We start from the raw sequence: 55235 nt of genomic DNA, 5'->3' as shown, positions 1-55235 counted from the left end.
GGACGAAGTCGTCCGGACCGTCCACCCACGGGTTGTGTGCGGCGTCCGCCTGAACAATGTGCTCGCCGTGTGGGAACAGCCCGGCCACCTCGGCGGCGGAGTCCGGACGCGGAGAGCCGTCCAGCGCACCGGACAGCACCAGGACCGGCGCCTCCAGGTCGGCCAGTACGGCACGGGCGGCGTCCGCGCCGTCGAAGGCGCCCGGGGACAGGTAGGCACCCGCCGCCGTCTCGTCGAACCACTCCTCGCACAAGGCGGCATGTGTCTGCGCAGCGGCGTCCCAGCGGCCGTAGGAGAGGCGGTCGAGCAGCGCGAAGTCCTCGTCGCTCGCCGCCCCGGACACCGCCCGCTCGAAGGCCGGCCGGACCTCTTCGTACCAAGGCTCGTCCCGGCGCAGCTCCAGTGCCTCGCGCCGCCGCTCGACAGGGAAGTCGATCCCGGCAGTGCGCGCACGCGCGCAGACCAGTACGAGCGAGCGCACCCGCTCCGGGTAGCGGGCACCATAGGCCAGCACGAGGTCACCGGCGGCCGAATGGCCAAGCAGATCCAGCTGCTCCAGACCGAGAGTGACACGAAGCGCCTCGATGTCCTCGGCCTGACGGTCCACCCGCGAGCCCGCGAGGTCGGCGGGCTTGGCCGAGTCCCCCGTGCCGCGCAGGTCCAGCAGCACCAACTCTCGCTGCGCCGCCAGCCCACCGAGATCGCCGAAGTAGGCGGAGCGCATCATCGGCCCGCCGGGGATGCAGACGAGCGGTCGATCACCCCCGGCGCCCATTCGGTGATAGGCGAGGCGGGTCCCGTCGGGCACGTCGAAGGTCAGCATGAGCGGATGATCGCAGGTGGCGCCATAACCCGCCAACGGAATCATTCAGAGGACCAGGTCCCTGCCGAGTTCCAGGACGACCACTGGCTTTAGGCGCACCACGAGGAGCAGGTCGTCAGCGGCCGGAGCCACCTGGCAGGCTGCCGGTCCATCTGGCTTCTCATCGCGATGGTGGTGCGGTGAGCTGCTTCTCGAACCAGTGGTGGGCATATGGCTCGTCGTTGAAGGCAGGGACCTCCTGGAAGCCGCTGGAGTGGTAGAGGCCGATCGCCGCGCTGAGCGTCTTGTTGGTGTCCAGGCGCAGTACGTCGCAGCCTTGCTGGGCGGCTCGATTCTCCAGCTCGGTCAGGAATCGGCGGCCGAGGCCGAGGCCCCGGGTGCGGGGCGCGACCCACATGCGTTTGATCTCGGCCGGGGCGCCGGGGGGCAACTTCAGACCGGCGCAGCCGACGGGCTCGCCGTGTAGTCGCGCAACCAGAAACAGGCCGTGCGGTGGGCGGAGTTCGCCCGCGTCCGGCAGCAGGCTCCGCGCAGGGTCGAAGCCGTTTTCAAAGCGTTGCTGCACCTCGGCGAAGTAGGACCGCAGGCAGTACTGGGCGTCGGGGTGGTTCGGGTCAACCGTGTCCAGCGCGACCGTCCCGGCGGTCAGCAACCGGTCGACCTCGGCCATGGCTACGGTCAGCCGGGCGCGCTGGGCCGTGTTGAGCGGTTCCAGGAGAGAGCTGGCCAGCTCTTCGCTGCGACCGTCGAGCATCGCGCGCTCAGCGCGGCCCGCATCAGTGAGCCCGACGGTGCGTACCCGTGCGTCCCGGGCCTGCGGCTCCACCGTCACCAGGCCGTCGGCCTCCAGGGAGCGCAGCAGCCGGCTGACGTACCCGGAGTCGAGCGCGAGGCGCTCGCGCAGTTGGCGTACGTCCTGGCCCTCCTCACCGATCTCCCAGAGCAGCCGGGCTTCACCGATGGGCCGGTCGCGGCCCAGGTAGTGGTCGTGGAGCACACCCACGCGTTCGGTGACAGTGCGGTTGAACTGCCGCACCTGGTCGATCTGCACCATGTCCATTCTCTGACTTTAGTCAGGGAACTACCTGCGAAGCCAGAGGCTCCGGTCTTCACCGAGGTGTCGACTGAGACGGCGGACGCTGGATCGCATGTCGATTGGCCCGTTGACGATGCGAGCCGAATCACTGGGTTGCTCGGCGTGGGTTCGTGTTGCCGCGGTCTGGTGGGTGTGCAGCGTGCGCTGAAGTGAGGTCGCTCGTCCAGCACTTGGGATTCCGATCGGTTGCCGATCTGTGGAGCAGCTCGGCCGCGGTCCGTTGGGCAGGCGATCAGCCCGTTTGCCTCCGCCAAGACAACCCCAGGGTGGCGTGACGCTGAATTAGCCTTACTCCTGGCGAATCAGGACGGCATAGCAGAGCGAAACGCCGTCTATTTATCGGTCTCGGCTACCGCGCTGAACTGGTCGCGGCCCGGCGCCGGGTGGGGGAGCGGATGTGCGGCCTCGCTGCGCAAGCCGTCGAAGATCAGCGCCAGATATCGTCGCCAGAGCCCCGGATCGACACTCTGCATGGGCGCCGTGACCTGGTACGCGGCGCTGATCAGCACCACGACGTCATGTCCTGTCACATCGTCACGTACGGCGCCCTGCCGCCGTGCCCGGTCCGTCAGTGCCTCCGCGACCCTCGCGAGCCGCTCACTCGCGGCGCGCACCTGCGGCTCACCCCGCACCATCTCCGTCGTGACCTGACAGAAGGACCGGTCGGCAGACATCCGTTCGACACCGGACGTCATGAACTCCAGCAGGGCGGCCGTGGGGTCGTCCGCGTCCAGCAGTGCCGTGCTCGAAGCGGCGAACGTATCAAGGTGGTCGGCGAGGATCGCGGCGACGAGCTGTTCCTTGGTGGCGAAATGCCGGAACACCGTGCCCTTGCCGACGCCGGCCCGCGCGGCGATCTGCGCGATCGACGCCTCCACGCCGTGCTCGGCGAACGCGCCCGCTGCGGCATCCAGCAGGAGCCGCCGGTTCCGGACGGCGTCGGCGCGCAGCGGGCGCGGCTGCGGCTGCTCGGGCGCGGACGTGCTCGGTGTGTCCGGCACGTCTTCACCTCGCCTCTGTCGCTCCACCCGGTATCGGCTCATCGTAGCAAGCGGACCGAGCGGTCCGCTTGCGTGCTACGGTCGCAACCTGACCGTACGGTCCGTTTGTGCGGTCGTCGACGAGAAGAGAAGAGGCGCCTTCGGATGGAAGCCACGATGACGGCGGTGGTCGCTGACGACTACGGTCCGCCCGAGACACTGGCGACACGCGCAATCCCGATACCCGAGCCCGGACCGGGCCAGATCCAGGTGCGGCTGCGGGCTGCCGCGCTGAACCCGGCCGATGTCGTGGCGTTGAGCGGCACTATGCGCGCGGTGGCTGAGCTGGACTTCCCGCATGTGCCCGGCAGTGACTTCGCGGGCACAGTGACCAAGACGGGCCCGGGGGCCGGCCCCGGAGCCGGCCGATTCGCCGTGGGTGACGAGGTGTTCGGCATGGCGCTGCCGCGCGGCTCGGCGGCCCTGGCGGCGATCGTGTCCTCGCCACCGTCCCTGACCACCGGCACACTGGCCGAGTACGCCGTCTTCGATGCCGACACCCCGGCGGTGGCGCTGCGCCCGCCGGCCCTGCCCGCCGAGCACGCGGCAGCGCTCGCGCTTGTGGGCCTGACGGCTCTGCCGCTGCTGCGGCAGGGCCGGTTCGCACCGGGCGAAAAGGTCCTTGTCATCGGCGCGACGGGCGGCACGGGCAGCGCCGTGCTCCCGGTGCTCGCGGAGGCGGGCGTGCATCTCATCGCCACCTCGACTCCTACCGACGAGGAGGCGATGCGTGCGCTGGGCGCCGCCGAGGTGATCGACCACCGTGCGACCGACCTGCTGGACGAGACACTACGGCGCTATCCCGACGGCATCGACGCCCTGGTCAACCTGGCCCTGCCGGGAACGGAGCTGCCGCCCTTCGCCCGCGCGATCCGGCCCGGCGGCCGGCTGCTGAACATCGCCCACCCGGCACCCGACCCCGCCGACTTCGACCTCGAACACCTCACCGTGGAGACGCTGTTCACCCACGCGGAACCCGGCGACCTGGACACCCTGGCCGCCAAAGCCGTGACCGGTACGCTGCCGGTCTCCATCGGCCGCCGGTACAAGCTGGCCGACGCGGCGCGGGCCTACACCGACCTGCGAAACGACCACACCCGAGGCAAGTGGATCGTCCACATGTGACACGCACCGTGTCGGTCATGGTCGGGGCCGTCGGCGAGGTGTTCGGCCTGCCGGGCGGCTGTGTCGCTGTCGAGCGGGCCGGTATATCAGGTACCCATGCTGACTTCCTTGCGTATGGTCGCCCGCATACTCGCATCGGGCACTGACATTGATACTCGTGAGCGGGTTCCGATTACCTTGCCGGATCCGAACCACCCCCTCCGCGGCAGCTTCCCAAGGTCTGTGCCAGATCCGGGTTCTCGGGGATGTTGTCGGCCGGCGTCAGTGTTGAGCGAACCGGCGAAGGGCGTCGAGTACGGGCGGCGCGAGCGAGTTCGGGTGGTCGGTGTCGTGCAGCAGATGGTCCACTCCCGGCAGCGTCACTCGGCCCGGTCCACCGGTATGCGCGTGGCGTAGGGCGGTCGCCAGGGCGTTCGTTGTGACGCAAGGGACTTGGGCATCGTGCGTGCCGCATGTCAGCAGCACCCTGGTTCCGGGCTGGAGTGCGGCGACGGTGTCCGGTGGGTAGACGGCGTCGTCGCTCTCCACGAACCGGGCGTTCGGTCCTTGGAATGCCTCGAAGAGTGTGGCGATCGCAGGAGGCAGATCGGTGGTGTCGACCGGTCGGTGTTCCCGAAGAGAAACGACGGCGGCATCGGTGGCTGCGTTGACGGCGCGTTGCTGCTCCCGTGTGAACTGGCCCTGCCGGGTCGCTTCGGCGACTTGGGCCTTGAGTTGGAGCGTGACCAGGTCCAGCATGCGGATTGCCTGCGGTTGTAGAAGCGCCAGGCCGGTCGGACGCGGGTGAACGGTGCCGCCCAGCAGTAGTCCCGTCATCGCGCCTTCGCTGTGTCCGACGACCAGCAGGGCGCGCGCGTCGGTTTCCGGCTGATCGCGCAGCGAGTTGTAGGCGGCCCGTGCCTGGCGGATGAATGCCGGGTAGTCGAGTTCTTCCGGGTGGTCCTGGTAGGCGCCGAGTCCGGTGCGGCCGGTGCCGTACTTGTCGAACCGCAGGGTGGCGATTCCGTCCCTGTCGAGCGCGTCGGCCAACTGGGCCAGGGTGTGCGGTGCGGACCCAGGCGGTTGGTTGCCGTCGCGGTCGGTGGGACCGCTGCCGGGCAGCAGCAGTGCCGCCCGCAGCCGTTGCCCCGCACGATGCTCGGGAACGTGCAGGGTGCCGTACGCGGTCGTTCCGTCGGACGTGAAGACGACCTCGCGGTCGGCGGCAGGCACGAGACCGGGCGTCGCCCCGGCCAGCGTGGCGGTGCCGACGGCCAGAGCCATCAAGGCGGCTGCCAAGTGGCGAAACATTGGCCTACCTCCGTCAGACAAGGGCGTTCTCGACCAGGGCAACAGTCGCGCGGGGGTCGTCGACCTGGACAACCAGGCGTGCGTACTTCTCGTCGGCGAGTTCGACCACGACGGCCTTCGACGGATCCTTGACGTCCCAGAACACCTTGTCACCATCCTGATGGAATGTGCCTGCGGTGATCACACCGGGTACGTGGGAGCCTGGCGCGCGGATCCCCTTGGGGTCGGTGGCAATACCGGGGTCGGCGGTCGCACCACGGACGTTGGCCAGCGGGATGGTCAGGCGGCCCTTGAAGGCCCAGAGTTTGTCGAGACCCTCCAGCACGACGACGAGGTCGTCGCCGACGATACGTATCAGTGCCATGTCAGGTTCCCTTTTCAGGTGAGGGGGCCGAGGCGCTGGGTCAGCGCGGCGGCGACTTTGTCGGGGTTGCCGCGCAGGAGGAGGCCAAGCGCGGCGGCTGTGAGGGCGGCGGCCAGGTCGGCGGGAACGCCGAGTGCGTCGGCGATCGCCTGGTCGACGGCGGTCAACGCGGCCGTCACCTCGAAGGCGACCTCCTCGTCGACCGGTGCGCGTTCGATCGCCGCGAGGAGAAGCATGCCGAGGTCGGCCGACGTGACGAGCCGCAGCACGGCCCCTGCATCCGTTGCGCCGGCGAGGGCGTCGAGCAACGAGTGAACATCGTCGGCGAGGTGGCGGCGCAGAGCGATCAGGTAGAGGCCGCGCTTGCTGCCGAACGTCTTGTAGAGACTGTTGCGGTGCACGCCTAGGTGCGCGACGAGGTCGTCAACAGATACACCGTCATACGCGCGCCTGCCGAACAGATCCACGGCCGCACGCACCGCTTGGTCCTCGTCGAATGCTCTCGGCCTGCCCATGACCACTACGATAGGCAGTTAAGGAACGATCAGTCAAGAACGATCGTTCCTTAACAGCGGATCTCTTCCCGAGGCGCGGTCTTGCAGCAGTTGCGGACGCCCCGAGACCGCGGCACCGCGTCAAGCTGCTCGAGGAAACTCGTCCTCGTTCGATCGCTTCGTTCCTTCGCGGGGTTTGAAGACCGGCGGCAGACCTTGCGGTTGAGGTGCCGCTGAACGCTGTGAAAGCCCATGCCGCGCGAGAACGGACCGCCCTCGCGATCTCCGCATTCGAGACGACGTCCGCGAACAACTCGAGCGCCCGAACACGACGCGCCTCCGCCAACTGAGGCCGTGACAAGGGAGAAAGAGAGCAGCCCCTGCCTGAGAGCTGCAGCCAGGGGCTCTGCGAGAAACCCGAAGGCGCCACCCGGCATTGCCCTTGCTCTCCGAGCCGGTGTGATGAGTAGTCGTTGCGGGTCAGGATGTTGGTGACGGCGCATAGTGGTGGGCAAGATCGGTGGCGAGGTCGCGGAGGTGAGCCCTGGCTTCGGTGGGGCTGTGCACAGTGATGGCGCTTCCGAACGGCAGGAGTGCTCGTACGTCCTCCAGATGCAGGAAGCGGATCGTTACCTTGTGGCCGGTGGCGGATTCTTCATGGTTGTCCCGGATGAGTCGTAGGCCGAAGATCCGTTGCGCTCGCTCGATCTGGGTCTGGTCGATGGTGGCGCTGACCTCTATCGCGTGGTTGTGTTCCCACTGAGCAATGAGCGCTGCAGCGACGGTGGCCAGGGTCTGGTTCTCGCGGATCCGTCGTGGCTGGTCGGCTTCTTTCCACGTCGTGATCCGTTCGAGTCGGTACATCCGTGGCACTCGGGCGCAGTCGGCGACGAGGTACCAGCTGCCGGCCTTGGCGAGCAGCCCGTAGGGATCCACGACCAGGTCGCGGGGGCATGGCTCGCGTGGGCTGTCGTACTCGATCCGTAGCCGGCGACCGCGCCGCACCGGGCCGATCAGCGAAGCCGGGGTCGTGCCGGACATACGGGCCTGGAGCCAGGGGCGGCTTTCCACGTGCACTACGTCGGTGAGCGGCAGGAGCTCATCAACTCGACGTGGCTGTGCGGCGGCGATCTTGGAGAGCGCGCGCCGGCTTTCGACCGATGCGTCGAGCTCCGCGCGTTGCTTCTCGTCCAGCCCGGTGAGCGACAGATGATCACGCTCGCCGGGTGTGAGTCGCGTGAGGTCGAGCCCGGACCCGGGCAGCATGGTCACGCCTCCGAGGCGGCCCCGTTGCGCGGTCACCGGCAGACCGGCGTCTCGGAGCCAGTTCAGGTCCCGGTTGACGGTGCGAAGGGACACCCCCAGCGCCGAGGCAAGTTCCTGTGTGGTCACGGCATTCCTCGATGCCAGGAGCAGCATCAGGGAGAAGAAGCGGTCTGGGGTCACACGCCAAGCTTTTCAGGAATTGCGACATGATGCGGCGCATATCCCGGTCAGGCTGGCGGATGCGTACCCACGACCTGCGAGAAGGAAGAACCATGACCACATCCGTCGTGTCCATCGTCTACGTCAACGACGCCCCCGCCGCAGCGCGTTTCTACGGAGACCTCCTCGGCATGAACCCCTCGTTCGAGACTCCGGGATACATCACCTTCGACCTCGGGCCTGGCGCTGACCTCGCTGTGTGGTCCGGCCAGTTCGAGGATCTGTCAGCGGACGTCCCGCGTACCAGTGAGGTGTGTCTGGCCATCGACAGTGGGCCCGACGAGGTCAACGCCATTTTCAAGCAGTGGCAGTCCAAGGGCGTCACGATCCTGCAGGAGCCGCATGATGCGGGGTTCGGGCTGACCTTCCTTGCAGCCGACCCTGACGGGAACCGTATCCGCGTCGCACCGAGGGACTGACACGCCGCAAGGCGGCAGGCGCGCACGACAGGTTTCGCGCCTGCTGTCGTCCGACTTCGAGAGGCCGACGAGTGCCCCACGCGAATGCGTCCCTGAGCGTCGAGGGCCGTAGGCGGCTCCCTGGTTCGGTTCAGAGGTGGTCAGCTCCGGCTCAACACGTGGACTTGACAGACAAGGCGTCCGAGTCGACGACTTCCGCAGGATCTTCGCCACCGACCTGGTCAACTCCGTGCGCGGATACCAGCAGGGCGGTTTGGCGCAGGGCCTGGTCGGTGAAGTACATGCCGTTCATCTCGGCCGACTTCAGCTCCGCGAAGCCCTTGGAGCCGACGTGCTCCAGAAGCCAACGTACCGGGGCGTTGGTCAGGGGAGGAGTTGTGCTGCATGCCGCCAGCTCGCTTTCGGCCCGAGGCGATGTGGAGTGATCGAGAAATGTCGGGGACCAGCACCGAGAACGGGCGAGCCATTCGGCGTGAGGGCGAGCGAGTCGTCAACGAGGTCGCGCAAGGGCTCCGCACGTTGGAGGACGGGACAACCTGGTTTGCCGCCCTCTCCCCGGCAGGACGGCAGGTGGTACTGCAGGAGGTCGTCGGTTATGCGATGCAGGCGCACATCACAACGGCGGACGGCCACGGGGGAGTCGCTCGGTCCGGAGTGAAGCCCACAGCTAACCCCTCGGTGATGATTTGCATGGACCCACCCCGCTACGGCTTCGCGGCACTCCCCGCTGACGAGCACATCAAAGCGTTCGGTGTCCTTCTTTCCGTGTTCTCCGTCGCCGACACCCGCCGCAGGCAGACCTGCTGCAAAGGCTCCTGCGGACACGTGTGGCACAACCTGCTACCGCCAGTTGAGAGGCCGTAGCCCAGGCCGCCGAGCAATGTTGAGAGCCGGTTCGCGCCTTCGACTCGTGCCGTTGATGCAGAGAAGGTCCAGCTCCGTGATCGCCGTGCCGGGCCCAGTCCGGTGATCGAGCTATGCGTATCCGAGCTCCGCGCCCTGCTCGCCGGTGCCGAGCGCGACCTGGCCGACCTCCTTGCGCCGGCTGCCGATTGGGTTTCCAGGCACCTGCCTGGCCATTGCGCTGCCGTCACAGCCGCCCTTGCCCGCGTTCTGGGCCTTCCCGCGTCGTCCCTGTCGCCGGAGCCGTAGGACGGTACGGGCTTCGCCGGCCACGAAAGCGGGCCCCTGAATTGTCATCGTGTGCGGGGCGGCCGCCCTCTTGCCGATGCTGCGGTCGCCTCGTGTTGACTTCGCCCCCGGCCGAATTCCGGCCGAAGTCCGGCCGGGTGGGTTGGTGTCAGCTGTCCGTAGGGGGAACCCGAGGATCGTTGATCAGGCGGCCAATTGGTGGCTGTCAGCCGGCGCGATGTACGAAGCCGGGTCGGCACTTCCACCCCTCGAAAGTCGATGTCGGGGGCGTCGGATACCGTGCGTCCGACGATGCACAGCGCTGGAGGGGACATGCCGTCCGAAGGAACAGCTTTCGCCGCGCTCATGGCGGCGATGTCGCCAGAAGACGGCGCCGATGAGCAGGTGGACTGGGAGGCGATGCGCCGGGCTTGGGGAGTCGATTTCCCCCGCGACTACATCGCCTTCATGAGCACATACGGATCTGGAGGCATCGCCGCCGCGCTGGAGGTCCTCACGCCCGAAGCGAGCACGCAGCCACAGGGCGGGCCGGGATTCGGGAGTATGGCCGGCGAGACGGTCATCATGCGTGAGCTGTGGGAGTCCGAAGGAGGGCCGGATGGGGTTGATGTCGGCCCTGACCACGTTCTTGCGTGGGGTGTCAGCTGTGGAGCTGACGTCCTGGGCTGGCTAACCGTCGGCGACGACCCCAGCAAGTGGCCGGTGATTGTCTGGGAGCGGCAGGGTTCGCCTCACTGGAAGATCTACGAATGTGGGATGACGGAGTTCCTCCGGCGCCTGTTCATCAAGGGGTTCGACGAGTGCCCGCTCAGCGACGCCTCCCTTTGGGGGAAACGCTCGCCGCGTTTCCTCCACTGGCGCGAAGAACAGCGACTCCGGGAGTCCGGCGTCGACCCCTATACAGGTGAACCCGACCCTTACTTCGGCATGGACTTCAGCTGAGTCCTCCCGACACCTCGCCGACAATCGCCCCGCTGAGACCAGTCCAGCGGGGCGATCCCGTCTTCCACGACGGCAAGGCTGGGGGTGGTGGTGTCAGAACGGCGGCTCGTCCCAGGTCGGTATGGGCGGCCGGATGCGCAGTGTTCGGTGGGCGAGCGCACCGTGGGACGGCTGGGATATGGCAGCCAGGTCGGACATGTTAGGGCAGCCTGGGCCGTAGGCGTCCGGATGCGGCCAGACCGGCGTGGGCACTGTCCGGCGCGTTGCTCCGTACGGTGTTGTCCGGGCGCTTGGCCGGGCTCTGGCGGTCCGTTCCAGCGCGGTTGCGGCCTGCGCGGGTCAGGGTGCGTCCTGTCGGTCTTCCGGCTTGCCGGCGTGGGTCTGTTGGTGGTCGCCGCGTGCCGCGGCGTCGAGTAGCTGCAGGCCCGTTTCCTGGGAGGCCTGTTGGGCGTGGGCGAAGAAGTGGGTGCGGACCGAGTGGGTGTGGTGGGGGAGTGCGGAGGTGTAGGTGGCGCGGCCTGCGGGGGTGAGGGAGACGGTCATGAGTCTGCCGTGGCCTGCGGATGCGCGGTTGATGAGGTCGCGGCGTTGCATGCGGGTGAGTTGGTGGGAGAGCCGGGTCTGGCTCCAGTGGACGAGTTCACCGAGGTGTTTCTGGGGCATCTGGCCGTGCTCGGTCTCGTGCAGGCGCGCCAGGATCTGGAAGTCCGCTCCGGACAGGCCGGTTGTGGTGAACAGGTCTCGTTCGACCGCTGAGACGACGTTCTCGCTGAACTGGAGGAAGGCCCGCCAGATTTCCTGCTCCCGGTGCGAGAGAAGCCCGGGCGGGGCGTCGTTTTCCATGGTGTCCCTTGCTGTGTGCAGTGGCGAAGAGTACCGTCAACACTACAACTTGACATGTCAAATTGACGAGTCAAGTCACATGAATATGAGGTGTGACTGGTGCGGACGGTAGCGGTGCTCGGGACTGGCGACTCCGGTTCGGCGATGGCGCGACGACTGCGGGAACGCGGCTTCCCGGTCCGCGCGTGGAACCGGACCGAGGCCCGCGCGAGGCCGCTGGAAAGCGACGGCGTGGCGGTGTTCTCCACCTCTGCGGAGGCGGTGCGCACCGCCGAGGTCGTCCTGGTCACGGTGTTCGACGCGGCCGCGGTGCTGGACGTGCTCGGGCAGATCGCCCCGTCCCTCGAACCCGGTGCGGTGGTGGCGCAGTGCGCGACCGTCGGCGGTGACATCGAAGCAGTCGTCGCCCGCGCGGGGGACCTCGGTGTGTCCCTTCTCGATGCGCCCTTCCTGGGCAATCCCGGGCCGGCCCGGCGGGGTGAGCTGACGATCATGGTGGCCGGTGCCACCGAACACAAGCGGCTGGCCGGGCCGGTCTTCGAGGCGCTCGCAACCAACCTTCTCGACGTCGCCGAGCGACCGGGCGGCGCGAGCATGTTGAAACTGGCCTGCAACACGTGGCTCTTCGGCATGAACGCGGTGGCTGCGCAGGCCGCCGTCCTGGCCGAGTCCTTCGGGCTGGACTCCCGGCTCTTCCTGCGCGCCGTAAGCGGCTCGAACGCCGACAGCGCGTACCTGCACTACCGCTCGGCCCAACTGGTCGGCGCGAGCGACGCGGTGCTCAGCCCGGTCCGCGCCGCGGTCAAGGATCTCGCCCACATACGCACCGCCGCGGCGTCGGCGGGAGTACCGGACCTGCTGTTGGCGAGGGTCGAGCAGATCTATACCCGCGCCGCAGGGGCCGGCCTCGGCGACCAGGACCTGACCGCGGTCCGCGCGGTCCTCAACGGGCAAGCGTCATGACGCGACAGAGCGTGCAACCGGCCATCCTGGACAAGGTCCACCATCTGAAGTCCCGATGAGCGATACGGTCCAGAGCCTGGCTGGCCTGACTGAGCAGGAACAACTCGACCACCTCCGCCGCTGCCTCAGCGACCATGCGCTGCCCCCGGGAAGTCCGCTCATCCGCGCCGTCCGCCTGTACGGACAGCAGGTCAGCCGCGTCGTCGATTCACTACCGACCGCTACAGAACCCAGGACGGCCGCGCGTACTTCAGCTGTGCCCACCACCTCGACTTGCTTCCATCTACCCTGGCGGCCCTGCTGGAGCAGCAGATTCGCGCGCCGCGGCTCAGTGACATCCTGGCGCCGACGAGTGCTCGCACGTACCTCTTCCCCGGTCGGCCTCCGAGCAGACCCCGCACCGGGGCATCGGTGCTGACCCTCATGCGTGCCGACGGGCTGCCCATCCTGAGCGCCCGCAACACCGCCATGATCGAGGCGGTCACGGAACCCCACCGGTATCGTGAGCGACCCGTTCGGCATCACCGCCTCCACCCGCCCATCGGTGGGGCCAACTGGCAAGTGGGAGCTGGCCGGCTACCTCGCCGCCCGCAACGCCGGCGGCGAGGAGAGATGAGCTCGTGCGGGACTGAACCCACACGTCCGTCGGCCCGGAAGCTGGCTCTGCATCTCAGATCAGGCCTCTGATTCAAGCATGTGGTGCTCGGCGTTGCGGTTGTCACTGGAAGGACTGGCGCACCTGCTCTTGCAGGGTGGTCAGCCTGATGTCGGGGTATCGGCCGTTCTCCAGCGCGGTGAAAGTGGGGGTGGTGGCGACGACGAGTTGGTACCAGAGGCCGATCGCCGCTGTCGGGTCGTGTTCGTTGCTGATCGCTTCGCGCAGTTCGTCGAGGGTGCCGCGGCTCTTGACGGTGTAGGTGCGTCCGGTGGCGCGGCTGATCTCTTCGGCGATCTGCTCAGGGGTGGCCTCGGTGGCGGCGAAGGTGCGCACGCCCGCGGGTGCGGTGTCGTCCAGGGCCAGGCGGGCGGTCAGTCGCGCGGTGTCCTCGACAGTGGTCATGTTCGAGGGTTCGCTGCCGGCGCCCCAGCAGGTGACGGTCTGATTGCCGTGGTCCACGATGCCGCCTGTGGGACTGACCATTTTGTCGAGGAAGCCGCCGGTCAGGACATGCAGCACCTCCAGGTCCAGGGTGTCAATGATCTCGTCGGCCCGGCGCCTCGCGGCGAACATGGGAGCACCCGGATCGGCCGCGAAGATGTCGATCGCGAAGTCCGAGGGGATGAACCGCCGCACCCTGCTGCGCTCGGCAGCCCTTGCCAGCCTCACCTGCCCGTCGGTGACGACGCTGTCGCCTCCCTGGACCGCGCTGACGACCACGGCCACACCGGAGGTGGCCTCCGCGAGGGCGCCGTCATCCTGGAGGTCCCCGGGAACCACGACGGCCCCTTGTGCCACCAGATCGTCGATCCCGGCCTTCTTGGCGGGGTCGTCGAGGGAACCGTCCCGCACCAGGAGACCCAGTTTTCCGCCCTGTGCGACGCCGGGTTCGTCAAGCAGATGATGGGCGATGCGTGAGCCGAGCATTCCGGTCGCCCCGGCGACGAGAACGTTGACCATGAGTCCTCCTGTGAGGTGGGTTTACTCCGCAGGTGGGCGGGAGCGGGGGGCGAGACCCCATCAGGGGCCTTTGTGGGAACGCTTGCGTACGTTTCCCGGCGGTGCACGCTGAGCGTGCACCGCTCAGGGGTACCGGCGCGGCGGGTGAACCGGACGACCGGGATGACCCGGTCGGTGACGGTGTCCGCGTACGTGCTGAAGGCGGGTGACTGCCGAGCGAAACGGGCGTAGGCCCTGTCGCGTTCAGTTCCGGTGAGTTCCTCGGCCGTGACCGGAACCGTGCGCACGCCGTCGGGAGCGGGCACCTCGATGTTGATGTCGGGGTGGGCGCGCAGATTGCGCACCCACGCCGGGTCCTTCTGAGCGCCTCGGGCGGCCGCGGCAACGAACCAGGCTTCCCCGTCGGACAGCGACAAGGCGGGCCTGACGCGTTCCTGGCCGGTCCTTGCTCCGATGGTGTGCATCAGAATCAGATTCGACCTGAATCCGGCGGAGCTCACGTGGCCGTTGCCGGCCCGGAACTCGGTAATGATGCTGTCGTTGAGATCGCGGTACTGGTCCACGAGAACCTCCTGGGGATGGTGATACCGGCCGTACCGGCAGCACGGCCCGCAGGTTGGTTCCCCTGTGCCGACCCGCATCCCTCATAACTGTACGCGAACGTACAGTATTCCCGCCCTTGCGGCGTCCGGCCGAGGCCGTGAATGTCATCCGAGGCGCTGTGAAGTGTGCCCTGAGCTGCCCCGGTCTTCCCCCTGCTGGTTCTCCAGCAGGGGCAGCAGGACGCGGTCCACCAGGCGCTCCTGTTCGTCGCGACCGGGTACCTGGCCGGTCAGGAGGGCGTCGAAGAGCAGCTGTCCCAGGGTGAGCTTGAGGCATGCGGGCACGTCGGCCCCCGGCCGCAGTTCTCCGCGCCGGGCGGCCTGCTCGGCGATCGCCGAGCCGATCTCGCGGCTCGTGTGCTCCATCTGGGCGCGGGCCGCATCACGCAGACCTTGGTGGTCGCGTACGGCTTCGACCAGGCTCACCAGCGAGACGCCGTTCTTGCCGCGCAGTGCGGCGGCCACCTCGCCCGTCGTGGCGAGCAGGTCCTGGCGCAGGCTGCCGGTGTCCGGGGCGAGCACGGTGCGCCCTTCCGACTGCCGGCGAAGTGCCTCGGCGACCATCTCGTCCTTGGTCTTCCACTTGCCGTAGATCGTCGCCTTCGACGCGCGGGCGCGGGCTGCCACGGCGTCGAACGTCAGCGCCTCGAAGCCCGCCTCGGCCACCAACTCCAGCGTGACCGCCAGGATCGCGTTCTCGCGGGCGCGGCCCCGCTTCGGCGAACCTGTGGGCGCGGAGCCCTCGGCGGGCGGTTTGGGGGAGGGGCTGGTGGGAGGCACGGGATCACCTTACGGCTGGTGGTGGACGGAGGGGCGGCGGCTCGCGGGAATAGTGAACGGTGTCGTACAGTTCCACCGAGCGAGGTTCTGTACGTCAGCGTACAGAAATGGCCGCTGCTTCGTGTGGCGGCGCTCACCGATCTCACTTTTCTTGGAAGGCACCGCCATGACTACCGCTTTTGACCCGATCAAGGTCGGCCCCTACGAGCTGAAGAACCGCATCGCCATGGCTCCGATGACCCGCAGCCGCGCCTACGGCCCCGATCGCAGCCCCGCTCCGATGGCCGCCGAGTACTACGCCCAGCGCGCCACCGCCGGCCTGATCGTCACCGAGGGCACCCAGCCCAACGTCATCGGCCAGGGCTACCCCTTCACCCCCGGCCTGCACAACGACACCCAGATACAGGCATGGCGCCAGGTCACCGACGCCGTGCACGCCAAGGGCGGTGTGATCTTCGCCCAGCTCATGCACACCGGCCGCATCGGTCACCCCGCCAACTACGACACCCCTCTCACCCCTACCGGCCCCTCCGCCGTCCGGGCCGCCGGGCAGACCTTCACCCCTGAGGGCATGAAGGACTTCGTCGTACCCACCCAGATGACCGCCGACGACATCCGCCAGACCGTCGAAGACTTCGCCACCGCCGCGCGCAACGCGATCGCCGCTGGATTCGACGGCGTGGAGATCCACGGCGCGAACGGCTACCTGCTCCAGCAGTTCCTGTCCACCAACGCCAACACCCGTACCGACGAGTGGGGCGGCAGCCCCCGCAACCGGATCCGCTTCACCACCGAGGTCGTCGAGGCTGTCGCGGCCGCGATCGGAGCGCACCGGACCGGGCTGCGCATCTCCCCGGCGAACCCCTTCAACGACATCATCGAGGACGACTACACCGAGACCTACCCCCTGCTCCTCGAAGCCATCAACCCCCTGGGACTGGCCTACCTCCATGTCATGGAGACCGTGGCCCCCGACCTCACTCCCGTCCTGCGCGAGCAGTGGAACGGCGTCTTCATGCTTAACCCCGTCACCCTCGGCTCGCGCACCGGCGCCGAGCAGTTGCCCCTCATCCAGGATCGTGCGGCCGACATCCTCTCCTTCGGCCAGCTCTTCATGGCCAACCCCGACCTCCCGCACCGCCTCGCCACCGGAGCACCCCTCAACGAAGCCGACATGAGCAAGGCATACGGCGGCGACGCCACCGGCTACACCGACTACCCCACCCTCGGGGGCGCCTGACCCCTGAACCCGGCCGCCTGAGCCTGAGCCCGAGCAAGTTGAGGGAGACGGAGAAGGGGGCCGGCCCACTGGGTCGGCCCCTTCCTGTTTCATCTGTCGGCTCAGGCTATGCGTCAGCCGATTTTGGACCAGTTGCAGGTTGTCGCTGTTGACGTGCAGTGCTCAAACCCGGGCAGGGTCGGTAAGAACCCATCAGCGTCCAGCATGCGCCACGACGGAGCGGGGAACGATGTGAACGCCCGCTGATCCTGCACACTTGAGATCGCCGCGCGTGCACACCGCTCCGTGCCGGTGGGCCCGTTTGCTGCCGTGCGGGTGTCCGCGAGGATCCCGAAGTCGCGGATCCGTCGTCCAGCTTGTCGGTGAGCACCTGGGCGCACTTGCTGCCGGATGTCACCAGGTTCACGCTCTTCGGGTAGCCGCCGGTTTCGTGTGTCGAAGCCATCGTGAACTCGTCGCAGTCGACCGACCCCACCGACGCATCGGATTGGTGCACGCTCCAGGTGCTGTCGCACCCGCGGGCACGGCGGCTGTCCGACAGCCGCGGCGCGGACAGCCGCGGCGCGGACGGCCGTGGAGCCTGCCGCTGGAGGACCGCGTACTGCTGGTCGCGGCGTACTGGCGCACGGACTTGACGCTGCGCCAGCTCACCCCGCTTTTTGGCGTCTCGAAGTCCGCCGCTGACCGGATCATCGACCATCTCGGCCCGAAGCTCGCACTCCGGCCGCGCCAGCGGTTCGCGAAGGACACCGTGCTGATCGTGGACGGCACCCTGGTGCCCACGCGCGACCACACGGTGGCCGAGCAGTCGAAGAACTACCGCTGTTCCACGAACCATCAGGTCGTCATCGATGCCGATACCCGCCTCACGTGGTCGTCGGCCAGCCGCTGCCCGGCAACCGCGACGACTGCAAGGTATGGGAGGAATCCGGCGCGAAGGGCGCCGTCGGCAAGATGACGACCATCGCCGACGGCGGCTATCCGGGCACCGGCCTGGTGATGCCGACCGCCGCCGCAAGGGCGAAGAACTGACCGACTGGCAGAAGACACACAACACCTCTCACAAGCAGGTCCGGGCCCGCGTGGAGCACGTCTTCGCCCGCATGAAGTGCTGGAAGATCCTGCGCGATTGTCGGCTCAAGGGCGACGGCGTCCACCACGGCATGCTCGGCATCGACCGCCTGCACAACCTCAACTTCGCCGGACAGACGGCAGCCGCGACGGCCCGAGACACCCTGGCCACGTCGAAGATCATTTACGGTACAGCCCTTGGGGCGTGGATCTCGTTGTTTTCCCGGCTCAGGCGAAGGCCGCGGCGCGTTCGGTGATGAAGGTGTGCAGGCTGCGCGGGGCGGTGCCGGTGAGGGTCGCCACGTCGCCGGTCAGCCAGGCTGCGTCGCCGTCGGCGATCAGACCGAACGCTTGGGCGTTGGAGATCGCGACGGGTTCTGGGACGCTCGCCTTGATCATCGCCGCCCGGTGTTCGTCCGGACTGATCTGGCGGTACTCGATCTCGTGTCCCAGTGTCGCGGAGAGTTCTTTGGCGATGTCGATGTAGGTGATGAGGGCAGGGCCGGTGAGCCGGTAGGTGCGGCCCGCGTGCTCGGCCGGCGCGGTGGCGATGGCCGTCGCGGCGGCGGCGACGTCCCGGGCGTCGATCATCCCGACCTGTCCGTCGCCCGCCGACATCACAAAGCCCCGCGTCTGTCGGATCATCGGGGCCAGCGCGAGCAGGTTCTGCAGGTACGCGTTCGAGCGCAGCAGCGTGTGCGCCACGCCGGTGGCCGCGAGGTGCGCCTCGATCCGCGCCTGTCCACGCCGCCGGTCGACCGGGGAATCGGCTGACGCCTTGCTGGTGATCTTGACAATGTGCGATACACCCTGCCGGACCGCGCTGTCGATGACCGCGATCTCCTGGGCCGGCACGGCCGGGCTGACCAGCACGACGGTGTCGATGCCGTGCAGGGCCGCGTCCAGTGTGTCCGGGAGGTCGAAGTCGCCGGTGACGATCTCGATCTCGTCGGCGAGGCCGGTGCGGTTCGTCACACGGTCCGGGTCGCGGACCAATGCCCGGGCGGGCTGGTGCCTTGCGGACAGCAGCTGCACGGCTTCTGACCCGACCGTGCCGGTCGCGCCGGTAACCAGAATCATGTTGTTTCCCTCAAGTTTGGTCGATTGCTGCAAGGACAGTGACGAACGGTCAGAGCGTGGCGACGCGGCCCGCGTCAACGGCGAGGACGGCTCCGGTGATCGGCCGGGCGTCCTCACCCGCGAGGTAGACGATGACGCGGGCGACCTCGTCGGGTTCGTTCGCCCGGCCCAGCGGGCTGGCGGCCGCGAGGGTGTCGAGCAAGTCGCCCATGCTCTGGGTGATCTCGGTCCGGCTGGGTCCGAGCGCGACGGCGTTGACGCGCACGCCGGCCGGGCCGAATTCGGCCGCCCAGGAGCGGGTCAACGCCTCCAGGGCCGCCTTGCTCGCCCCGTAGGCGGCCATGTCCTCGGCCCCACGGGTGGCGACCATGGTGGAGACGTTCACAATCGCCCCGCGACCACGTGCGGCCATCTGCGGAGCCAATGCCGCGGTGAGGAAGAACGGGGCCCGGACGTTCACCGCGCTCATCGTGTCGAAGGCCGCGTCGGTGGTCTCGGCGGTCGGGCCCAACTCCCAGTAGCCGGCGTTGTTGACCAGTACGTCCACCTCGCCGGCCTCGGCAGCCAGGCGTCGCACTTCCTCGGGTGCGGCGAGATCGGCGCGAATGAAGCGCCCGCCGGTCTCGGCGGCGACCTCCTTGCCCCGGTCCTCGTCGCGGCCGGTGATGATCACCGAGGCACCGCGCCGGCTGAACAGTTGCGCGGTCGCCCGGCCGATGCCCGAGGTTCCACCCGTGATCAGGACCGTTGTCAACTCAGTACTCACTCGCCACCCCTTAGATTGGATCGACCTATCCAATCTAAGGCGGGTAGGATTGGATAGGCAAGTCCAGTCTTGAGGGGGTTCAATGCCGACACGAGCAGCGCCGCAGGAGGAGCCCAGCACGCGGAAAGGGCGTGAGACGCGCGAGCGGATCGTCGCGGCCGCAGCCGACCTCATGTACCGCCGCGGCGTGGCGGGCACCAGCACCCCCGCTGTCCGCGATGCCGCCGGCGTCAGCTCGTCGCAGATCTATCACTACTTCGCCGACAAGGACGACCTCACCCGCGCGGTCATCGCATTCCAGTCCGAGGCGATCCTGTCCCACCAAGCACCGCTGCTGGCCAGGCTCGACAGCATCGAGGCGCTGCGGTCATGGCGCCAGGTGGTGGTCGACGCCGCCCGCCGGCAGAACGGGGCCGGGGGCTGCCCGCTGGGCACCCTGTCCAGCGAGCTGTCCGACGACCATCCGTGGGCGCGCGACGCTCTGGCCGCCAGCTTCACCATGTGGTCCGAAGCGATCCGCGCCGGCCTGGCCGCCATGGTCGACAACGGCTCCCTGCGGCCGGAGACCGACGCGAGCACGCTGTCCCTCGCCTTGTTGGCGGCAGTGCAGGGCGGGCTTGTCCTCGCGCAAGCACAGCACACCACCGAGGCCCTCGAAGCGGCCCTCGACGCCGTGATCACCCACATTCACGACCACGCCGTACCGCCGGCCTGAACGTGCAGTTCGGCTCTGCCCGATTCGCGCAGAAGCGCCACCCGCCGCACCCTGGGGCGTCTCGGGTCCAGTCGCCGATCGACGTGCTGTTGATCCGAAAGAGTGCGGGTCCGGGCACCTTGGCGGTGTCTGCGCCACCTGGCGCGGGACGCGTGGCATCTGGCGCCTTCAGGCCGGGAGGCTCTGGTCATACCGTCAGCTGGGCAAAACGGTCGGTGCGCACCAGGTGCTCGTCGTGGAACCGCTCCGTCGCGGGGCACGGACGAAACGCGGACGAGCACCAGCTTCTCCCCGAACGCCCTCGTTGAGTCAGCGGCCAGGGCATCCCGATGAACCGGGATCGCGGAGTGGTCCTCCCGAAGCCCTGGGTAAGGACCACTCCGCGACCACCAAAATGAGGAACGGCCCTGAAGCGGCGGAAACGTGGACGCGACACCTCCTTCGGCGGAAGCGCCGCGGGGTGTCGGTCACCGCTCGACCGCTTGGTTACGACACGGACGCGGCGTGCTTCGGGCGGCGGCCGGCCACGAGTACCGGGCCGCCTGGCGCCGTGGCAATCTGGCGCAGGTCCTGGAACCCCAGGTCGCTCAGCGCCTGTTTCATCCGGTGTGAGGTCGTCGCGCTGCCGCCGTTGCGCGCCGCAGTCCAGTCGGCGACGGCTGCGAGCAGCGGCTCGGGCGGTGCCGGGTTGGTGCCGGCCACCAGCCATCCTCCGTCCGTGAGGGCAGCCGTCACGTGAGGGAGGCAGGCGTTCAGCGCGTCGTCGGACAGGAAAGGTGCGGGCAGCCAGATCAGGTCGTAGAGATCCCGTTCGCGCAGATCGACAGCATCCTGATGCCGCACCTCGACTCGGTCGGCGGACTCCGGTCCAGCCTTGACCAATTCCTGGCCGGCCAGCCGGATCGCTCGCTCCAGGCTGTCGATCCCGGTCACATGGACGTGCGGCAGGTCCTGGGCCAGCGCGAGGGCGAGCGCGCCGGTCCCGGTGCCGATGTCCAGAATGCGGCTGCCCGTGGTGGCGAGTCGGTCGGCGAGTCCCGGCAGGGAGGGCACGAGACGCGTGGCGAGCGCGTGCCCGGTGCCCGCGGAGGCGCGTCCCTGATCGAGCAGTACGTTGTCGCTCTGCCCGTCCCACCCCGTGACGGCCTCGCCGGCGGCGGCGGCGACCGCCTGCCGCATCGAACTGAGCCGGGCGGACGCCATGTTGGAGGAGGCGGGACCGAGCTGCAACACGGGGGCGGCTGTCGCCTTCCCCCCGTCCCGTCGCACGACGCCGGCCGCTTCCAGCACTGCGGTACGCGCCGGGTCCGCCGCCAGAGCCTCCTCCAGTGAGCTCGTCCCGGTCTCCCGTAAGGTCGCGACCACCGCGGCCATCGCCCACACCTGACCTTCCAGTAGGGCCACCGGATCGCTCTGCTCGATGTTGTCGTTCATGACTCACTCCTTGTTTGAAAGACCGCGTTGGCAGCCACGCGCCCTACCGTCAGAATAACTGACGAATAAGTCAATCAAGCTGACTACATCACGGTGGAGTCGAAGCTTGTCGGCGCCCACCGCCCCGGCGGCCCGGGGCGAACCGGGGGCCGGGGGGTGGGGCGGCTCGGCGCGGTCGGGGCTACCGGGCGTAGGGGTCGGTGATTTCGCGGAGCTGGTCCAGGATCTGGTGCAGCAACGTGAAGTTGCGGGTGCCCAGGTAGGCCTTCCACTCCGAGAGGATCTCGTCGAGTGTCGCCGAGGCCACTTCGACTGCCCGCCGGCCGCGCTCCTCGATCACGATCAATCGGGCGCGCCCGTCCGTGGGGTCGGGGACCCGGCGGACGTAGCCGAGGCGTTCCAGTTGGTCCACCAGTACGCCGGCGCTCTGTTTGCTCATTTGTGCCTGGTCGGCGAGGTCCGTGAGGCGCGAGCCGTCCGGGGCGACGCGTTGGAACACCCGGCACTGGGCGAGGGTCCAGTCGTCGAACCCGGCGTCCTGCAGGGCCCGGAACATCCGATCCTCGGTGTACCGGTACGGGATGAACAGCGACGTCCCCAGATTGACCCGCTGCTCGTCGTCCATAACCACTTTCGGCTCCGTCGCCCACCTGATCCCACGAGGTTCACACCCTACGACAACCGCCGCCGGGCCGGATCGCCCGCCGATCCTGGCCTCAGCCTCGGGCTCGGTGGCGCGCCCGACTGCGCGCTCGCCATGTTCCGCACGCGCCCGCCCCCTCGGCCGCCGCACGCGGGTTGCGGTTGTCATGGCGTCGCTATATCAGTAAAGTAGTCAATATTACTGACTAAATTGGTTGTCGACACGATGGAGGAACAGGCGGTGCGGCCCACGGCCGAACAAGGCAGAGAGAACGCAGGTAGCGCGCTGACATCGACATCAAGCCCGGCGGGCGGCAGTTGCTGAACATCGCCGCGCAGGGCCTGGGCGAGCACTACTTCCGCGACAACGGCCGCCGCGCCCACGAGGCCCCCCGGGAACGTATTTCCAGGTGCCTGCTCCCGTTCGCCTGCATCCGCCACGGTCATGCACTCATCTCACGGCCACACCGCCCGGCGACGCGGGGAACCCTGCACGGCAGGACCGTTGCCGGCTGTCAGCGTTTGATGCGGCTGCGGACAGCAAGGGCCGCGAGACCAAGGAGGACGGGCTCGGTAAGGCGGGACGCCATCTCGGTGTAGGTGCCGGTGGTCGTGAGGCCCTGGCCGGAGGAGCGGAAGACCACGGAGTTGACGACGACACGCAGACTTTTCTCAAATCGTCCACTGGTCAGTCGGCGATGAAGCGGGCCTGTGGGATTGGCCGGGTCGGCATTCGTGGTGGTGAGTACGACGTGTCGACCGGTGAGGTCGCCGGTGCTGCGCGTGGGGGTGTCGCCTTGGGGCAGGCCCCAGAGCATCATGAGAAGCACTGTCAGTGTCATGGCGGCCAGGAGCCAGCCCAGAGCGCGGGATGCGCGCAGGCCGTAGCCGGACAGGGCCCAGTAGAGGGTCAACAGCCTCCGTTCGCCGCGAGGAATGTCGTCGGCGTGACGGCGCATCTCCATCTCGCCGTAGTAGAAGTCGGCCGCACCGGGCTCGTGTTTGCCGTCTTCGAACGACTTGCGCAACTGCCGGTACACCGGGGCAAGGGCCGCCGGCGTCAACACCTCTCGCCCCTGGGGAGCTGGCTCCCAGCCGTCTGCGCCCACCTGTCGTGAGGCCCGCCAGTGGTGTTCTTCTGCCAGTGTCCGCCGTGGTGTCCACCGCACCGGCCACACGCCGCGCCGTCGGAGACCGGCGGGGGCGGTGGCCAGACGGTACTGCCCTTCCAACCGCACCTGGTCGAGATGAACCGTGCCCGAGAACAGACAACGGGACAGGTCCATGTCGGTGAGCACCAGGTGCGCGGCGTCCACGCCCTGCAGGGAGGTCACCTGGGCCTGCGGGTCGGCATCGGCGAACGCGCCAGCCCCCGTGGCAGGCGGCCGACGGCGGGCGGCGATCGTCAAGGGATGGTCGAAGACCGCGTCACTCAGGTCCACTTCGGCGTAGCGAACCCAGACCCTGGCGGTATCCAGCCAGTGAGTCCGACGGCATACGAGCGACTTCGCGTCGATCTCGACCCTGATCGGAGACCCGAAGGTGGCCTCCGACAAATCCACCCGGTCGCCACGCAGCGGTCCCAGGAACGCAGCTCTCTCGAAAGACGCCGAGCGGAACTCGGCCTCACCGGCGAAGGCAGCCCATTCGAACACGACGTTGCCGGTGAAGGTGGCGGACCCGAAGTGCGCGTCCTGGCTGAAGGCCGTAGTGAGGAACCAGGCGGCGCCGGTGAAGTTGGCAGAGCTGAAGTCGGCATTCGCCATGAAATTCCCGTGGGTGAACCAAGCCTTGCCGGTGAAGGTGACCGGGGTGAACCAGGCGTCACGAGCGAAGGTGGCCGATTCGAACAAGGCGTCGCCGGAGAACGTGGCGGAGTTGAACACTGCATCGCCGTTGAAGGTGGCCGAGTCGAACGATGCCTCGCCGTTGAAGGTGGCCGAGTCGAAAATGGCTTGGCCCGTGAAAGTGGCCGAGTTGAACCATGCGTCGCCTGTGAAGGTCGCCGAGTCGAAGAAAACGTCGCCGGTGAAAGTGGCCGAGTCGAACCGGGCGGCACCGATCCTCAAGTGGCCGGTACCGGGCTCGGTGAACTGTGCGAGTACGTCGTCCAGGAGGCTCGAGCTGATGGTGACGCCGCACAGGTTCAACTCCCCGCCTGGCGCGAGGGATCCCAGATACGCGGTGCGTTCGGCCGGAGCGGCGTGTGCGAGACAGTTCGCCGATCCGGGGATGGTGATGCCACGGCACCCCACCGGATCCCCCGTGGACGAGTCATATCCGCAATGAGGCCAGCCGGGCGGTGAGGTTGTCGTCATGCACAGGTGTGTAGCTCTTCACAGATGAGCCGTGGGTACGGTCCGTCAACCTGTTACAACTCTGCGGCACGCTATCTGTTCAGGCATGGCTCGGATAGCCCGTGTGCATTCGGGACTTCGGTTCCTGACCTGAGATGCGCAATCGGTGCACACTGGCTGCGCACGGCGCGGAGCTTCTGGAAGGGCGGCGCCATGGAACGGGATGCGGGGGAGCACACGCCGTGTTCCTCAACCCTGGTTCTCCCGCGGTGGTCTGCATCTAGAGTCATTGGGAGCTGTGCTGACCGAGTTGTTCGATTCCATCACCCGGGGGAAATTGCCTATGCGTACTATGGCTCGCTTGTCCGCCGGCCTGCTGGCTGCCGCCGCGCTCACGGTGGGCTTCATGCCCGGCGCCTCCGCCGCAGAGCCCACCGGCATCACCCAGTTCACCACCCTCTGCATGGGCGGCTGTATCCAGTAGGACGCTCCGCACCGGATAGCTGTCTGAGGGAATTGGAAGGCCCGCCCGAAACTACTGGGCGGGCGCTCTGCTGTGCCCTGCAGCACCGCCCGAACTGGACGTTTCCGGCCGCCGCCTGCCGCTCTCGCCGTGCCGGGTCCGGGCCAGGGCTCCTACGAGGGCGACGAGCAGGTCCTGCTCGTCTCCTTCAACGACCCGCACGCCGACGCCGTCGCCCTGCACCGCGTCGGCATCGACGCTGCCGTCGCTGCGTGAGCCCGCCGCATCATCTACACCAGCCACCAGGGGGCCGGAGCGGACAGCCCGTTCCACACCCGGCCTTCGGCTGTCTGCTGGGCCCGTGGCAGCAGACCGGCAATATCATCGCCCCGGCCGACGGAACCCGTCTCCTGGACCGACCGCGCCGATGCCGCCGAAGCGGCAGCCGTCATCCTCGTCGTCGACCCCGGACCGTCGCCGGCCAGCTCGCAGCGGACAGCGACGCTGCTTCGACGCAGGCGCCGATCAGCGTGGTCAGGGCAGCGATCAGTCGTGCGTTGCGGCGTCGGCGCGGGTGTCGTACTCGGCGCGCGCGGAGTCGATGAGCGCCAGGTGTTCGGCACTCCACTCCAGGAGGGGCAACGTGGCCTCACAAAGCGTGCTGCCCATCGGGGTGAGCGCGTAGCTGACGTGGGGCGGCATGGCGTTGTGGACGGTGCGGGTGAGGATGCCGTCCCGTTCCAGATTGCGCACGGTGACGGTGAGCATGCGCTGGCTGATTCCGTCGACGGTGCGCTTGAGTTCGGAGAAGCGCTGCGGCCCTTCTCTGAGGTTGCACACGACCATAAGTGACCACTTGTCCCCGACCATGCCGAGGACGACGCGGAGCCGACTCGCGTCCTGCTGCTCCGGAACCGGCTCACTGTCCGTCACGGTCATCGTTACCTCCAAGGAACCATGGCACGGGAATGTGCCCTATTGCCCGGTCAGGGTCGGGCACACCATGATGATTGTGGTTCCCAAAGGGAACCGAGACGTGAATCGTAACCGCTGTTTTGTCGGTGCATCTCGATGCCTCGATGCCTCGACGCCTTGAGAAAGAAGATCGTTCCTGTCATGTCAATATTTCTACTGGTTCACGGTGCTTGGCACAGTGGACAGTCCTGGGAGCGCGTGGTTCCGCCGCTGGAGTCGGCCGGACATCGTGTGCTCGCTCCGTCGCTGACCGGCTACGGCGACAAGGCGCATCTGCTCAGCCCTGAAGTAGGACTCGACACGCACGTCGACGATGTCGTCCGGCTGATCGACGAAGCGGACCTCAGCGACGTAGTGCTCGTGGGCCACAGCTACGCGGGGGCGGTCATCTCGTCCGCAGCCAACCAGGTGCCGGACCGGATCGCGCACCTGGTGTACGTCGACTCGATGGTCCCTCAGGACGGCGAGACCCCGCTCGACACCCTGCCCGAACTGCAGGGCCTGATCGACCTGGCCGCGGAATCCGGTCGCCCGTGGCTCATTCCGCCGCCCCCGGAACAGCCGCCCCCGCTCGGCCTGTTCGGAGTGACCGACCCGGCCGACGTCGCGTGGCTGCGCACGGTGATCTCGGATCACCCGGTGCGCTGCATCCAGCAACCGGTCCGGTTGGACAACCCGGCTGCGAACGCGATCCCGCACACCCACATCCGCTGCAACGGCGGGAACGCGGAAGGCTTCACGCTGCCGCCCGTCCCCGCGCTACAGCCCAACGGTTCTCCGGCGCGCGTGTGGGAACTGCCGACCGGTCACGACTGTATGGTCACCATGCCCGGCGAGCTGAGCGAGTTGCTTCTCAAGGCTGCCGTCAGTCCCTGACACTCGCAGAGGATGTCCGGGCGCTCGGCCGGCCTCTGGCAGCGCGTTCCGCTGCGGTTGTGGCCTGCGAGGGTCAGGGAGCGGCCTGTTGGTCTTCCCGTTTGCCGGTGCAGGTCTGTTCGTGGTCGCCGCGTGCCGCGGCCCCTTCCGGCGCGCACGGCCGGAAGGGGCTCGGGAGGGTCAGGCTCGGTGGCTGTTCTTGCCGAAGGAGGGCGGGGCGTCGGTCGGGTCGCTGCCCCAGTGCCGGTCCGGTGTCGCCGCGAGGGAGAAGTCGAGGCGGCCGCCGGTGTGCGCGAAGGTGGCCGGCAGCCACGGCTTCGTGGAGCGGCGGCCGTCGACGCGTAGCCCCCGCACGTACGGCGCGTTCCGTGCGGCGTGGGGTGCGTGCACCTCGATGGTGCGGCCCGAGCCGAGTCGTACGGTGGCGGCGCGGAACAGCGGGCTGGCGAGGACCAGTTCGGCCCGTCCCGGCACCTGCGGGAACATGCCGAGTGCCGACCACACGTACCAGGCGCTCATCGTGCCGAGGTCGTCGTTGCCCGGCAGCCCGCCTGCCTCCGGGGTATACAACTCCGTCATCGCGCGGCGTACGACCTCCTGCGTGCGGTACGGCGCGCCCGCGTACGCGTACAGGTAAGGGGCCGGGATGTTCGGTTCGTTGCCCATCCAGGCGTACGGCTTGTCCATCCCGGCGTTGAGCTGGGTGAAGAAAGTGTCGAGGCGGGCGCGGACGGCATTGTCGCCGCCGAGTGCGTCGAAGAGGCCGCGCACGTCGAAGGGCACCATCCAGGTGTACTGCGCGGCGTTGCCCTCCACGAAGTTCGCGGGGCTCGCCGGGTCGAAGTCCGCGACCCAGGAGCCGTCGGCGTTGCGCCCCTGTACGTAGCCGGTCTTCGGGTTGAACAGCTTGCGCCAGTACTGTGCGCGCTGGTCGAAGGTCCGCGCGGTGCGCATGTCCCCGGTCTGCCGGGCGAGTTCTGCGATGGCGAAGTCGGCGGTGTTGTACTCCAGCGAGGTGGAGACCGAACCGTAGTGGTACTGCTCGTACGTCCGGTCGGCCGGCAGGTAGCCGAACTTCTGGAAGTCCTCGATGCCGGGCCTGATCCTGTTCGCCTTCGTGGCCTGCGCGACGAGCGCGTCGAGCGCTGCCCGCGTGTCGAAGTCCCTGGCCCCGAAGGCGTAGGCCTCGGCGAAGATCGGCGCGGCCGGGTCGCCGACCATGATGTACGACTCGTCGTTGGCGAGCGACCACTTGGGCAGTTGGCCGCCCTGTGCGTAGTCGTTCACCATCGACTGCATCATGTCGCTCGTCTCGCGCGGCGCGAGCATGGCGAGCAGTTGGATCTGGGAGCGGTAGACGTCCCAGCCCGAGAAGTTCGCGTACTGCGCGTGCCCGCGTCGCGTGCGGTGCGTCTTGCCGTCGAAGCCCGTGTACTCGCCGTTCGCGTCGGAGAAGACGTTGGGGTGCAGGAAGCAGTGGTAGAGCGCGGTGTAGAAGGTCGCGAGGTCCGCGGGCTCGCCGCCGTCGACGCGGATCGCTCCGAGCTGTTCGTTCCACGTGGCTCGGGCCCGTGCGCGCTGGGCCTTGAAGCTGCCGTGGTTCTCCGCGCGCAGGTTGGCGCGCGCGGCGGCCACGCTGGTGAAGGAGATACCCACCCGGGCCTCGGCCACCGGCCCGTGGAAGGTGACGTACGCGCCGCAGCCGGCCGTGCCGGTACCGGCGGCGCTCGTGCCGGTGGCGAGACACACGCCCTCGCTCGTGTCGTCCGTGTCGCTCTGCTGCGCCTCGCACGACGCCTTCGAACCGCCGGGCTGCACGGAGTCTCCGCTCCAGGTGCCCCAGGTCTTGAACGGCTGGTCGAACTCGGCCCAGAAGTAGACCTGGTAGGAGTCGGCCGCGCCGCAGAACATGCCGCTCGTGGCCGAGCCGCTGAGCGTGTTGCGCCCTACTCGCACCTCGGCGGCGCTCGTTCCGGCCGCCGAGCCCGAGACGTCCACGAGCAGGCTCGCCGTCTTGCCGCGCGGATAGGTGAAGCGGCCCGTCCCCGCGCGCTGTGTCGCGGTGAACTCCGCCTTCGCGCCGTTGTCCAGGTGCACTCCGTAGTAGCCCGGTGAGGCGGACTCCGCGTCGTGGGAGAAGGCCGAGGCGTAGCGCTCGGGTGTCGTGGCGGGCGAGGAGGTCACCTCGCCGGGAAACGGCATGAACGGGAAGTCGCCGAGCGAGTCGCAGCCGCCGCCCGAGATGTGCGTCAGGCTGAAACCGCGGACGGTCGGGGCAGCCCAGGAGTAGCCGCCCGGCTGCTTCTCGACCGTGTCCGGCCCCCAGGTGAGCATCCCGAACGGCGCGACGGCTCCGGGGTGGGTGTTCCCGGCTTGCTGAGCGCCGAAGACGGAGGGGCTGTCCTTCTGGATCGCCGTGCCCACGAACGGGTTCACGTGCCCGGCCAGGTCCCTGGAGCCGCCCCCGGCGCCCGCGCCCTTCGCCGGGTCGGACACCGCGCCGGCCACGCCACCCAGCAGCGGTGACTGCGCGAGCGCCACGCCCGCGCCGGTCACGGCAAGACCCCGCAGGAACGTCTTGCGCGTCAGGTGGGGCCCGCCCAGAGGTGCGTCCTGTCCCATGCCGCTCTCCATCTCCACGCCCTGCCAGTCCGCGCGCCACCGTCCGAGGGCTCGTGTCTGACAACGTTGTCTAGGGCGCGGAGGCGACCTTTCCACTCGGTTGATCACAAGTCAATGGATGTAACCGGCACGGAAGCGGCACGGAAGCGGCGCGGAAGGACGGGTCGCCGACTCGGCCCTCACGTCCGCCCGGCGCCGTGAGAGTGGGAGTTCGCCACCGCTGTACACACCGCACGGGACGCCGCATCGGGCGTGTGAGCGGACGTGGAATGATCCTACTGGCCTACTGGTGTTCGGAGATGACTATGATCTGGCCGGAGTGCGGGCGCTGACAGGGCCTCGTACGCCTCGACCGTACGGCTCAACGGGAACGTGCTGCCGCTCTCCGCGAGAACCAAGGGCTTGCGTGCGTGCATTTCCAGTGCCGTCACGATGAGTTGGCGCAGCATGTCGAGGCTGTCCGGATAGGCGTTGCCGCCCCCGAGCTTGGTGACGAACAGCCCGCGCTCCCTCAGGCCGGTCAGGTTCACGGTGGCAACGCACCAGAAAGCTGGCCGTGGTTGATCCCCTCGGGCGCCGCGAGCTGCTGCTCGGCGCTCAGACCGCCGCGATGTGCTGGCCGCACAGCGCGCCGGGTCGCACTGCCGTGGCGGGGGTGCGAAAGCCTGCCTGTCGAGGCTCGCGGGCATCTGGTAAACGGCCCCGCCGGACAGCTCTCCGGGGGCGGACGAGAGGTGCCGAGCCGGTACAGGGTGGCCTGGGGCGGTGCGGGCACCGTACCGGGGCCGTGCCGGTCCTCAAGGACCTGATTGATCAGCGGCAACAGACCGTTGACGATGCCCTTGAAGCGCCGCGCCGGCGGCGCAGCACCTCGCGGACGGTAGCCACGACCCGTTCGACGGCGCGCCCTTTTGGGGCTGGCCCGGCGGGGAAGTGCCGCTACGGCCAGGACGGTCCAGAGGAGGCCGGGGAGAGGGGCTCAATTTTCGACGCTTGCACCGTGCCTCGTGCGAAGCGGGATCTGATGATCGGCGGTGCGCGCTTATCCCCGCAGGGTTCGGGTAGCAGGGCGCTATGACTGTCGTGAAGCGTGTTGCGCTTCCTCCTCGCGCGGTGCGTCAGCTGAGGCGCGTCCGTTCTGTCTACGCGGTGGGGACACTCCTGTCTGTGCTAGGCCTCGTCTTGCAGCAGGACAGGTCGGCAGGCCGCCAGGCCGGGATCGCAGGTGCCCTCCTGGCCGTATTTGCCGTCCTGCTGGCCTGGACTGTGGTGCAACTGTGGCGCCACCACAAGGTCGGCCAATGCAGTACAGCTAAAAGGATGACCCGCACCATCTGACGCTCCACCGCCGACACCAGCTCGCCGAAGCCGCCGCCAGCTCGCTCTCGTCCTGCGCGGCCGCCGCCGCGACCCTGGCCTCGACGAGGACACGGTCCGCGCCGGGCTCGCGACGTACTGCTTTGGAGATCAGCGAGCCGAGGTCCACACGCGGCCTGCTGTCGGACTACCGCCGGTGGAGCCGTAGCGCTGCCAGAACGCAGGCACCACAGCCAACGGCTTGGTCATCGAGCTGATCCGAAACACCGAATCGTTGCCGACAGCACCCGCCGACCCACCCCGTGCTCGCATCCGTCCGTCAACCGGACAACCGCGCCCGGCACCTCACCGTCGGCGACCAGCCGATCTGCCAACGCCTGTAGTTTCTCCATGCCTGAGTACGGCGGGAAGATCACCGGCATCGGAGATGCACGCGATGTAGCCATCCGGGCGGATCAGCACCAGCGTGTGATCGCCTGCGCCGTAAGCACTCGCAAGGTGACCTTCAGTATCTACGAGGTCGCCCACGACCTGCAGGGTCCTGACACCAGCCGGCGGATCGATCCGAGGCCCGAAGTTCAGCAGCGTGAATCGCCCACCTCCGGTCAGCTCGAAGAGATGCCGCCATACGCCGTCTGTTGTCAACAGGTCAGTCGCATCCGGAGCGCGATCCCCAGCTCGGAGCTCGGCCGTCTCATCACGGTCGTCCCACACCAGGGCAGACCCACGATAGTTGAGGTTGAGCTGCCTAGTGTCCCCGTCGCTGCGGATCGGGATCCCCTTCGCCGCAAGCGTTTCCGCCAGCCGCGCATTCGACAGCGCGAGCACACCGGCCGCGATCGGCCGACGCTCGTCCTCGTAGCTGTCCAAGAGCGTAGGCGACGCAGCGAGCTTCCACCCAAGGTTGTACGCATCCTGAATGCCCGTATTCATTCCCTGCCCACCAGCAGGTGAGTGAATGTGCGCCGCATCCCCGGCCAGGAACACCCGCCCCTCGCGATACCGCTCGACGAGCCGGATGTTCGCCCGCCACAGCGTCACCCACTCCGGTTCACCCAGCCTGAGATCGCTGCGGCCACTCCGCCGTACCAAGATCTCCTGCAGATTCGCGAGCGTAAGGCCGGGATCCTGCCCCGGTCCAATACTCGCCTGATACTGAAAGAGATCCGTCGACGGGAGCGGACACAGCGCGACCATCCCCTCCTCATGTCGCCACATCTGCCACGCATCCCGGTCCGACCCAGCGACCCCGACGTCGGCAACGATCATCCGTACGTCGTCCAACGTCTCGCCCGCGAAGGCGATCCCGGCCTGCTTCCGTACGACGCTATGCCCTCCATCGCACCCGACCAGCCACCGCGCCTCGACCGTCTCCACCACGCCACCCCGTACGACGCTCGCGCTCACCCCATCGTCCGACTGCTGGAACCCGGTGAGCGCCGTACCGAACTCCACCGCACCCCCGAACTCGGCCAGCCGCAGCCGGAGCGCCTCCTCGATCCGCCATTCCGGCGTGATCAGCCCCGACTGATACGGAACATCCGGCCGTTCCTCGATCGGCTCACCCCCGCTCTTCTCGACCCGCCCATCAGACCCGATCGACCGGATCGGCGTCCCGACCCGCCCGTCGGCCAGCACCCGTTCGAGGATCCCGAGATCCTCGAACACCTCCAGCGTGCGTGGCTGAATCCCCTTCCCCCGCGAACCCGGCTGCGGCCCGGCCGCCGCCTCGATCAGCCGGAACGGCACCCCGTCCCGGGCCAGCACGCAGGCCAGCGTGAGCCCGGTCGGGCCAGCACCGACAATCAGAACCTCGGTCACCACGATCACCTCTCTAGAAAGCAATTCCTTTCTACTCCGGGTTGTCAAGAAAGGCAAACCTTTCTATGGTGAGTGGGTGACCCCACCCCGCCGCCGGTACGGCGCTGAGCTCGAAACCGCTCTCCTCGCGGCCGCCTGGGACGAGTTGAGCGAGACCGGGTACGCACGCCTGACGATGGAGTCGGTCGCCGTCCGCGCCCGCACGAGCGAACCCGTGCTCTACCGCCGCTGGTCCAACAAGGACGAACTCGTCCTCGCCGTCTTCGAACGCCACCGCAAGGACAACCCGATCACCGTCGACGACACCGGCGCCCTGCGCACCGATCTACTCGACTACCTGACGGCCGCGAGTCAAGCCCTGGCCGGCTTCCTCGCGATCGCCACCGCCGCCACCTTCTCCGGCTTCCTGGCCGACAGCGGCCTCACCCCCGCCCAGATCCGTACCAAGATCATGGACCCCGAAGCGCTCACCCGCGTCCGCACCATCTACCAACGCGCGAACGACCGCGGCGAACTGGACCTCACTCACATCCCCCCAGCCGTCCAGGACCTCCCCTTCGACCTGATCCGCCACGATCTGCTGATGCACCTGGAACCCCCCAGCCAAGCCCGCATCCGCGCGATCGTCGACGACATCACCCTCCCTCTCCTACAGCAGGGACCGATCTCGTACCAGGCCTCGCCGCGCTGAAGCCGGGGCAGGGTGGTCACCCAGACCGTGGACGTCGGCGGCGAGCGCCTTCAGGCGATTGTCGAGCCGGTGCTCCGCCTTGCCCGTCACGTCCACGCGACGCCAGGGGAGGGCCGTCGAACGGGCCTTGAGAACGAGAGCTTCGCTGTCGCGGCGTGGCAAGTCAGGACAACTCAATGAGCGTTCGGGGGATCGGGGACCGGGAGCCACGCCCTCGTCTCCTCGTGCCGGCGGAGAAGGGGTCCCCGCAACTCCGGCTGCGCGCCATCCAAGTCGAGCAGTGCGAGCCGAGCCTCATCGGCGAGTTCTTCACCCTGGGCCGGCCGGCTCGCGGCGTAGGCGGCCCCGTCGCCAGCTGATGCCTTCTGCGTAGCCGGGGAGGCCGCGCGAGCGGTCGGCAGGTGATGCGAGACTCGGCCTTATGAACCCCAATGATCCTAAAGAGGACCTGCACGGCTACCTCAAGGCGGCCCGTGAGGCCATCATCTGGAAGCTGGAGGGATTGTCCGAGTACGACAGCCGCCGCCCTCTGACGCCGACCGGCACCAACATCCTCGGTCTCGTCAAGCACCTCGCCAGCGTCGAGTTCGGGTACTTCGGCCCGACCTTCGGCCGCCCGCACAACGAATCGCTCCCTTGGGACGAGGAGGGGGCCGAGCCCAATTCGGACATGTGGGCACCCGCCGACGAGGCGCGCGAGGATATCCTCGGCCTTTACCACCGCGCCTGGGCGCACGCGGACGCGACGATCGAGGAGCTGCCGCTCGATGCGATGGGCCACGTCCCGTGGTGGGGTGACAACGGCGACGTGACGCTTCAGCGGATCATGCTGCATATGACGGCCGAGACGAACCGGCACGCCGGCCACGCCGACATCGTCCGCGAGCTGATCGACGGCAGGGCCGGCCTGCGGGAGACGAACAGCAACATGGATGGCGGCGACGAGGCCTGGTACCGGGAGTACTGGAACAGGCTGGAGGCGTCCGCGAAGGAGGCCCAGGCCAGGCCAAGCTGAGCTGAGTGCGTGCGGGGAGGTGGGGGCGCCGAACTCAACGGCCGCCCACGCAAAACGCTCGGCTGGGAAACCCCAGCCGAGCGTCTGTCTAAACTGCTCGCCACCACACGTCAGTGATCACGTGTCGCGACGACCCTTCGAAGGCAAGCCCCGTCCGGTCGGGGCTCTTTCGCGCTTGGTAGTGCCGCAGTGCGGCGGGAAGGTCGCTGCACTGCCCGGCCTTCGAGCTGCACGGTCGGAGCGGCCGGACCCGGCCCCGACCTCGGCGGCACCGCGCGCAGCCCGGACCGCGCCCGCATACGCACCGTCTGCGGGGGTCGGTGGCTGTCTCGGTCAAGAATTCGGGCCGGCTGGGGATCTTGGTGTCCGGCGGCGGGGTGAGTCGTTCTTGCTGATGGCGGTCGTCCGGACCGTCCTTGATTGAGGGATGTCCTGTTGATGACTCAGCCTGTCCGTGTCGTGTTCCGCTCTGCCTCGCGCGATGCGCCCGCTGCCGGCGAAGGGCTGCGGGTGGGGCTGTACCAGGGCCAGGGCCCGGTCGGCACCCGGCAGGCGGTGGGGCAGAACCTGGAGCGTCTGGTGGAGGTGACCGCGCTGGCGGCGGAATACGGCTGTCAGGTGGTGGTCTTCCCGGAGAAGTACACCACCGGCTACGCGATCGGCCCCGAGCAGTGCAGCGAGCTGGCCGAGCACCGTGAGGGCCCTTCGGTCGAGCGAGCGCGGCTGGCGGCCAAGGAGAACGCCCTGGCCGTGGTCCTGCCCTACCCCGAACGCGAGGGGAATGCGTTCTACGACTCGATCAGCATCATCGCCGCGGACGGGCTGGTGGTGGCGAACTACCGCAAGACCCATCTGTACGGGGCCGCCGAGCGGCGCAACTACTCCTTCGGACAGGACCTGCCGCCCGTGGTCAGTCTGAACGGCATCGGGGTGGGCGTGCTCAACTGCTACGAGTGCGAGTTCCCGCCGCTGTATCAGCACCTGGCCGCACGCGGCGCCCAGGTCGTGCTCGGGCCCACCGCCGCCGACGGGCACTTCCGTCTGGCCGACGGCACCATGAGCCAGGTCCCCTACCAGGACGCTACCCGCCACATCATCCCCGCCATGGCCGCCATCTGGCGTCTGTTCATCGCCTACGCCAACCGCCGCGGCTGGGAACAGGTCCCCGCCGGGGCCTGGCAGTACCAGGGCAACTCCGGGATCTGGGCCCCCGACGGCGAACCTCTGATCGCCGCCACCGCCGAGGACCGCCACCATGACTGCCTGCTCATCGCGGACTGTCTCCCCGCCGCCGTCCCGCCCTTCAGCCCCGAAGGCCACCACCCCTCCGACAACCGCCTCGCCCTCAACCCCACCCTGCAACCCGCCCGCTGAAACCACCCACCGCCCGCACCCCCCCCGGCAGACGGCGCACGCCCGCCGTCTGCCGACGCTACGCATGCGAGCGTCGCGTGACCGTTCGGGGAACGGTCACGGTGACCGTTCCCCGAACGGAAACGGTTGAGGCCGGGGCAAGGGCTTCGGCTGTACGACGCTCCGGTCGGAGCCGGGCGGGGCGAAGTTGACCGAGGCATCGAGTGATCCGCACCGCAGGACAGGCCCGTATGTGCCAGCCCGGGATGCGGTTCGTGGCGCCGTACGCACGCAGCAGGGGTCCCGCCATGCCCCAAGACATGGAAGCGACAGGGGAAGAAAGCCAAGCCAACTCCGAAGGCCGCGCGCCCCATTGCGGCGCTACCCAGTAGGTAATGTGCCCCCAATGGTGTTGGTCAAGGTGATGGGGCGGGTGGGGCTCGTAGAAGGTGCCGTCTTGGAGCATGGCGAAGGGGACGGCGGCTCGTCGTCGGGCGAGGGTAGGTGGCTTGTCGCGCGGCCCGGAATTCCATTGAGCTGCTCCTTGGTTGGGGCGGGGCAGGTGGTGTCGGGGTTGATGAGGTCGTTTCGGGTGAGGGTGACGCGGGTGGCTTAGCCAGCTTTGCTGGCGGTGGTGTCGGGTGGCAGGACGCGGACATGGATGAAGTAGACACGGACGCCGAGGGCCGACGACGCAGAAGGCGCGGCCGATCTGGCGGTGCTGCTTGGAATCCTGATCACCGCTGCGAGCGGCGTCTATCCCACGGAAGGCAGTCGTGAACGAACGTTGTGTCCTGATCAACCAGCTCGCGCAGGGGCTGCGTCCGATGGCAGAGGGCATCGGATGGTTCGACGGCCTCGGTCGGGAAGAGCAGTCCGAGGTGCTGCTGTTTCTGCGCCATCACTGCGTCCAGGCGCGCGCAGTCATCGAGGACGCACCAGAGAGCATCCGCCGGGCCGGGCTGCGCCCGACGCACACACCCGCAGTGCTGATCTCACGAGGCCGGACAGACGAGCAATTGGGAAAGATCGCCGGTCTCGCGCCTCTCGACGAACGTCGTAAGGCGTTCCGGCTGCTGATCGCGGTGCTCGCGGTCGCCGACGGACGGCGCCGCGAGCGCTTCTGCTCCGGCGGCTGCAGTCACTGGTGGCACAGACTGTCTGTCGCCTGACAAACCAGCACGGCACTCTGAAGGTCACTTCCCGGTCGATCGTCTTCCGGGTAGCGGGTCAGTCCCACCAGAAGTCCCAGTGGTGGGCACCGGTGATCCGCTCGGCGTATGCGGCCAGTGTGTACGGCCTGCTGCCCTGCCAGATGTTGTCCGGGCAGAAGGCGAAGTGCTCGGCCGCGACCAGGAGAGCTTCGTGCTCGTCCACGGGAGGCGAGGCGACGCTGAGGTGCAGCGTGGAGAAGCCGACCGCTACGACACGAGCACCGAACCGGTGCTCCCAATCTCGGACGACCGCTGAGAACTTCGCGGTGTCATTGTCGTAGTTGCAGGGGCCGGTCCAGCCCGCGGCCGTCAGCGCCTCGGCACCGGATACGGCGGCGACAAGCCCCAGGCGCGTCTGGGGGAGGTCAGCGAGGAACGCCTGCGCGAATTCGGCGGCCAGTTGATCGGGGTTCGTTGTCGTTTCCCGACTGGACGCGAGACCGGGCCAGGTCTGCCCGAAGGGGGCCGTGACGGCCAGGCGCCTGTCGGTGTCGAGCATGTCGTCGTCTTCGTCGACGGCTGTGTAGGTCGTCCACCACTGGGCGAGGAGGTCGGCAGGGTCGTGGCTTGCCGGGGAGGACATCTGCTCGGGGAAGACCTCCCCGGATCCCCATGGGCGGAATCCGCTGTCGCTCGGATCCAACGAGTCGAGCAGCAGCGGCCACAGGCCGGAGCGCACGTGTTCGGCGTGCATCCGCGTCCACAGCTCGGCCGTGGCCGGCCCGTCACTGAGCCATAGGGGTTGTACATCTCCGTCGCCCTCATCGGACGTGACCATCCGACCGGGCGGAAGCATCGTTTCAAGGCCCAATCGGGTTTCCGGATGCATGGGGCTGATGCTGGCGCTGTGACCTGGAGGTATCACGGGGAGGGTCCCACCACTCGATCGCGGAACTGCTGGAAAGCGTGCCAGCCCGACGTCTGCCCCGGCGTGATCAGGTCCCCTTCGGCGCAGTCGAGTGCCTTGCACCGCAGAGCCTGGGCGAGATGGAGGACGGGCGTCAGCACGTCGTCGCCGGAGCCTCGGATGTGGAGCATGACGGAGTCCACCGGGTCTTCTGAGCCGATGTTGAGCTCGATGGACCACGTGGGGCCGGAAAGTTCGCCCCACGCGGGGTCCGAGAGATCAACATCGGGAACGGCCTGGGTGACAGCCGCGAGTACGTCGTGTCGCCGGCCCAGCGGGTCCGGGGTGTAGTTGGCGGGAATCTCCTGCACCGAGGTGACGTCGTCGGGCAGCCGAAGGAGGATCACGTCCCAGCTCATGATGGCCTTCCGGATAGGACTCGAGTAGCAGTTGCGGTGGGGCAGTTCAGGCTGGGCTCTATCGGCATCACGGGATGTTGCCGACTGCTGTCAGTACGAATACAGCGCGGTCAAGGCGGGAAGCCTACGAGCCATCTCTTCACGGTCGTCAAAATCGAAGTCCCAGGCAGGGTCCAGGTCCGGGTACCGGATGGTGAAGGCATCGGCGGGGAGTTCCTGGCCGGTGGCCTTCTGGTGTGCGTTCCAGACGATGCTCAGCATGTCTTCGCAGTCGAGGTCGGTGCCCTCAGCCGCGGCAGTGCGGACGTGGGAGATTTCGGCAAGTGTGTCGGGGGCTGCAAGGACGCGCTCGAATGTCGTACGTCCTTGTGCGATCAGCCAGCCTCGGAAGTACTCGAAGCCGTCGTCCGAGCAGCCGCCGTTGACGACATAGGCGGCAGCCCACAGCCGGTTCTGGTAGGAGTCGGCCATGAGATCCCACAGGGTCTGCTGTGTCGCGGTGATCTCTTGGACTGAGCGGCGAGCAAGCAACGCGGAGGCACAGTCGGCGATATTGGAACCGCCCCTGGTGTCAGGTACGTGTTCACGGGCTTTCTCGATCAACATCCAGAAATGCTCCTTGTTCATGGCCGCGAGCATGCCACCACGTACTGACATCGGCTCCCGGCACGGTGCCTGTCAGAGGGCACGGCTACCGTGCCGGCGTGTCGAACGCATATACGACGTTGTGGACCAACGACTTGTGCCGAGAGCTTGAGCGGTCTGGCTATGCCGGTCAGCGACTGACGATGCTGTTCGGCGGGCCGCACCAGTCGTTGCCGAGCTTCCAGCGCGCGGGGGTGCAGCCTGGCGACCGCATCTACCCGGTGCGTGTGCACCGCACCCGCCTCCATGTGCTGGGGATGTTGGAGGTAGCTCACATCGTTCCCTACGAGAACGTCGGATCGGTGCTTCCCGATGATGACTACGTGAAGTTGCTGGACTGGCGCCCGCTCAAGGCTGGATGTGTCACTGAAGTGCTTGTCGGACCGCCAGGTGCCCCGCTCACCTTCGTCACGGCCGTCCCCGGGGACCCTCTGGAGCGGCTGACGTTCACATCTCGTCGTGGCGAGCGCCTGCTCAAGTACGTCGAGGACGGGCGGCTGACTCGCTCGGTGAGCCTCCAGGGCATCTACCGCCTCGCCGCCGACTCCGCTGAAGAGCTTGATCAGTTGGTTCGCCGCGACGGTCCGAGTGGAGGAGCCGATGAAGTTTGATGAGATCAAGGCGTCCTTCTGGAGCGGACACACCTACGGTGTTCAGCCCGCCTTGACCCAGGCGACCGTCGCCGACGCGGAGCGCGTCCTCGGGCTGCGACTCCCCGAATCGCTGCTCGACCTTTTGCGTGTGCAAAACGGCGGCGGTGTCACGGCCGACCGGGATGCCTTTCCGACCCATCAGCCAACCTCGTGGAGCGAGGACCACATCCCGTTCACCGAGTTGATGGGGATCGGCACCGGCGGGCACGGCTTGTCGCTGTTGGACACGCCGTACCTGGTGGAGGAGTGGGGTCTGCCGTCTCCAGTCGTGCTGCTGTCCGGTGACGGTCATTACTGGATCGGTCTCGACTACCGGGCCTACAGCGCGTTGGGGGAACCGTCGGTGACCTGGTTCGACACCGACTCCGGCGCAGAACTGCCGCTCGCGGCCGACTTCCGGGCATTCGTGGAGGGCCTTCAGCCTCTCAGCCGGTTCGAGTGAGCGGCCGTGGAGCCGGTCGAACGCCCGGTTTTCGCATTCTGCGGCGGGAACGAAAGGCGCTGGCCGGCCGGACGTTGGAGATCTGGCCAGCACCCGAGCCCGCGGCGAGGAGGCAGCCGAGGCCGGCTGATCCCTGCCACGGCCTGCCGCGTGGGCCGCCCGTCCTCGCGGACCCCAGTCGCTTCGCCCGGCAGGTTCACTCAATCCACCGCGCGTGAAGCGGCCGCTTCGATGCCTGAGGCCCGCAGCTTCCGCGCCAGGAGCTCCATCTCGGGCATAGTCCCTGAGTACTGTCCGGCCAGGATCTGCTCCAGCACGGCCCGGACGCCGTCCAGGCCGATCCCGAGTTCCGCCCGCAGCACCCGCATGATGGCGGCGTTCCTCATCGGCGGGGCTACCCGCAACCTTGCCCGCCCTTGCTCGGAGAGCAGTCGGCCACGCAGTTCCTCCGGCAGATCACCACCACAAACAGCCAGGGCAAACCCGCAGTCCGGACACGTCAACTCAACATCCCACCGCAGTGCCTCGCCCACCAGCGCCTGAACACCGCACCACTCCGCCTCGGCACCGCACCCCTGGCACATAGCGGAGTACCTGATGGACTGAGCCAAGATCGACTTTTCCATAATCCCACCCCTCAAGAGGAGAGGTTAGACGGCAGGCGGCGAGCGTCTTTCCGGGGCGCCAACGTGTCCCCTGACACCGGAGCCGGCGGCCGAGCCGGCGCTGGTTCATGCGCTGACGCGGTCTTTCGTGAACATTCCGAGGCCCAGTGATCATCAACTGATTCCCAAACCGGCAGACAAGCTTTGCTGCTGAGCATGAATAGCGAAGATGATCGATTGTCAGTGACTCCGACGTGACGAGTATCCCCGCGGGTGCGGGGAGCAGGCGTCAGCCGTTGGCGACCATGAGCGGCAGGCGGGAGGGACCGTCCCGGCACAGGTGTGTCGGCGACGGCTGGAAAGTGGTTCTCACTTTCAGTGCCGGAACCACGGAGGGGCACCGAACCCGCGATCATGAACGGCCTCATGCCGCGAGGCGGACCCGTTTGCGCAGGGGATCGAAATTGGCGCGGCCGAACACCTGGCGTTTCAGCATCTTGATCTTGTTGTTGTGGGCTTCGACGGCGTCGAAGTCCTGGCTGAGACCGTTGACGAAGCTGTGCAGGGCGGGCAGGCCGTCGACCTGGAGGCGGTCGTTCCACTGGCCGAGGTGCTGGCCTTGCCGGTTGTTCATCAACTCGCGCTCGCCGGGCAGCAGGAGGGCGTTGTCTTTCGTCGGCTCTGCGCGGTTGCGGCGCGCGGTGAACCCGCGCGCCGAGCCGCCCGGAGTGTGGTGTGTGTTTCGGGCGGCTCGGCGTGTGGGTTGAGCGGGTTACGTGGCTTTGACCGCTCAGATCGCTATCTGCAGGCGGTTGTCCACGATCTGGGTGAAGTCGGCGTCCTCCGGGATCAGGTCCCAGGCGACCATCCAGTCGTAGGTGCGCTGGAACTCTCCCGCCGGATAAGGCACCGGCTCGGTGTAGCGCAGTCGGTCGCGGCGGAAGTCGGTGGGGTCGAGGTGGACGATCTCCTCGGGCACGTCGGCGATCAGGTAGTGCAGGTACGGCTTGGGGTCTTCGTTGATCTTGTGGACGGCCTTGATGACGGCGCGCTGGATGGCGGTGAAGGTGTCGGGGTCAAGCTCCGGGTTGGCGATCTCGGCTCCGACGTAGAATGCCTCGGCGATCAGCTTGTAGCCGAGCTTCTCGGCGACGGTGATCCACGGCTCCATCACGGCTGCGGCGTCGACCTTGCCGTCGCGCAGGGCCTCGAAGCGCTCCTTGGGCCCGCCGACGTGTACGACGTTGATCTCGTCCTTGTTGAGGAAGCCCTCGAGGGTCTGGATTCCGATGTAGTGCGAGCCGTGGTGGAAGTTGACGGCGACGGCGCGGTTGGCCAGGTCCTGCGGGTGGTTGGCCGGGTCGTCGGGCCGGACGTAGATCGCCTGGCTGCCGACGGCCGCGCGCTTGCTGACGACCTGGCCGCCCGCCTCGCTGTCGTAGGAGCGGCGGATCTGGCCCCACTCGCAGGCCCGGTACAGCGAGGCGTCGCCGGCCTCGAAGTTCGACCTGCTGGTGAAAGACGAGATCAGGTGGTGGTCTTCGACCGGCTTGATGACCGCTTCCCGCTCGCCCTTGCGGACCAGTTCCAGTTCGAGGCCCTCCTCGGTGAAGTAGCCCTCGTCGCGTGCGACGAAGTAGGGCAGTGAGAAGACGGGGCTTGACGTCTCGCTGACGATCTTCTTGAGTGCCATGTTCGGCGGCCTTTCTCGGCGTTGTCGCACCGGGCTCCGTGGTGGTTCCGGTGGTGTGTCCTGTGGTCGTGGTGTCGCGGGGTCGCTGCGCGGGGCTTCAGCGCAGGACCTGTGCGAGGGTCGTGCCCTTGGGCAGCGGGCCGTAGGTCTTCTGCAGACCTGTGTAGAAGCCCTGCTTGTCGAGGGCGTCGATGTAGGAGTTGTCGAAGAGCGGTCCGAGATCCTTCAACGCGCCTTGCTGGGCGGCCGGCTGAAAGCGGACGTAGGGGCTGAAGTCGGCGGCCGAGCAGCGGCCGACCGGTGCTTGTACGGGGGGCAGATACGCGTCGAAGCTCTTGTCGAGCGTGGCCTTGTCGGCCGGTTTCGCCGGGTCGAGGCTGAGGAACTTACCCAGGGAGGCGACGCCGTCGGGCTTGTTCGTCTGGTAGGACCAGGCGCCCTCGGCCACGCTTTTGAGGATCTTCGTGACCGACGTGGGGTTCTTCTTCGCCCAGGACGCGTTCACCAGGTAGGGGGTGGGCGGTCCTGTGGCGTAGCCGAGGTTCGGCAGACCCTCCTTGTCCGCGCGGAAGTTGAACGGAGTCGACAGCAGACCGCTGTCGATCTTGCCGCTGGTGAGCGCGGTCAGGACGTTGGGAATCGAGCCGAGTGAGACGAACTTGACGGAGTCGGGCTTCAGTCCCTTGCTCTCCAGGTACGACTGCATCGCGATCTGCGGTGCGCCCCCCAGCGACGGCACGCCGACGGTCTTGCCCTGGAGGGCCTCCACGGATGAGGTGCCCTTCCTCGCGTACAGGTAGTAGCCGGTGTTCTTGGCGACACAGCCGATGACCTTGATGCCGACGTGCTTGGCGTACAGGTCGAGCACATCGCCGCCGGCCAGCTGGTCGAAGTGAACCGAACCCGCCACGAAGGACGCTTTGAGCTGCCCCTCGGCGGAGAGCGGGGTGGTGACCTTGAGGCCGTTCTTCTTGAAGAAGCCCTTGGTGACGGAGTACTGGAAGGCGCCCTGGGACGCAGAGACCGATCCGGCCGGCACACTCAGCTCCGTGGCCGAACCACCGCCGTCACCTGAGGATCCCGCTGCCGAGTCCGAGCCGCAGCCGCTGAGTACCGCGGTGAGCAGGAGTGCGGCGGCGCCGAGCAGGGCGGGGACGGCCGTACGGCGCCCCGGGCGCCCGCGCGGATGTCCGCTGTGTGGTTCACGCATCTGGCTTTTCTCTTCCCGGAGGTCGGCGGGTACGGGCGAACTCGGATTCGCTGGCCCGTTCATCACTTGTCTTGAGTCGCTGGTAGATCCGGGCGCTGACCGCCGCGAGATACTCGCTGTGCTGGAACTCCTCGGTGCGCGGCCGGTCCTGGTCGACCTCGAAGGTCTCCACGATCCGGCCGGGCCGCTCGCTCATGACGGCGACCCGGTCGCCGAGGAAGACTGCCTCGTGGATGTCGTGGGTGACGATCACGGCGGCGGTGCCGAGTGCGTCGAGTGTCTGCGACAGGACCCGTTGCAGCCGTTCGCGGGTGAGGGTGTCGACCGCGCTGAACGGTTCGTCGAGCAGCAGCACCACGGGATCGATGGCGAGCGCGCGGGCGAGGTTCACCCGTTGCTGCATCCCGCCCGAGAGTGCGGCCGGTCGGAAGTGGTGGAATCCGGTGAGCCCGACCATGTCCAGCAGCCGCTCCGCCTGTTCGCGGCGCGCGGCGGCGGTCAGCCGCCGGGTGTGCGAGCGCAGCCGCAGCCCGAACTCGACGTTCTTCGCGACGCTCCACCAGGGGAAGAGCGAAGGCTGCTGGAACACATAACCACTGTCGGGCGTCGCGCTGTCCGGTCCGTGGCCCTGGATCGTCGCCGTGCCTGAGTCGAGTGTGGTGAGGCCCTGCAGTACGCGCAGCAGTGTGGTCTTGCCACAGCCGCTCGGGCCAACGACGGCGAGGACCTCTCCCTTACGCACCGTCAGATCCACCCCGTTCAGCACGGGCAGTGGCCCGGAGGCGGTCGGGTAGTGGGCGTGGGCTTCGCGCACTTCGATGACGGCGTCGGACGCGGTCGGGACGGGCTGGCGTACGGGGTCCTGCCGTGACCTGGTCAGAAAGCTCATGCGTGGTCCGTCCGTCCGCTGCGTGCCACGGTCATCCGTCGCTCGAAGAACGCGACGAACGCCGTGAGGACTATCCCGATCAGGCTCAGCGTCACCACACCGACGTACACGTCGTCCGTCTTGAGGTTCTGCTGGCCGGAGATGATCAGGTAGCCGAGGCCTGATGTGGAGCCGAACAGGTCGGCGGCCACGAGCGCGATCAGCGCGCGTCCGACGGCGAGTCTGATTCCTGTCAGGATGTACGGGACGGTGCCGGGAACCGTCAGGAACCACAGCGTCTCAAGGGAGTTGGCCCTGAAGGCGCGGGTCACGTCGCGCAGCCCGCCGTCCACAACGGTGGCCGCGCCCGCCTGGGTGTTGATGGCGATCGGGAAGAATCCCGAGGCCGCGACGATGACGATTTTCGCCGTGGTTCCGAGGCCGAGCCCCACAATGATCAGCGGTGCGACCGCGATGACCGGGATGGTGTAGAGGGCGGTCACCCATGGACCGACCGCGCTCGCCAGCCAGCGTTTGGTGCCGAGCGCCAGCCCGGTCAGCACACCGGCGACGACAGCGATGGCGAGGCCCGCGAGCAACTGGACCAGGCTGACCCCGATGTCGGTGCCCAGGGTGCCGGCACCGAAGAGGTCACCCGCGTCGCGGGCGATCTGCGCGGGACCGACCACGGCGAGTTCGTTGGGACGGAACACACTGATGACGAGCTGCCACAGTGCGAGTCCGCCGACGATGGAGAGCAGTGGCACCACCAGCGTGCGGATGCGTCTGCCCCTGGACATGCTTCTGGTCACGGCAGAAGCGGGCACGGGAGTCCTCCGGTGCTCGGAAGGGAAGTTTGGGGGTACGCGAAAGGCGTACGAAAATGGAGAGATCGCCACAATCGCGGCGCGTCCGGCTCAGAGGCGATCGGACGGAACTGGCCGCGTCGCGTGCAGCGCGCGGGCCAGGCGGTTCAACGACAGACGGCCCCGCTGTAGAGACTGAAGTCGAGGTACCGTCGCCGTACCAGAATGTCAGCGGCCGGAGTCATGCCATGAGTATGCGCACCGTCCTCCAGCGGTGTCAACGGCGTCGCATTTCATTGACATGGATGGCGGTGAACGGACCGTCCGTCAGGCGCAGTCCGAGGTCAGCGTGACGATGCGGCCCGTAGCGACTTACGGCCGCCCTGGTCAGCTATGCGGCGCTGCGACGTGGCGGGTCGGCCGTCGCTGCGCTCCAGCCATACGCAGATCAGGTCCGTCCAGGCATGGACGCGCGCGACCCCGGAGATGTCCAGCGCCATCAGCCGCAGCAGCCGGTCGGTACGCGCCTGGTTGCCGAAGGTCGTACGCCGCCTGCCGAGCCGGTCGTCCAGCTCCCTCAAGGCGACCCGTACCACCTGGCGGGAGTGGTGCACGCCGGGCGCGCGGCCCGCGAACTGCTGGGACATCGTCGGCTCGGCCGACGCCAGCCACCGGTCAAGCTCGGGCAGCCGGTACCGGCGCGCCTCGGCTGTGAACCGGTCCCAGTCCTCCTGGCCGCGCCAGGCACGCTGGAGAAGCAGCCACAGCCGTCCGTCACGGCGGTTGAGGCCGCGGTCCCTGCAGATGCGGCGTGCCTGGTCGCGCATCAGTTGCTCGTCGATCCACAGGGCGGGCGTGCCGTCCGACGCCCCGTCAGTACCCTCGCCGGCTGGCCATACGTGGGCGACCGCGCGTGCCAGAGCGGCCGAGCCGTCCCCGACGACGTACCGGGGCCGCCCGCGCCGCGCCTGGTCCAACTCCGCGAGGAACGCGGCCCAGTGGTCGGTCCCTGTACCGGTGGAGGTGTGGACGGCGAAGACCGCTGCGGTGCCGTCGCTCCGGTACGCCATGGCCACGAAGACCGAGAAGACCAGCCTGGGGGCCGACGCCTCACCGACCGTGAGCGGCAGCACTCCGACGAGCACCGTCTCCGGCCAGTCCGCGCGGTGCGGGGCCTGGGTGTGCCACAGCGCCTCCGCATAGACCTCGACCCAGTCGGAGACGAGGGTGCCGTGCCGGCGCGCACCGGTGTCGTTCTCAGTGCCCCAGCGCCTGGCCGCGTGCTCGCGCACCTCCTGGCCGGCCCGCGCGTAACTCGCCCCGCGAGCCACAGCGACCAGACCGGAGGCGATGTCGTAGGCGGTGAACTGGTAGTTGCGCGCCGTGCGCCGCTCCTCGGTCGCCGGGCCGCCGTCCTCACCCGGGGCGCCCGCACGCGCGGTCGCCATCGGCGCCGTGAATCGGTGTGACGGAGCGGCGGAGCCGGGTTTGGCCATGCCGCATACGTACAGCTGTCTCTGCCGGCCCGGCTTGCCGTACCGGCCGCCCAGAACAACCTTGCTGGATTCATGTCCGGGAACCGGGCATCGCGGCAGCACTGCCGCGGTCGCGTCAAGCGTCACCACGGTCGTGATTACAGACGGCGGATCCATCCGCTGTCAAGGCGGCCGCCCGCACAGGGCCTTCGGGGGACGCGGCGCTGCTATGCCTTTCGGCCGCGTTGCAAATTCATGGCCATACCCGGTGCGCCCTTTCGCCGCTCCCGGGCGGGCCGAGAGATCACTGCCGTGCTGGTATGGCTGGTGATCGTGATTCTTCTTGCTGTCATCGTGCGCGTGGTGGCCGGATGCGCTCCGCCGGCCGCCGTCGCGGCAGACCTGCGGAAGCCTCATCGCAAGGAAGGTTCGCCAGGAACTCACCTGAGTTTCTCCACCGGGGTCAACGCTGAGGCTGGCCCGCGGACCGCTCAACGTCCTCTGGAGAAGACGTGGGACGTCGTACCAACCAGTTACCTATTAGGCAAGGAAACCCCGCGGCTCCTCGAATTCGCCGCTGCGCTTCGCGAGCTTCGCCAGCGGGCGGGCTGTCCCACCCTCGCGGGGGACCTGTGTCTTTCGTCAAGCCCCGGGGAGGATGTGGGTCATGACGCGAGGGGTTCAGGGGCGGGATCGGATGGGCCGGACGGCGGTGCACTATGCGGCTTTGAACGGTGATGTTGATGGTTTGCGTGGGCTCGTGAGGAGTGGGGCAGATCCGGAGGCTGCGGACAGGGCCGGCTGGACACCGTTGCATTTCGCCGCGCAGGCCCAGAACGCGCAGGCCGTCGAGGCTCTTCTGGCTGGTGGGGCAGCGGTGGATGTGCCTGATCGGCAGGGCAATACCGCCTTGTGGACGGCGGTGTTCAACTTCCGAGGTGAGGGTGCGACCCTGCGGGTGCTGCTGGGGGCCGGTGCCGATCCGGAGCGGGAGAACGCGCACGGGGTGAGCCCGCGCGGTCTGGCCGGCAAGATCGCCAACTATGACATCGCGGTCCATCTGACGGACGTGGAGGGTTCGTCCTTGTAGGGGGCCGGCTTGCCTCACGCCCCAGGTCAGGCTGTGCTGCGGCTCGTGATTCGTAGAAGGTGCCGTCGCGGAGCATGGCGAACAGGACCTCGATGCGGCGTCGGGCGAGGCAGAGGAGTGCTTGGGTGTGGGTTTTGCCCTGGGCGCGTCTGCGGTCGTAGTAGGTGCGGGAAGCCGGGTCGGCGAGGGAGGCGAACGCGGCGAGGAAGAAGGCGCGTTTGAGCTGCTTGTTCCCCCGTCGTGAGGGTTGTTCGCCGCGGATGAAAGAGCCGGAGATGCGGGAGGCGGGTGCCAGGCCGGCGTAGGAGGCGAGGTGTCCTGCGGTGGCGAAGGTGCTGGCGTCGCCCCAGCGGTGCTCCAGACGTTGGCACGCTCAAGCCCAATTCCGTCACCCGCGGACGGCCAAAACGAAAAATATTGGAGCGTAGATCATCGCAGCGGCGACCAGCTGTCGCCGCCAGTCCACAGACCATCGCAGGTGAACGGGGCCGTCCCGCTTGTTGCGCGGGCGAGCCTTGTTACGCGCATCTCGGAGAGTCTCGTTCGCCTTCTGATACGTCGGATAACCGCTGAACGAGCCGATCATAGACCCGCCGAAGGCGACCGAACCTATCTCTCGCCCGTCGCGCAATTGGATGCACAAGCCATCGCTCACTGTCACCCGTGCAACGTCTTGCCAAGCAACAGTGGAGGTCACAAGGATGTTGGTGATGGACACATGGGTGACGCTGAACCGGATTGCCGAGTGCCATCCGAGCGTCCAGATGAAGAGAGTGAACGCGGCAATCACCAACGGCGGACCATAGCCAGCATCAGGGAGAAAGCCTGCGACCCCGACCGCACACACGTAGAACCCTGTTCCCGCTGCCGTCGACAACCATGTGAACAACGGCCGGCGCACGACGTTTGCCGACACCACATCACCTCGCGAGGATCTTCCCCCTGGAGAAGGTGCCGGTCAAGGCCGATGTGAGGCGTCAAGCCGTCTCAAACTCCTCGATGGCTTGATCGTTGGAGCCGGCCTCACTTTCGACACCCTGAAGTCACCCTGACGGCCGGAGTCAGTAGTTGAGGTTCAGGTGGATCACTTTGTGTTTGACGGGGATGAGGCAGGTGTTCTCGCTGCAGGCTCCGTAACTGACGATCACGTCTGCCTGCCGGCCACTGGTTTGTCGGACGGGCAGGCTGAACGTCACGGAACCGTTCGGATAGACGGGGATCTCGGACTGGAGACCTGCCGGTCGCAGGAGGCGGGTCGCGAGGTTCGCTGTCGGTTTGGCGACCGCGGTGAGACTGCCTTGCACCGACAGCCTGGTGGGGATGCCCAGTCCGTCGATGCCATGTGCGGGGAGGTCGATGCTGTAGATGTGGAAGCCGGGCTGTTGCGGCCTGAAGGTTGCCTGGAGCTCGCGCCGGCCGTTGGACGCAGGCAGCAGTGTGACGGTGAGCGTGACGCCGTGAGCCGTGGCGTGAGCTGTGGGTTGAGGGACCCGTGTGGTTCCGCATCCGCTGAGGACAAGGGTGGCAGCCGTGGCCGCGCTCAGGGCTACGCCCCACGCCCGTACTGTCGTCACGTGCGTCCGTCGGGTGCCCAGCGGGTCAGGAATGCGCTGACCTGGTCAGGGCCCATGGCGCGGGCGTTGGAGAACGCCCCGTCGTTCGTGGCGGTCCGCGGGGCCCCGTCCGACTTCAGGACGACCAGGGCTGGGATGCCACTGGTCTGCAGGTCGATGTACTGTTCGGCGAGGTCGATGTTGTGGTCGAACTCGCCCACGTCCACAGCGACCACGACGTAATCCTTCTGCAACAGCGGTTCGACCCGGGCCGAACGGAACAATGCGTCCAGTGACCCGCAGTCGGGACACCAGTTGGCACCGAAATCGATCAGCACTTCCCGGTGCTTCTTCGCCGCTGTCGCGAGGGCAGCCTGAATGTCGGCCTTTGCGTTTCGGCTGGCGTCGTATCCCTCCGGCAGACCGTGAGCGGCTGCCGGTGGCGCCGGGGCGGTCGGGCTGCTGGGGGACGTTGCAGCCTTGGGCACGCTGCTTGAAGGGGAAGTTGTCGTGGCCACCGGTGCCTGCGCTGCGGTGGTACTGCCGGAGTCGCAGCCGACGGTCAGTGTGATGGCTGATATGGCAGCCGCGAGGGCAAGACGTCTTCGGAGCATCGGGATCCCCTTCTGTAAGTGATCAGTCGCAGGAGGATAGCGCTGGCCCGTTGGCGGCTCGTACTTGGGTTGACGATGCTCGAATCCCTGCGGCGCGGGGAGGTCTCGCCGCGTTGGCTGGTGCCGGCGTGGGACCCCAGCCAGTTGCGTAGCTGGCCGACTGCGGCCGGGGGGCGCCGGGTTCGCTGGTGAAGGAATGTGGCGGTGCAGATCAGGATGACGGCAACTCCTGCCAGGACGCAGAGGAGCGCATCGACCATTGCGGAGACGTGCTCCGCTGTCGAGCCGTCGGAGTAAAGGCGCGTGCTACGCAGCGGCCTGAGGCCCTGCTCGATTCTCGCCAACTGCCCGCCTGAGGGGCCTTGTCCGGCTGATCATGTTGCTGGTAAGGCTACGACCGTGTCCAAGACGAGCGTGAGTAACGCGACCAGCAACATGGTCTGCCTGTGGATCGAGCCGTGGGGAACCGATCACTGGATGAACCCTGGCGATGAGTTCACCGTGGTGTCAGTGGCAGCGCCGGAGCAGTCGCCGTTCAATGTGGTCGTGCATGACTAAGGCGTCACGGTGTGGGTGAACGCTGGGCATGACGCCGAGGTCTTCGACAAGAGCGGTGCCACGGTGCCGTGCGGCCATCAGCGGCCTTCCGAGGACGCTGTCTGAGCGATATCCGATCGTCAGGTCCGGAGCCAGACGACCAGGGCTGCCGCAGTTGTGGTGCCGAGGCAGATGTAGCCGCGTTTGTCGTAGCGGGTTGCGACCGCCCGGGACTGATTTAGACCGTGTCCTATGTGGGGTTGGGTCGTTGGGCTTGGGTATGGGGCGAGGTACGTGGAGTTGGATTGCTCCGGACGGGCTGTGGGAGATCGCGGAGTCGCTGATCCCGCCGTCGAAGGTGCGGCCGCAGGGCGGTGGGACGCAAGACACGCCTGATGAGACGCTGTTCGCCGCGATCATTTACGTGTTGGTCAGCGGTTGTGCCTGGCGGGCGTTGCCGCCGTGCTTCGGGATATCGAAGTCGACGGCCCACCGCAGGTTCCTGATCTGGTCGCGTGCAGGTGTGTGGGGCCAGCTGCACGAGAAGATCCTGCACCGATTGGACGACGCCGGCCTGCTGGACCTCTCCCGCGCGGTTCTGGACTCCGCGCACGTGAGGGCTAAAAAGGGGCGAACTCACCGGTCCGAGCCCCGTGGACCGCGGCAAACCGGGTTCCAAGATGCACGTCCTGTCGGACGCGAACGGACTGCCCCTACTCGTCGGCCTCTCCGCGGCAAACACCCACGACAGCCTCGCGCTGAAGCCCATGATCACGGGTCACCAAACGAGACACGACCCCCACCGAGGCCACTACTTCAAACCCCAGCGCCTCCACGCGGACAAAGCCTACGACGTACCTCACCTGCGAAAGTGGTTGTGGGGCAAACGCATCGGCGTCCGCATCGCCCGCAAGGGCATCGAGTCAATCGAACGATTAGGACGCCGGCGGTGGGTCATCGAACGCACCATGTCCTGGCTCACCGGTTACCGCAGACTCAACCACCGCTACGAACGCCACCCCCGCAACTACCTGGCCTTTCTCGGGCTCGCAGCGGCCATCTGCTGCTACAAACGCTTCCGCAACCTCACCACATAGGACACGGCTTAACCGCGACTGCCACCTTGACCACGGTCCCCGGCCTGCCGCACATTCAGGCGTGACCGGTCCGTTCACGGCCTGCCCGGTGAACTCGCGTTGGCGCGCATGAGCATCGGCAGCCAGCCACCCAAGCAGTTGGCTGGCCACGACACTGCTGTCGAGGCGTAGGGCGTGAACGCGTACGTGGCAGTCCCGCATGCGACGGGGCACATCACCTTGTTGCCTCCGAAGTCGCCCCCACTCGCTGCGGCAACTTCGATGCCAATCTCGGCGTCGCCCCGGCCACCATGGACCCGCTGGTCGACTGTCGGCGTCAAGTTCGGTTCTGCTCCTGCTCCATGACCCTGGCGATCAGATCGTGGAGCAGGTAATTCCCGGGCGGGCAACTCTCCTTGAGCCGGCGGAGGTCATGGGGGCCGAACCAGTCGTACGCGGAGTGCTTGGCCCATTCCAGTGCCGGGTGGTCGAGGTCGCCGTCGACGTCGACGAGGTAGTCGGCTTCGTGCCGTAGTCCGCCTCCGTCGTCGCCGGTCCACGACGAGATGCCCAGGAGCCGGCGCACGCGGCGCAGCCGCCACCCGGTCTCTTCCTCGACCTCGCGGGCGAGGGCGCCGATCAGCGATTCACCCGGTTCGACGTGCCCGCCGACGATGTCCCAGAGGTCAGGAAACAGCCGTCGGTCAGGGCTGCGTTTTTGGGCGAAGGCCGCACCGTGCTCATTCAGGATCACCGCGCCGACGGTCCATATCTCTCCGTCGGCGGGCACGGGTATCTCGACTCCCGCGTCTATGGCGATGTGCTGTCTAGCAGCTGACATGGGTGTCACTCCGGGAAACAGGTTCCAGTGCCAAGTCCGCCACGACTGCCGCGTGGTCGGACGGCCAGACGCTGTCCACCGGTTGGTCGCCGGCACGCCGTACCGCGCGGACCCGCCCGACGCCATCCGCGCCGGCCGGCCCCACGTGGATGTAGTCGCACCGCACGTTGGGCTCGGAGCCGCTGCCGGCGTAAGGATTGGCGGTGTCCCAGGTGGCCGACGGTGCGGCCGGATCGGCGTACTCCCAGGCGTCCATGAGTACTTGTCCCGGCACCGCTGGTGCGGTCTTGTAGCCGCCGAGCAGTCGCATCTCGTCCGAGTCCGGCCAGGCGTTGTAGTCCCCGGTGACGACTGGCGGAAAGGCACCCGTCCCGCGGTGGGCGGCGATGAACTTCGCCAGCGCCGCAACCTGTCGGCACCGCACCGCTGATTCGTGGAGGCTGTGGTTGAGGTGTGTGGTGAAGAACGGCACCCGGTGTTCGGGCGCGTCCAGCAATGCGTGCAGCGCGAGGCGTCCGTCGTCCTGGCCACCGGTGGTCGGAAGGCGCATTACCTCACGGTCCACGATGGGCCACCGGCTCAGCACCGCGTTCCCGATGCCGACGGTCTCGTCCCCGATCCGGTTCTGCCACCGTCCCGGCGCGTCGGAAGCGGCCCACGTCCACCGCATACCGAGCTGCTCGCCCAGCCAAGCCGCGAGGTTCTCCTCACCGCGCGACCACACCTCCTGCAGACCCACCACGTCGGCCTGCAGATCGCGAAGAACCCCGAGAATCGCCTCCCTGCGCTGCTCCCATGGCCCGAAGCGCCACCACACGTTCCAGGTCACCACTCGCATCCGCCATCCCACCCCTTCCTCGGGCCCCTCCCATCATGAAGGGCATACAACCTCAGAGAAGGAGAGTTGCCCACCTGCGCACCGGTGTTACGCCCCAAAACCTGGGCCAACTGCACCGATCAAGCAATTCCTCCGAAATGGCTCCCATAGTCATCGTTACGCCCTCCTCTTTTGACGGCTTGCTCAACGTCCCCCAACGGTCGGCGTCGGACCCAGTCCATCCACTCCCATCCCTGCGAGGGCGGCGCGCGGTCCTGGGTGAGCTTGTCCCGTCTGGAACGAATCTTCGACACCCATACGCCCAGTCGTACCGGCGTCGGTTCGGGCGCGTCGCCGGGCACCGTCGGCTCGGTGTGGTTGCGGGCTACATGCCAGCCTGCGCCTTCCCGTCCGATCCATGTGGAGAGGGCCGCCAAGCCTCGCTGGAACGCCGGCTCTGCCTTGCTCTGGCCCTTGCCTGGCTCCTTGGCTGCCGGGGCTGGAGATGGCGCCTGGGCGGGAGTTACGCCCAGGCGGGTCAGCCGCTCCTGCTGCTCCGTCGACAGCTGGGCCCAGGCGCCCGGCTTTTCCTGCCGGGCGGGCTACTGGCCGAGGTCGTCGCCCTCGAGGCGCATGCCGGATGCGATGTGGGACAGGGTGCGGTTCTGGCGGTTCTCGCGATTCGGTCCCTCCGGGAAGCAGGGCTGGTCGAGGTGGCCCTTCCCAGGGGTTGTGTCAGGTCTGTCTCTGCTTCGGTCGGGGGGCACGGTTCGTGAGACGCTGACGACGACGGTGAGGTGCAGGATTGGCCACAGGAGGTGCGGGGAGTGTTGGCGAGCGCAGGGCCGGCGGCGTGACCGCGTCCGGGGCGGCGTCTTCGGCGGAGGTGGCCGATCTGCTCGGGGCGGCGGTGTGCGTGGTGGATGAGCGCGGCGCGGTGGCGCGGGTGAACAGTCATGCGCAGCGGCTGCTGGGCAGGGACGCTGCTGACATGGTGGGCCGGGACGCGCACGATCTGCTGCACCGAGACCGGCACGGCCGGCCGCTGGCCAGGGCCCAATGCTCGATCGTCCAGGCGTTCTCGGCCCGGCGTGCGCTGGTCGGTGCCGGATGGTTCGAGCGCGGCGACGGGTCGCTGGTCGAGCTGTCGTGGCTGATGGCACCGTTCGCGGAGGCGAGCGCCGACGCGGACGCGGTGGTGGTCTTCACCGACCGCGATCCTGCCGATATTGACCTGGCTGACATTGATCTACCCGGCGAGGCCGGGTCGGTGCTGCCGGAACTGGAGCGACTGACGCTGCTGGCCGAGACGACCACTCAGTTGACTTCCACCCTCGACAGCGACGAGGCGCTGGACCGGCTGGTTCACCTGGTCGTTCCCCGTATCGCCGACTGGGCGGTGGTCGACCTGATCACCGAGGGCGACGAGGTCGAGCGGGCCATCGTGGTGCACTACGAGGACGGCACGTATGCCGCTCGGGAGGACTTGCAGGGACCGATGCCGCCGGTACCGGCCGATTCGCCGATGCCGCTCTCCCGCGCACTGCGGGGTGCGGCCTCCAGCCTGGTGACGCCCCAGACCTACCAGGGACCGCCGGACTCCGGCATCGCCATCGAACAGGCCAGGTTGTTCGAGGCGACGGGTATGCACTCGGCCGCCATCGCCCCGATACGGGGCCTGCGGGACGTACTTGGTGCGCTGACGCTGGGGCGGTCCACTGCGCGGGGTTCGTTGACACCGGCCGACCTGTCACTTCTGGACGATCTCACGCGCCGTACCGGGCTGGCTCTGGACAACGCCCGGCTCTACCAGCGCCAGCGCAAAGTCGCCGAGACGATGCAGCGCCACCTGCTGCCGCAACTCCCCTCGGTACCCGGGCTGCAGATGGCCGCACGCTATCTCCCCGCACCGGACGACTCGCAAGTCGGCGGCGACTGGTACGACGCTTTCACCCTGGCCGACGGGACGACGGCCCTGGCCATCGGCGACGTGGTCGGACACGACCTGGACGCCGCCGCCGGCATGGCACAGATCCGCAGCATGCTCCGCGCGTACGCCTGGAGCCACCACGAGCCGCCCAGCGCCATCGTGACGCGACTGGACGGATCGACTTCCCTCACGGGAGTCTCGATGGTGACACTGATCTTCGGAGTGATGGACCAGGCCGCCGACGGCGGCTGGCGGCTGACCTGGACAAACGCTGGCCATCCTCCGCCCCTGTTGATCACCCACGACGGACAGGCCCGCTACCTCACCGACGGCCACGGCCTTCTGCTGAGCACCAACCTCACCCCGGTGCGCTCCGACGCATGTGTGACTCTGCCGCCCCGGTCGACACTGGTCCTCTATACCGACGGTTTGGTGGAGAGCCGCCGCCGTCCCATCGACGAGGGCCTTGAGCGGCTGCGCAGACAC

General features: G+C 67.8%; 56 protein-coding genes and 3 pseudogenes (2 of these 59 only partly in view). 21 read left to right on the top strand and 38 right to left on the bottom strand.

Going from position 1 to position 55235, the window contains the following annotated elements; all coding sequences use genetic code 11:
- From OHS57_RS01025 to OHS57_RS01015, 3 genes are all read right to left on the bottom strand, one after another.
- On the bottom strand, window positions 1–823 hold the 5' portion of the coding sequence (locus OHS57_RS01025) for an alpha/beta fold hydrolase (RefSeq protein WP_328580598.1). 38 nt of this gene lie to the left of the window's left edge; the window shows 823 of its 861 coding nt (coding positions 1–823); the start codon lies at window positions 821–823; its stop codon lies off the left edge, out of view.
- A 160-nt stretch (window positions 824–983) separates the two neighbouring features.
- Entirely contained in the window at window positions 984–1883 is a 900-nt protein-coding gene (locus OHS57_RS01020; protein ID WP_328580597.1) for a bifunctional helix-turn-helix transcriptional regulator/GNAT family N-acetyltransferase, read from the bottom strand.
- Window positions 1884–2251: 368 nt separating this feature from the next.
- On the bottom strand, window positions 2252–2920 hold the full coding sequence (locus OHS57_RS01015) for a TetR/AcrR family transcriptional regulator (protein ID WP_328580596.1): 669 nt from the start codon (window positions 2918–2920) through the stop codon (window positions 2252–2254).
- 144 nt (window positions 2921–3064) lie between these two features.
- On the opposite strand from OHS57_RS01015, the gene OHS57_RS01010 reads away from it, so the two are divergent.
- A complete protein-coding gene (locus tag OHS57_RS01010) occupies window positions 3065–4084 on the top strand; it encodes an NADP-dependent oxidoreductase (RefSeq protein WP_328580595.1) in 1020 nt (339 codons plus the stop codon).
- A gap of 261 nt (window positions 4085–4345) precedes the next feature.
- Here the strand turns inward: OHS57_RS01010 and OHS57_RS01005 are convergent, their stop codons facing one another.
- The 4 genes from OHS57_RS01005 to OHS57_RS00990 all read right to left on the bottom strand — a co-directional run bounded on the left by OHS57_RS01005 (window position 4346) and on the right by OHS57_RS00990 (window position 7678).
- Window positions 4346–5374 carry an alpha/beta hydrolase family protein gene (locus OHS57_RS01005; protein ID WP_328580594.1) on the bottom strand — a complete coding sequence of 343 codons (1029 nt, stop codon included), beginning with the start codon at window positions 5372–5374 and terminating at the stop codon, window positions 4346–4348.
- A gap of 13 nt (window positions 5375–5387) precedes the next feature.
- Window positions 5388–5738: a hypothetical protein gene (locus OHS57_RS01000; protein ID WP_328580593.1), complete on the bottom strand. Its 351-nt coding sequence runs from the start codon at window positions 5736–5738 to the stop codon at window positions 5388–5390.
- Window positions 5739–5752: 14 nt separating this feature from the next.
- Entirely contained in the window at window positions 5753–6253 is a 501-nt protein-coding gene (locus tag OHS57_RS00995) for a TetR/AcrR family transcriptional regulator (protein ID WP_328580592.1), read from the bottom strand.
- A 459-nt stretch (window positions 6254–6712) separates the two neighbouring features.
- Complete coding sequence (locus tag OHS57_RS00990) at window positions 6713–7678, bottom strand: helix-turn-helix transcriptional regulator (protein WP_328580591.1); 966 nt, start codon at window positions 7676–7678, stop codon at window positions 6713–6715.
- 92 nt (window positions 7679–7770) lie between these two features.
- Between OHS57_RS00990 and OHS57_RS00985 the strand changes: the two genes are divergently transcribed.
- The 3 genes from OHS57_RS00985 (at window position 7771) to OHS57_RS00980 (ending at window position 10230) form a co-directional block, all read left to right on the top strand.
- Entirely contained in the window at window positions 7771–8136 is a 366-nt protein-coding gene (locus OHS57_RS00985) for a VOC family protein (RefSeq protein ID WP_328580590.1), read from the top strand.
- Window positions 8137–8520: 384 nt separating this feature from the next.
- A complete protein-coding gene (locus tag OHS57_RS37730) occupies window positions 8521–9000 on the top strand; it encodes a DUF5958 family protein (RefSeq protein ID WP_443042819.1) in 480 nt (159 codons plus the stop codon).
- A gap of 600 nt (window positions 9001–9600) precedes the next feature.
- Entirely contained in the window at window positions 9601–10230 is a 630-nt protein-coding gene (locus OHS57_RS00980; protein WP_328580589.1) for a hypothetical protein, read from the top strand.
- Window positions 10231–10569: 339 nt separating this feature from the next.
- Here OHS57_RS00980 and OHS57_RS00975 read toward each other — a convergent pair whose 3' ends face one another.
- Window positions 10570–11073, bottom strand: a complete 504-nt coding sequence (locus tag OHS57_RS00975) for a MarR family winged helix-turn-helix transcriptional regulator (protein WP_328580588.1) — start codon at window positions 11071–11073, stop codon at window positions 10570–10572.
- Between the two features lie 99 nt (window positions 11074–11172).
- Here OHS57_RS00975 and OHS57_RS00970 point away from each other — a divergent pair, with 99 nt between their 5' ends.
- The gene (locus tag OHS57_RS00970; protein WP_328580587.1) at window positions 11173–12036 is read left to right on the top strand and encodes an NAD(P)-dependent oxidoreductase; all 864 of its coding nucleotides are present in this window, start codon (window positions 11173–11175) and stop codon (window positions 12034–12036) included.
- Between the two features lie 718 nt (window positions 12037–12754).
- Here the strand turns inward: OHS57_RS00970 and OHS57_RS00965 are convergent.
- The 3 genes and pseudogenes from OHS57_RS00965 to OHS57_RS00960 form a co-directional block, all read right to left on the bottom strand.
- Complete coding sequence (locus tag OHS57_RS00965) at window positions 12755–13654, bottom strand: NmrA family NAD(P)-binding protein (protein ID WP_328580586.1); 900 nt, start codon at window positions 13652–13654, stop codon at window positions 12755–12757.
- Window positions 13655–13812: 158 nt separating this feature from the next.
- Window positions 13813–14295 (bottom strand): annotated as a pseudogene (locus OHS57_RS37725) (nitroreductase/quinone reductase family protein); the annotation flags it as partial.
- 66 nt (window positions 14296–14361) lie between these two features.
- Entirely contained in the window at window positions 14362–15036 is a 675-nt protein-coding gene (locus OHS57_RS00960) for a TetR/AcrR family transcriptional regulator (protein WP_052457486.1), read from the bottom strand.
- 166 nt (window positions 15037–15202) lie between these two features.
- Here OHS57_RS00960 and OHS57_RS00955 point away from each other — a divergent pair, with 166 nt between their 5' ends.
- Together OHS57_RS00955 and OHS57_RS00950 are read left to right on the top strand one after the other, a co-directional pair.
- On the top strand, window positions 15203–16276 hold the full coding sequence (locus OHS57_RS00955) for an alkene reductase (RefSeq protein ID WP_328580585.1): 1074 nt from the start codon (window positions 15203–15205) through the stop codon (window positions 16274–16276).
- A 559-nt stretch (window positions 16277–16835) separates the two neighbouring features.
- Window positions 16836–17481 (top strand): annotated as a pseudogene (locus tag OHS57_RS00950) (transposase family protein); the annotation flags it as partial.
- A 94-nt stretch (window positions 17482–17575) separates the two neighbouring features.
- Here the strand turns inward: OHS57_RS00950 and OHS57_RS00945 are convergent.
- Complete coding sequence (locus OHS57_RS00945) at window positions 17576–18427, bottom strand: NmrA family NAD(P)-binding protein (protein WP_328580584.1); 852 nt, start codon at window positions 18425–18427, stop codon at window positions 17576–17578.
- Window positions 18428–18476: 49 nt separating this feature from the next.
- Window positions 18477–19193: an SDR family NAD(P)-dependent oxidoreductase gene (locus tag OHS57_RS00940; protein ID WP_328580583.1), complete on the bottom strand. Its 717-nt coding sequence runs from the start codon at window positions 19191–19193 to the stop codon at window positions 18477–18479.
- Window positions 19194–19275: 82 nt separating this feature from the next.
- On the opposite strand from OHS57_RS00940, the gene OHS57_RS00935 reads away from it, so the two are divergent.
- Window positions 19276–19908: a TetR/AcrR family transcriptional regulator gene (locus tag OHS57_RS00935; RefSeq protein ID WP_328580582.1), complete on the top strand. Its 633-nt coding sequence runs from the start codon at window positions 19276–19278 to the stop codon at window positions 19906–19908.
- A 486-nt stretch (window positions 19909–20394) separates the two neighbouring features.
- Here OHS57_RS00935 and OHS57_RS00930 read toward each other — a convergent pair whose 3' ends face one another.
- The 4 genes from OHS57_RS00930 to OHS57_RS00915 all read right to left on the bottom strand — a co-directional run bounded on the left by OHS57_RS00930 (window position 20395) and on the right by OHS57_RS00915 (window position 24302).
- Complete coding sequence (locus OHS57_RS00930) at window positions 20395–21342, bottom strand: class I SAM-dependent methyltransferase (RefSeq protein WP_041999875.1); 948 nt, start codon at window positions 21340–21342, stop codon at window positions 20395–20397.
- A 181-nt stretch (window positions 21343–21523) separates the two neighbouring features.
- Entirely contained in the window at window positions 21524–21967 is a 444-nt protein-coding gene (locus tag OHS57_RS00925; protein ID WP_328580581.1) for a MarR family winged helix-turn-helix transcriptional regulator, read from the bottom strand.
- Window positions 21968–22149: 182 nt separating this feature from the next.
- Window positions 22150–22431, bottom strand: coding sequence for a hypothetical protein (locus tag OHS57_RS00920; RefSeq protein ID WP_328580580.1), 282 nt, complete (start codon window positions 22429–22431; stop codon window positions 22150–22152).
- 68 nt (window positions 22432–22499) lie between these two features.
- Window positions 22500–24302 (bottom strand): pentapeptide repeat-containing protein, encoded by a 1803-nt coding sequence (locus OHS57_RS00915; RefSeq protein WP_328580579.1) that lies wholly within the window; start codon window positions 24300–24302, stop codon window positions 22500–22502.
- 340 nt (window positions 24303–24642) lie between these two features.
- Between OHS57_RS00915 and OHS57_RS00910 the strand changes: the two genes are divergently transcribed.
- Window positions 24643–24765, top strand: a complete 123-nt coding sequence (locus OHS57_RS00910; protein ID WP_328580578.1) for a hypothetical protein — start codon at window positions 24643–24645, stop codon at window positions 24763–24765.
- A 129-nt stretch (window positions 24766–24894) separates the two neighbouring features.
- On the top strand, window positions 24895–25020 hold the full coding sequence (locus tag OHS57_RS00905; RefSeq protein ID WP_328580577.1) for a hypothetical protein: 126 nt from the start codon (window positions 24895–24897) through the stop codon (window positions 25018–25020).
- A gap of 14 nt (window positions 25021–25034) precedes the next feature.
- On the opposite strand, the gene OHS57_RS00900 is transcribed toward OHS57_RS00905, so the two are convergent.
- Entirely contained in the window at window positions 25035–25196 is a 162-nt protein-coding gene (locus OHS57_RS00900) for a hypothetical protein (protein WP_328580576.1), read from the bottom strand.
- Window positions 25197–25290: 94 nt separating this feature from the next.
- A complete protein-coding gene (locus OHS57_RS00895) occupies window positions 25291–25683 on the bottom strand; it encodes a winged helix-turn-helix transcriptional regulator (protein WP_328580575.1) in 393 nt (130 codons plus the stop codon).
- 177 nt (window positions 25684–25860) lie between these two features.
- Here OHS57_RS00895 and OHS57_RS00890 point away from each other — a divergent pair, with 177 nt between their 5' ends.
- Window positions 25861–26595 (top strand): alpha/beta hydrolase, encoded by a 735-nt coding sequence (locus OHS57_RS00890; RefSeq protein ID WP_328584982.1) that lies wholly within the window; start codon window positions 25861–25863, stop codon window positions 26593–26595.
- A gap of 180 nt (window positions 26596–26775) precedes the next feature.
- Here the strand turns inward: OHS57_RS00890 and OHS57_RS00885 are convergent, their stop codons facing one another.
- The 3 genes from OHS57_RS00885 to OHS57_RS00875 form a co-directional block, all read right to left on the bottom strand.
- Entirely contained in the window at window positions 26776–29217 is a 2442-nt protein-coding gene (locus tag OHS57_RS00885) for a GH92 family glycosyl hydrolase (RefSeq protein WP_328580574.1), read from the bottom strand.
- Window positions 29218–29492: 275 nt separating this feature from the next.
- Window positions 29493–29747 carry a hypothetical protein gene (locus OHS57_RS00880; protein ID WP_328580573.1) on the bottom strand — a complete coding sequence of 85 codons (255 nt, stop codon included), beginning with the start codon at window positions 29745–29747 and terminating at the stop codon, window positions 29493–29495.
- A 1132-nt stretch (window positions 29748–30879) separates the two neighbouring features.
- On the bottom strand, window positions 30880–32355 hold the full coding sequence (locus OHS57_RS00875; protein WP_328580572.1) for an FAD-dependent oxidoreductase: 1476 nt from the start codon (window positions 32353–32355) through the stop codon (window positions 30880–30882).
- 76 nt (window positions 32356–32431) lie between these two features.
- Between OHS57_RS00875 and OHS57_RS00870 the strand changes: the two genes are divergently transcribed.
- From OHS57_RS00870 to OHS57_RS00855, 4 genes are all read left to right on the top strand, one after another.
- On the top strand, window positions 32432–33046 hold the full coding sequence (locus OHS57_RS00870; RefSeq protein WP_328580571.1) for a TetR/AcrR family transcriptional regulator: 615 nt from the start codon (window positions 32432–32434) through the stop codon (window positions 33044–33046).
- 421 nt (window positions 33047–33467) lie between these two features.
- Window positions 33468–34061 (top strand): DinB family protein, encoded by a 594-nt coding sequence (locus OHS57_RS00865; RefSeq protein ID WP_328580570.1) that lies wholly within the window; start codon window positions 33468–33470, stop codon window positions 34059–34061.
- A gap of 438 nt (window positions 34062–34499) precedes the next feature.
- Window positions 34500–35435 carry a nitrilase-related carbon-nitrogen hydrolase gene (locus OHS57_RS00860; RefSeq protein WP_328580569.1) on the top strand — a complete coding sequence of 312 codons (936 nt, stop codon included), beginning with the start codon at window positions 34500–34502 and terminating at the stop codon, window positions 35433–35435.
- Window positions 35436–36190: 755 nt separating this feature from the next.
- A complete protein-coding gene (locus tag OHS57_RS00855) occupies window positions 36191–36586 on the top strand; it encodes a DUF5958 family protein (RefSeq protein ID WP_328580568.1) in 396 nt (131 codons plus the stop codon).
- Window positions 36587–36644: 58 nt separating this feature from the next.
- Here the strand turns inward: OHS57_RS00855 and OHS57_RS00850 are convergent, their stop codons facing one another.
- The 3 genes from OHS57_RS00850 to OHS57_RS00840 all read right to left on the bottom strand — a co-directional run bounded on the left by OHS57_RS00850 (window position 36645) and on the right by OHS57_RS00840 (window position 38521).
- Window positions 36645–37322, bottom strand: a complete 678-nt coding sequence (locus tag OHS57_RS00850) for a DUF4253 domain-containing protein (RefSeq protein WP_328580567.1) — start codon at window positions 37320–37322, stop codon at window positions 36645–36647.
- A gap of 167 nt (window positions 37323–37489) precedes the next feature.
- Complete coding sequence (locus OHS57_RS00845) at window positions 37490–37894, bottom strand: hypothetical protein (RefSeq protein WP_328580566.1); 405 nt, start codon at window positions 37892–37894, stop codon at window positions 37490–37492.
- A 90-nt stretch (window positions 37895–37984) separates the two neighbouring features.
- On the bottom strand, window positions 37985–38521 hold the full coding sequence (locus OHS57_RS00840) for a DUF4240 domain-containing protein (protein ID WP_328580565.1): 537 nt from the start codon (window positions 38519–38521) through the stop codon (window positions 37985–37987).
- 77 nt (window positions 38522–38598) lie between these two features.
- Between OHS57_RS00840 and OHS57_RS00835 the strand changes: the two genes are divergently transcribed.
- On the top strand, window positions 38599–39150 hold the full coding sequence (locus OHS57_RS00835; RefSeq protein ID WP_328580564.1) for a hypothetical protein: 552 nt from the start codon (window positions 38599–38601) through the stop codon (window positions 39148–39150).
- Entirely contained in the window at window positions 39128–39634 is a 507-nt protein-coding gene (locus OHS57_RS00830; RefSeq protein ID WP_328580563.1) for an SMI1/KNR4 family protein, read from the top strand. Before OHS57_RS00835 ends, OHS57_RS00830 begins: the two co-directional genes overlap by 23 nt.
- 200 nt (window positions 39635–39834) lie before the next feature.
- Here the strand turns inward: OHS57_RS00830 and OHS57_RS00825 are convergent, their stop codons facing one another.
- The 7 genes from OHS57_RS00825 to OHS57_RS00795 all read right to left on the bottom strand — a co-directional run bounded on the left by OHS57_RS00825 (window position 39835) and on the right by OHS57_RS00795 (window position 46264).
- A complete protein-coding gene (locus OHS57_RS00825) occupies window positions 39835–40020 on the bottom strand; it encodes a hypothetical protein (protein WP_328580562.1) in 186 nt (61 codons plus the stop codon).
- A gap of 643 nt (window positions 40021–40663) precedes the next feature.
- Window positions 40664–40873 (bottom strand): hypothetical protein, encoded by a 210-nt coding sequence (locus OHS57_RS00820; RefSeq protein WP_328580561.1) that lies wholly within the window; start codon window positions 40871–40873, stop codon window positions 40664–40666.
- A 156-nt stretch (window positions 40874–41029) separates the two neighbouring features.
- Window positions 41030–41932 (bottom strand): ABC transporter substrate-binding protein, encoded by a 903-nt coding sequence (locus OHS57_RS00815; protein ID WP_328580560.1) that lies wholly within the window; start codon window positions 41930–41932, stop codon window positions 41030–41032.
- 97 nt (window positions 41933–42029) lie between these two features.
- Window positions 42030–43142 carry an ABC transporter substrate-binding protein gene (locus OHS57_RS00810; RefSeq protein ID WP_328580559.1) on the bottom strand — a complete coding sequence of 371 codons (1113 nt, stop codon included), beginning with the start codon at window positions 43140–43142 and terminating at the stop codon, window positions 42030–42032.
- Window positions 43135–44031 (bottom strand): ABC transporter ATP-binding protein, encoded by an 897-nt coding sequence (locus OHS57_RS00805; protein WP_328580558.1) that lies wholly within the window; start codon window positions 44029–44031, stop codon window positions 43135–43137. Before OHS57_RS00805 ends, OHS57_RS00810 begins: the two co-directional genes overlap by 8 nt.
- On the bottom strand, window positions 44028–44822 hold the full coding sequence (locus OHS57_RS00800) for an ABC transporter permease (protein ID WP_328580557.1): 795 nt from the start codon (window positions 44820–44822) through the stop codon (window positions 44028–44030). Before OHS57_RS00800 ends, OHS57_RS00805 begins: the two co-directional genes overlap by 4 nt.
- 338 nt (window positions 44823–45160) lie before the next feature.
- On the bottom strand, window positions 45161–46264 hold the full coding sequence (locus OHS57_RS00795; protein ID WP_328580556.1) for a hypothetical protein: 1104 nt from the start codon (window positions 46262–46264) through the stop codon (window positions 45161–45163).
- A gap of 694 nt (window positions 46265–46958) precedes the next feature.
- Here OHS57_RS00795 and OHS57_RS00790 point away from each other — a divergent pair.
- A complete protein-coding gene (locus OHS57_RS00790; RefSeq protein ID WP_328580555.1) occupies window positions 46959–47381 on the top strand; it encodes an ankyrin repeat domain-containing protein in 423 nt (140 codons plus the stop codon).
- 40 nt (window positions 47382–47421) lie between these two features.
- On the opposite strand, the pseudogene OHS57_RS00785 reads toward OHS57_RS00790, so the two are convergent.
- From OHS57_RS00785 to OHS57_RS00770, 4 genes and pseudogenes are all read right to left on the bottom strand, one after another.
- Window positions 47422–47727, bottom strand: a pseudogene (locus OHS57_RS00785) (transposase); the annotation flags it as partial.
- Window positions 47728–47769: 42 nt separating this feature from the next.
- Complete coding sequence (locus OHS57_RS00780) at window positions 47770–48297, bottom strand: hypothetical protein (RefSeq protein WP_328580554.1); 528 nt, start codon at window positions 48295–48297, stop codon at window positions 47770–47772.
- A gap of 145 nt (window positions 48298–48442) precedes the next feature.
- A complete protein-coding gene (locus OHS57_RS00775) occupies window positions 48443–48955 on the bottom strand; it encodes a hypothetical protein (protein WP_328580553.1) in 513 nt (170 codons plus the stop codon).
- Entirely contained in the window at window positions 48952–49548 is a 597-nt protein-coding gene (locus OHS57_RS00770) for a thioredoxin family protein (protein ID WP_328580552.1), read from the bottom strand. Before OHS57_RS00770 ends, OHS57_RS00775 begins: the two co-directional genes overlap by 4 nt.
- A gap of 399 nt (window positions 49549–49947) precedes the next feature.
- Between OHS57_RS00770 and OHS57_RS00765 the strand changes: the two genes are divergently transcribed.
- A complete protein-coding gene (locus tag OHS57_RS00765; RefSeq protein ID WP_328580551.1) occupies window positions 49948–50106 on the top strand; it encodes a hypothetical protein in 159 nt (52 codons plus the stop codon).
- Window positions 50107–50365: 259 nt separating this feature from the next.
- Window positions 50366–51182 (top strand): IS5 family transposase gene (locus OHS57_RS00760; RefSeq protein ID WP_328580550.1). Its coding sequence is split into 2 segments (ribosomal slippage): window positions 50366–50715 and window positions 50714–51182, totalling 819 coding nucleotides; the frame shifts between segments, so codons are not numbered across the junction.
- Window positions 51183–51498: 316 nt separating this feature from the next.
- Here the strand turns inward: OHS57_RS00760 and OHS57_RS00755 are convergent.
- Together OHS57_RS00755 and OHS57_RS00750 are read right to left on the bottom strand one after the other, a co-directional pair.
- Window positions 51499–52002 (bottom strand): NUDIX hydrolase, encoded by a 504-nt coding sequence (locus OHS57_RS00755; RefSeq protein WP_328580549.1) that lies wholly within the window; start codon window positions 52000–52002, stop codon window positions 51499–51501.
- The gene (locus OHS57_RS00750; protein ID WP_328580548.1) at window positions 51989–52840 is read right to left on the bottom strand and encodes an endonuclease/exonuclease/phosphatase family protein; all 852 of its coding nucleotides are present in this window, start codon (window positions 52838–52840) and stop codon (window positions 51989–51991) included. Before OHS57_RS00750 ends, OHS57_RS00755 begins: the two co-directional genes overlap by 14 nt.
- A gap of 784 nt (window positions 52841–53624) precedes the next feature.
- Between OHS57_RS00750 and OHS57_RS00745 the strand changes: the two genes are divergently transcribed.
- Window positions 53625–55235, top strand: partial view of a SpoIIE family protein phosphatase gene (locus OHS57_RS00745; protein ID WP_443042818.1) — the 5' portion only. Its footprint extends 120 nt past the window's final position; the window shows 1611 of its 1731 coding nt (coding positions 1–1611); it begins with the start codon at window positions 53625–53627; its stop codon lies off the right edge, out of view.

This window comes from Streptomyces sp. NBC_00370 (genome assembly GCF_036084755.1).
Lineage (GTDB): Bacteria > Actinomycetota > Actinomycetes > Streptomycetales > Streptomycetaceae > Streptomyces.
This window is presented reverse-complemented; position numbering and strand designations above follow the sequence as displayed.

What these genes read in the sequence shown, in the direction of transcription:
- OHS57_RS01010 (WP_328580595.1), top strand. Translation starts at nt 3,065, where the DNA reads ATGGAAGCCACGATGACGGCGGTGGTCGCTGACGACTACGGTCCGCCC.
- OHS57_RS00840 (WP_328580565.1), bottom strand. Translation starts at nt 38,521, where the DNA reads ATGAACAAGGAGCATTTCTGGATGTTGATCGAGAAAGCCCGTGAACAC.
- OHS57_RS00935 (WP_328580582.1), top strand. Translation starts at nt 19,276, where the DNA reads ATGCCGACACGAGCAGCGCCGCAGGAGGAGCCCAGCACGCGGAAAGGG.
- OHS57_RS00925 (WP_328580581.1), bottom strand. Translation starts at nt 21,967, where the DNA reads ATGGACGACGAGCAGCGGGTCAATCTGGGGACGTCGCTGTTCATCCCG.
- OHS57_RS00865 (WP_328580570.1), top strand. Translation starts at nt 33,468, where the DNA reads ATGAACCCCAATGATCCTAAAGAGGACCTGCACGGCTACCTCAAGGCG.
- OHS57_RS00890 (WP_328584982.1), top strand. Translation starts at nt 25,861, where the DNA reads ATGTCAATATTTCTACTGGTTCACGGTGCTTGGCACAGTGGACAGTCC.
- OHS57_RS00965 (WP_328580586.1), bottom strand. Translation starts at nt 13,654, where the DNA reads ATGGTCAACGTTCTCGTCGCCGGGGCGACCGGAATGCTCGGCTCACGC.
- OHS57_RS00920 (WP_328580580.1), bottom strand. Translation starts at nt 22,431, where the DNA reads ATGACCGTGGCGGATGCAGGCGAACGGGAGCAGGCACCTGGAAATACG.
- OHS57_RS00770 (WP_328580552.1), bottom strand. Translation starts at nt 49,548, where the DNA reads ATGCTCCGAAGACGTCTTGCCCTCGCGGCTGCCATATCAGCCATCACA.
- OHS57_RS00805 (WP_328580558.1), bottom strand. Translation starts at nt 44,031, where the DNA reads ATGAGCTTTCTGACCAGGTCACGGCAGGACCCCGTACGCCAGCCCGTC.
- OHS57_RS00750 (WP_328580548.1), bottom strand. Translation starts at nt 52,840, where the DNA reads ATGCGAGTGGTGACCTGGAACGTGTGGTGGCGCTTCGGGCCATGGGAG.
- OHS57_RS00915 (WP_328580579.1), bottom strand. Translation starts at nt 24,302, where the DNA reads ATGACGACAACCTCACCGCCCGGCTGGCCTCATTGCGGATATGACTCG.
- OHS57_RS00975 (WP_328580588.1), bottom strand. Translation starts at nt 11,073, where the DNA reads ATGGAAAACGACGCCCCGCCCGGGCTTCTCTCGCACCGGGAGCAGGAA.
- OHS57_RS00860 (WP_328580569.1), top strand. Translation starts at nt 34,500, where the DNA reads ATGACTCAGCCTGTCCGTGTCGTGTTCCGCTCTGCCTCGCGCGATGCG.
- OHS57_RS00900 (WP_328580576.1), bottom strand. Translation starts at nt 25,196, where the DNA reads ATGACGGCTGCCGCTTCGGCGGCATCGGCGCGGTCGGTCCAGGAGACG.
- OHS57_RS00955 (WP_328580585.1), top strand. Translation starts at nt 15,203, where the DNA reads ATGACTACCGCTTTTGACCCGATCAAGGTCGGCCCCTACGAGCTGAAG.
- OHS57_RS00930 (WP_041999875.1), bottom strand. Translation starts at nt 21,342, where the DNA reads ATGAACGACAACATCGAGCAGAGCGATCCGGTGGCCCTACTGGAAGGT.
- OHS57_RS00795 (WP_328580556.1), bottom strand. Translation starts at nt 46,264, where the DNA reads ATGGCGACCGCGCGTGCGGGCGCCCCGGGTGAGGACGGCGGCCCGGCG.
- OHS57_RS00995 (WP_328580592.1), bottom strand. Translation starts at nt 6,253, where the DNA reads ATGGGCAGGCCGAGAGCATTCGACGAGGACCAAGCGGTGCGTGCGGCC.
- OHS57_RS00895 (WP_328580575.1), bottom strand. Translation starts at nt 25,683, where the DNA reads ATGACCGTGACGGACAGTGAGCCGGTTCCGGAGCAGCAGGACGCGAGT.
- OHS57_RS00845 (WP_328580566.1), bottom strand. Translation starts at nt 37,894, where the DNA reads ATGAGCTGGGACGTGATCCTCCTTCGGCTGCCCGACGACGTCACCTCG.
- OHS57_RS00945 (WP_328580584.1), bottom strand. Translation starts at nt 18,427, where the DNA reads ATGATTCTGGTTACCGGCGCGACCGGCACGGTCGGGTCAGAAGCCGTG.
- OHS57_RS00985 (WP_328580590.1), top strand. Translation starts at nt 7,771, where the DNA reads ATGACCACATCCGTCGTGTCCATCGTCTACGTCAACGACGCCCCCGCC.
- OHS57_RS00755 (WP_328580549.1), bottom strand. Translation starts at nt 52,002, where the DNA reads ATGTCAGCTGCTAGACAGCACATCGCCATAGACGCGGGAGTCGAGATA.
- OHS57_RS00980 (WP_328580589.1), top strand. Translation starts at nt 9,601, where the DNA reads ATGCCGTCCGAAGGAACAGCTTTCGCCGCGCTCATGGCGGCGATGTCG.
- OHS57_RS00825 (WP_328580562.1), bottom strand. Translation starts at nt 40,020, where the DNA reads ATGAGGAACGCCGCCATCATGCGGGTGCTGCGGGCGGAACTCGGGATC.
- OHS57_RS01020 (WP_328580597.1), bottom strand. Translation starts at nt 1,883, where the DNA reads ATGGACATGGTGCAGATCGACCAGGTGCGGCAGTTCAACCGCACTGTC.
- OHS57_RS01005 (WP_328580594.1), bottom strand. Translation starts at nt 5,374, where the DNA reads ATGTTTCGCCACTTGGCAGCCGCCTTGATGGCTCTGGCCGTCGGCACC.
- OHS57_RS00790 (WP_328580555.1), top strand. Translation starts at nt 46,959, where the DNA reads ATGACGCGAGGGGTTCAGGGGCGGGATCGGATGGGCCGGACGGCGGTG.
- OHS57_RS00850 (WP_328580567.1), bottom strand. Translation starts at nt 37,322, where the DNA reads ATGCACGCCGAACACGTGCGCTCCGGCCTGTGGCCGCTGCTGCTCGAC.
- OHS57_RS00820 (WP_328580561.1), bottom strand. Translation starts at nt 40,873, where the DNA reads ATGAACAACCGGCAAGGCCAGCACCTCGGCCAGTGGAACGACCGCCTC.
- OHS57_RS37730 (WP_443042819.1), top strand. Translation starts at nt 8,521, where the DNA reads ATGCCGCCAGCTCGCTTTCGGCCCGAGGCGATGTGGAGTGATCGAGAA.
- OHS57_RS00810 (WP_328580559.1), bottom strand. Translation starts at nt 43,142, where the DNA reads ATGCGTGAACCACACAGCGGACATCCGCGCGGGCGCCCGGGGCGCCGT.
- OHS57_RS01000 (WP_328580593.1), bottom strand. Translation starts at nt 5,738, where the DNA reads ATGGCACTGATACGTATCGTCGGCGACGACCTCGTCGTCGTGCTGGAG.
- OHS57_RS00885 (WP_328580574.1), bottom strand. Translation starts at nt 29,217, where the DNA reads ATGGGACAGGACGCACCTCTGGGCGGGCCCCACCTGACGCGCAAGACG.
- OHS57_RS00815 (WP_328580560.1), bottom strand. Translation starts at nt 41,932, where the DNA reads ATGGCACTCAAGAAGATCGTCAGCGAGACGTCAAGCCCCGTCTTCTCA.